The sequence below is a fragment of the Snodgrassella sp. CS2 genome (assembly GCF_050310315.1).
GTDB classification, from domain to species: Bacteria; Pseudomonadota; Gammaproteobacteria; order Burkholderiales; family Neisseriaceae; genus Snodgrassella; species Snodgrassella alvi_E.
In genome coordinates this window covers 57,672-110,481 of the sequence record NZ_JBNPBA010000003.1, presented here as the reverse complement: position 1 = coordinate 110,481, position 52,810 = coordinate 57,672, and the positions used below count along the sequence as shown (strand labels likewise).

General features: G+C 42.8%; 37 protein-coding genes, 4 tRNA genes and 1 pseudogene (1 of these 42 running past the window's edge). 17 read left to right on the top strand and 25 right to left on the bottom strand.

Annotation, left to right across the window (positions count from 1 at the left end; translation table 11 throughout):
• A pseudogene (locus ACQP6D_RS05785) lies at nucleotides 1-1,989 on the bottom strand (hypothetical protein); the annotation flags it as partial.
• Between the two features lie 542 nt (nucleotides 1,990-2,531).
• Nucleotides 2,532-3,056: a menaquinone-dependent protoporphyrinogen IX dehydrogenase gene (hemG, locus tag ACQP6D_RS05780; protein WP_427857667.1), complete on the bottom strand. Its 525-nt coding sequence runs from the start codon at nucleotides 3,054-3,056 to the stop codon at nucleotides 2,532-2,534.
• Nucleotides 3,057-3,209: 153 nt separating this feature from the next.
• On the opposite strand from hemG, the gene ACQP6D_RS05775 reads away from it, so the two are divergent.
• Entirely contained in the window at nucleotides 3,210-4,928 is a 1,719-nt protein-coding gene (locus tag ACQP6D_RS05775; RefSeq protein WP_370470189.1) for a proline--tRNA ligase, read from the top strand.
• 182 nt (nucleotides 4,929-5,110) lie between these two features.
• Here ACQP6D_RS05775 and nadE read toward each other — a convergent pair whose 3' ends face one another.
• A complete protein-coding gene (nadE, locus tag ACQP6D_RS05770) occupies nucleotides 5,111-5,902 on the bottom strand; it encodes an NAD(+) synthase (protein WP_267389942.1) in 792 nt (263 codons plus the stop codon).
• Between the two features lie 356 nt (nucleotides 5,903-6,258).
• On the opposite strand from nadE, the gene ACQP6D_RS05765 reads away from it, so the two are divergent.
• From ACQP6D_RS05765 to ACQP6D_RS05745, 5 genes are all read left to right on the top strand, one after another.
• Nucleotides 6,259-6,501, top strand: a complete 243-nt coding sequence (locus tag ACQP6D_RS05765; RefSeq protein ID WP_367440628.1) for a recombinase RecA — start codon at nucleotides 6,259-6,261, stop codon at nucleotides 6,499-6,501.
• A 336-nt stretch (nucleotides 6,502-6,837) separates the two neighbouring features.
• Nucleotides 6,838-7,224, top strand: a complete 387-nt coding sequence (locus ACQP6D_RS05760) for a DUF971 domain-containing protein (protein WP_323811397.1) — start codon at nucleotides 6,838-6,840, stop codon at nucleotides 7,222-7,224.
• Nucleotides 7,225-7,298: 74 nt separating this feature from the next.
• A complete protein-coding gene (ubiE, locus tag ACQP6D_RS05755; protein ID WP_267389944.1) occupies nucleotides 7,299-8,036 on the top strand; it encodes a bifunctional demethylmenaquinone methyltransferase/2-methoxy-6-polyprenyl-1,4-benzoquinol methylase UbiE in 738 nt (245 codons plus the stop codon).
• Between the two features lie 71 nt (nucleotides 8,037-8,107).
• Nucleotides 8,108-9,550 (top strand): aminoacyl-histidine dipeptidase, encoded by a 1,443-nt coding sequence (locus ACQP6D_RS05750; protein WP_427857666.1) that lies wholly within the window; start codon nucleotides 8,108-8,110, stop codon nucleotides 9,548-9,550.
• 196 nt (nucleotides 9,551-9,746) lie between these two features.
• Nucleotides 9,747-10,940, top strand: coding sequence for an LD-carboxypeptidase (locus ACQP6D_RS05745; protein ID WP_427857665.1), 1,194 nt, complete (start codon nucleotides 9,747-9,749; stop codon nucleotides 10,938-10,940).
• A gap of 40 nt (nucleotides 10,941-10,980) precedes the next feature.
• On the opposite strand, the gene ACQP6D_RS05740 is transcribed toward ACQP6D_RS05745, so the two are convergent.
• Nucleotides 10,981-11,487, bottom strand: coding sequence for an Rrf2 family transcriptional regulator (locus ACQP6D_RS05740; protein ID WP_427857664.1), 507 nt, complete (start codon nucleotides 11,485-11,487; stop codon nucleotides 10,981-10,983).
• 21 nt (nucleotides 11,488-11,508) lie between these two features.
• Complete coding sequence (gene hmpA / locus ACQP6D_RS05735) at nucleotides 11,509-12,723, bottom strand: NO-inducible flavohemoprotein (RefSeq protein WP_369608364.1); 1,215 nt, start codon at nucleotides 12,721-12,723, stop codon at nucleotides 11,509-11,511.
• 276 nt (nucleotides 12,724-12,999) lie between these two features.
• On the opposite strand from hmpA, the gene lgt reads away from it, so the two are divergent.
• A complete protein-coding gene (gene lgt / locus ACQP6D_RS05730) occupies nucleotides 13,000-13,851 on the top strand; it encodes a prolipoprotein diacylglyceryl transferase (RefSeq protein WP_371688152.1) in 852 nt (283 codons plus the stop codon).
• Between the two features lie 82 nt (nucleotides 13,852-13,933).
• On the opposite strand, the gene ACQP6D_RS05725 is transcribed toward lgt, so the two are convergent.
• The 5 genes from ACQP6D_RS05725 to ACQP6D_RS05705 all read right to left on the bottom strand — a co-directional run bounded on the left by ACQP6D_RS05725 (nucleotide 13,934) and on the right by ACQP6D_RS05705 (nucleotide 21,015).
• On the bottom strand, nucleotides 13,934-16,300 hold the full coding sequence (locus ACQP6D_RS05725; RefSeq protein WP_371688153.1) for a DNA translocase FtsK: 2,367 nt from the start codon (nucleotides 16,298-16,300) through the stop codon (nucleotides 13,934-13,936).
• A gap of 110 nt (nucleotides 16,301-16,410) precedes the next feature.
• Nucleotides 16,411-17,517: an anhydro-N-acetylmuramic acid kinase gene (locus tag ACQP6D_RS05720; RefSeq protein ID WP_371688154.1), complete on the bottom strand. Its 1,107-nt coding sequence runs from the start codon at nucleotides 17,515-17,517 to the stop codon at nucleotides 16,411-16,413.
• A gap of 8 nt (nucleotides 17,518-17,525) precedes the next feature.
• Nucleotides 17,526-18,290, bottom strand: coding sequence for an exodeoxyribonuclease III (gene xth, locus ACQP6D_RS05715; RefSeq protein WP_371688155.1), 765 nt, complete (start codon nucleotides 18,288-18,290; stop codon nucleotides 17,526-17,528).
• A gap of 74 nt (nucleotides 18,291-18,364) precedes the next feature.
• Nucleotides 18,365-19,690 (bottom strand): M23 family metallopeptidase, encoded by a 1,326-nt coding sequence (locus tag ACQP6D_RS05710; RefSeq protein ID WP_427857663.1) that lies wholly within the window; start codon nucleotides 19,688-19,690, stop codon nucleotides 18,365-18,367.
• Between the two features lie 53 nt (nucleotides 19,691-19,743).
• Nucleotides 19,744-21,015, bottom strand: a complete 1,272-nt coding sequence (locus ACQP6D_RS05705) for a YihY family inner membrane protein (protein WP_371688157.1) — start codon at nucleotides 21,013-21,015, stop codon at nucleotides 19,744-19,746.
• 131 nt (nucleotides 21,016-21,146) lie between these two features.
• Here ACQP6D_RS05705 and wrbA point away from each other — a divergent pair, with 131 nt between their 5' ends.
• Both wrbA and nfsA read left to right on the top strand, forming a co-directional pair.
• Entirely contained in the window at nucleotides 21,147-21,749 is a 603-nt protein-coding gene (wrbA, locus tag ACQP6D_RS05700; RefSeq protein ID WP_267408803.1) for an NAD(P)H:quinone oxidoreductase, read from the top strand.
• A 17-nt stretch (nucleotides 21,750-21,766) separates the two neighbouring features.
• A complete protein-coding gene (gene nfsA, locus ACQP6D_RS05695) occupies nucleotides 21,767-22,507 on the top strand; it encodes an oxygen-insensitive NADPH nitroreductase (RefSeq protein ID WP_267408804.1) in 741 nt (246 codons plus the stop codon).
• A 61-nt stretch (nucleotides 22,508-22,568) separates the two neighbouring features.
• Here nfsA and ACQP6D_RS05690 read toward each other — a convergent pair whose 3' ends face one another.
• The 3 genes from ACQP6D_RS05690 to ACQP6D_RS05680 are packed head-to-tail and all read right to left on the bottom strand — an operon-like array spanning nucleotide 22,569 to nucleotide 26,314.
• Nucleotides 22,569-23,729, bottom strand: coding sequence for a GDSL-type esterase/lipase family protein (locus ACQP6D_RS05690; RefSeq protein WP_371688158.1), 1,161 nt, complete (start codon nucleotides 23,727-23,729; stop codon nucleotides 22,569-22,571).
• The gene (locus ACQP6D_RS05685) at nucleotides 23,719-24,924 is read right to left on the bottom strand and encodes an SGNH/GDSL hydrolase family protein (protein ID WP_371688159.1); all 1,206 of its coding nucleotides are present in this window, start codon (nucleotides 24,922-24,924) and stop codon (nucleotides 23,719-23,721) included. The genes ACQP6D_RS05690 and ACQP6D_RS05685 overlap by 11 nt, the downstream gene beginning before the upstream one ends.
• Nucleotides 24,911-26,314, bottom strand: coding sequence for an MBOAT family O-acyltransferase (locus ACQP6D_RS05680; protein WP_371688160.1), 1,404 nt, complete (start codon nucleotides 26,312-26,314; stop codon nucleotides 24,911-24,913). The genes ACQP6D_RS05685 and ACQP6D_RS05680 overlap by 14 nt, the downstream gene beginning before the upstream one ends.
• A 796-nt stretch (nucleotides 26,315-27,110) precedes the next feature.
• Between ACQP6D_RS05680 and ACQP6D_RS05675 the strand changes: the two genes are divergently transcribed.
• The 3 genes from ACQP6D_RS05675 to ACQP6D_RS05665 are packed head-to-tail and all read left to right on the top strand — an operon-like array spanning nucleotide 27,111 to nucleotide 29,510.
• On the top strand, nucleotides 27,111-28,088 hold the full coding sequence (locus ACQP6D_RS05675; RefSeq protein WP_427857662.1) for a cation diffusion facilitator family transporter: 978 nt from the start codon (nucleotides 27,111-27,113) through the stop codon (nucleotides 28,086-28,088).
• Between the two features lie 35 nt (nucleotides 28,089-28,123).
• On the top strand, nucleotides 28,124-28,774 hold the full coding sequence (locus ACQP6D_RS05670; protein WP_370389157.1) for an HAD family hydrolase: 651 nt from the start codon (nucleotides 28,124-28,126) through the stop codon (nucleotides 28,772-28,774).
• Nucleotides 28,775-28,808: 34 nt separating this feature from the next.
• Complete coding sequence (locus ACQP6D_RS05665) at nucleotides 28,809-29,510, top strand: aspartate/glutamate racemase family protein (RefSeq protein WP_369608352.1); 702 nt, start codon at nucleotides 28,809-28,811, stop codon at nucleotides 29,508-29,510.
• A 77-nt stretch (nucleotides 29,511-29,587) separates the two neighbouring features.
• On the opposite strand, the gene ACQP6D_RS05660 is transcribed toward ACQP6D_RS05665, so the two are convergent.
• The 7 genes from ACQP6D_RS05660 to ACQP6D_RS05630 form a co-directional block, all read right to left on the bottom strand.
• Complete coding sequence (locus tag ACQP6D_RS05660; protein ID WP_369608351.1) at nucleotides 29,588-30,475, bottom strand: NAD(P)H-hydrate dehydratase; 888 nt, start codon at nucleotides 30,473-30,475, stop codon at nucleotides 29,588-29,590.
• Nucleotides 30,476-30,536: 61 nt separating this feature from the next.
• Nucleotides 30,537-33,086: a [protein-PII] uridylyltransferase gene (gene glnD / locus ACQP6D_RS05655; protein WP_427857756.1), complete on the bottom strand. Its 2,550-nt coding sequence runs from the start codon at nucleotides 33,084-33,086 to the stop codon at nucleotides 30,537-30,539.
• 17 nt (nucleotides 33,087-33,103) lie between these two features.
• The gene (locus ACQP6D_RS05650; protein ID WP_427857661.1) at nucleotides 33,104-34,342 is read right to left on the bottom strand and encodes a multifunctional CCA addition/repair protein; all 1,239 of its coding nucleotides are present in this window, start codon (nucleotides 34,340-34,342) and stop codon (nucleotides 33,104-33,106) included.
• Between the two features lie 187 nt (nucleotides 34,343-34,529).
• Entirely contained in the window at nucleotides 34,530-35,843 is a 1,314-nt protein-coding gene (locus ACQP6D_RS05645; RefSeq protein ID WP_427857660.1) for an SLC13 family permease, read from the bottom strand.
• Nucleotides 35,844-36,189: 346 nt separating this feature from the next.
• Complete coding sequence (locus ACQP6D_RS05640; protein WP_427857659.1) at nucleotides 36,190-37,509, bottom strand: SLC13 family permease; 1,320 nt, start codon at nucleotides 37,507-37,509, stop codon at nucleotides 36,190-36,192.
• Between the two features lie 303 nt (nucleotides 37,510-37,812).
• Nucleotides 37,813-38,202 carry a YgiW/YdeI family stress tolerance OB fold protein gene (locus tag ACQP6D_RS05635; protein ID WP_370388111.1) on the bottom strand — a complete coding sequence of 130 codons (390 nt, stop codon included), beginning with the start codon at nucleotides 38,200-38,202 and terminating at the stop codon, nucleotides 37,813-37,815.
• Between the two features lie 530 nt (nucleotides 38,203-38,732).
• Nucleotides 38,733-38,915: a hypothetical protein gene (locus ACQP6D_RS05630; RefSeq protein ID WP_100141536.1), complete on the bottom strand. Its 183-nt coding sequence runs from the start codon at nucleotides 38,913-38,915 to the stop codon at nucleotides 38,733-38,735.
• Nucleotides 38,916-39,292: 377 nt separating this feature from the next.
• Between ACQP6D_RS05630 and ACQP6D_RS05625 the strand changes: the two genes are divergently transcribed.
• Both ACQP6D_RS05625 and ribA read left to right on the top strand, forming a co-directional pair.
• On the top strand, nucleotides 39,293-39,997 hold the full coding sequence (locus ACQP6D_RS05625) for a hypothetical protein (protein WP_367422699.1): 705 nt from the start codon (nucleotides 39,293-39,295) through the stop codon (nucleotides 39,995-39,997).
• 4 nt (nucleotides 39,998-40,001) lie between these two features.
• Complete coding sequence (gene ribA, locus ACQP6D_RS05620; RefSeq protein WP_427857658.1) at nucleotides 40,002-40,625, top strand: GTP cyclohydrolase II; 624 nt, start codon at nucleotides 40,002-40,004, stop codon at nucleotides 40,623-40,625.
• A gap of 208 nt (nucleotides 40,626-40,833) precedes the next feature.
• On the opposite strand, the gene ACQP6D_RS05615 is transcribed toward ribA, so the two are convergent.
• Together ACQP6D_RS05615 and ACQP6D_RS05610 are read right to left on the bottom strand one after the other, a co-directional pair.
• The gene (locus ACQP6D_RS05615) at nucleotides 40,834-44,364 is read right to left on the bottom strand and encodes a PilC/PilY family type IV pilus protein (RefSeq protein ID WP_427857657.1); all 3,531 of its coding nucleotides are present in this window, start codon (nucleotides 44,362-44,364) and stop codon (nucleotides 40,834-40,836) included.
• 702 nt (nucleotides 44,365-45,066) lie between these two features.
• Nucleotides 45,067-48,420 carry a PilC/PilY family type IV pilus protein gene (locus ACQP6D_RS05610; protein WP_427857656.1) on the bottom strand — a complete coding sequence of 1,118 codons (3,354 nt, stop codon included), beginning with the start codon at nucleotides 48,418-48,420 and terminating at the stop codon, nucleotides 45,067-45,069.
• Nucleotides 48,421-49,305: 885 nt separating this feature from the next.
• On the opposite strand from ACQP6D_RS05610, the gene ACQP6D_RS05605 reads away from it, so the two are divergent.
• The 3 genes from ACQP6D_RS05605 (at nucleotide 49,306) to ACQP6D_RS05595 (ending at nucleotide 49,592) form a co-directional block, all read left to right on the top strand.
• Nucleotides 49,306-49,381, top strand: a tRNA-Val gene (locus tag ACQP6D_RS05605).
• 32 nt (nucleotides 49,382-49,413) lie between these two features.
• Nucleotides 49,414-49,490 (top strand) — tRNA-Asp (locus ACQP6D_RS05600).
• 26 nt (nucleotides 49,491-49,516) lie between these two features.
• Nucleotides 49,517-49,592, top strand: a tRNA-Val gene (locus tag ACQP6D_RS05595).
• Between the two features lie 466 nt (nucleotides 49,593-50,058).
• Here ACQP6D_RS05595 and ACQP6D_RS05590 read toward each other — a convergent pair.
• The 3 genes from ACQP6D_RS05590 to metW form a co-directional block, all read right to left on the bottom strand.
• Nucleotides 50,059-50,143, bottom strand: a tRNA-Leu gene (locus ACQP6D_RS05590).
• Between the two features lie 298 nt (nucleotides 50,144-50,441).
• Nucleotides 50,442-52,163, bottom strand: a complete 1,722-nt coding sequence (argS, locus tag ACQP6D_RS05585) for an arginine--tRNA ligase (RefSeq protein WP_427857655.1) — start codon at nucleotides 52,161-52,163, stop codon at nucleotides 50,442-50,444.
• A 272-nt stretch (nucleotides 52,164-52,435) separates the two neighbouring features.
• Nucleotides 52,436-52,810, bottom strand: the 3' portion of a protein-coding gene (gene metW, locus ACQP6D_RS05580; RefSeq protein WP_100141529.1) for a methionine biosynthesis protein MetW. Its footprint extends 222 nt past the window's final position; 375 of the gene's 597 nt are visible here — the last part of the coding sequence; its start codon lies beyond the right edge, outside the window; the stop codon is at nucleotides 52,436-52,438.

Sequence of the window (52,810 nt, the reverse complement as noted above, 5' to 3'; positions counted from 1 at the left end):
TACGTAGCCATAACCACCTTTAAGGATGTCGTCACCATCACCGCCGTAAAGGGTATCGTTGCCTTCATCACCCATAAGGATATCGTTGCCAGCATTACCATAGATAATATCGTTTCCATCACCTCCATTTATTAAATTATCTACAACGCTACCAAACATTACATCATTATTGTTTGTTCCTGTTATTTTATTGCTATTTGATCCGAAAAAATAACCTGAATTTTTTGCTGCATTTTGATCAACATTCGCAAGCCATTTATCATAAAGATCATGTGCATCTGCATAGTCTAGAAAATTTTTAAGTAGTGTTGACCTTTCATCCCATTGGTTACTTATATCCTTCTGATAAATTAAAAAGTCAGTCAAATCTAAAAAGGCTTTTTCTTGATTCTCCGTAAATACTTGATTAAACATTTTTGATATATTTGTAAAATTCAGAGATAGACCATCTTTATCTATGGAAATACGAATTTCGTTAAGGTAGGGTTGCAGTCGGGTTTGCCCTAATAAACCCATATAAATTGTCTCTGCTAAATTTTTATAGGTATTATCAATAGTCTCAAAAAGCTTTTTCCTTTCTTCGTTACTCAAGGTATAAAAAATGGAAGAAGTTTCTCCTGTAAAAGCATTTAGAATGTTTAATTTATCTTTATAATTTTCAAGCTCTTGATCAAACTGAGCTTTCAAGCCGTGTTCTTCAGAAGGGGTTATTGCAGTTCCTTCAGAGTCAGTTGCACTCCAAACGCCTGTTACCCAGTACTTTTTATTATCATCAAATTTGGGATCTGTTTTTGCCCATTCTAAAATGAGACTATCTAGTAAAGCTAATTGTTCTTGTTTGCTAGTAGCAGCTGAATAATTCTTTAAAATGGATGTTAATTTTGAAGATAAAGCAGCAGCTTCTTGCAAATCACGAACTCGACCTACCCCTTTTAAGTTTGCAAGCTGCTTTTGCTCTTCAGTTAATTCAATATGATCAATATATTCACTATATCGAGGATCATATTCAAAATTTACATCACCCATTTTATTTATGGAACCATCAGTTTTTTCGTAACTTCCGGTTTGCGTAAGCGTATTACCATTGCCTAATGATGAATTTGTATTCTGATGCTCCAAGTATAGTGCTTTTACTCCTACTTGTTCCAAAGTAAAAAGCTCATTTTCCTGAGTTATTCCATCGTGATTTAAGTCTCTCCAAACTCTCAATTTCGAAAAATTTTTATCTTTAGCATCAACTTTTCCATCAAAGTTACTATCAAATTCTTTAAGTGCTTCATATCCATTTTGTGCAAATTTACCATTCCATATTTTGCTACTATCACCAAATAACTCACTACCATTATTTATTATTCCATCTCCGTTTCTATCAAAAACTAAAATTCCATCATCAGATTTTACCCAACCTGTAGCTGTCCTAATGCCATCATTATCATGGTCAAAAAGAGCACCCTCTAACTCATTGGAACCAATCGTTTCTATTCCATCTCCATCCAGATCTAATATAATAGGGTCATATATATGATATTTCCCTTCTCGGTTTATTGATTTCCAATCATCATCTTTTGTAAAGAAATTTTTCCAGTAATCATATACGTCTTTTACTTTAAGTGGTGCTTGCGCACTTTCATAAAAGGAATACCCAATTCCTAAACCGGCAAATAAAATGCCAATGGGTTTTTTTCCTCCCGCAACTGATGCTATACTGAAAAGATCTCCTACTGTTAATTCACCTACTTTCCAGTCATTGTCATATAAATTAATCACTACTTGAGCTAATGCAAATCCATCTGAAGAATACCCAAGCATGCTCGAAGCTTTAGCTGCATCTGCTAATGATGCAGTGGCTGAAGCATAAGAAGAAGTAACACTTACTAATCCTGCTGAGGTTGATAATTTCGATTGATTACCAGTGGCACCTGAATTGGCCTGCCCGGCAACCCCCCCTTTAGCCACTATAGTAGCTGTAGCATCTGTTTTCGTACCCATTTAATAAATTTTCCTTTATTAATTTAATTAAGATAAGTCAAAAAATATCTTAAACAAATAAATATTTACAAGATCTCTATTCCATATTTATTTATTCAAATTTATATTTGAGTTAATATGGATATAAATTAGATAAATATGACATGTTTTAAAGCATGAACTATTACCTAATTTAATGAAATTTATCATTACATTTTAAATATAGCAATATTTTTATTAAAATTAAATAAAATTCAAGTTCATTTTTTAGTTAAGCAAATTTAATTCATAAATAATTTTTTAGATAAATTTCTCTTTTTATCTAAAATAAAATAATATTTCTAATGTCATAAATTTAATATTAAATAAATTTGTACTAAATTAGTAGATATGTTTTTAATATTTTATAATTAACAAATTTTTTAAGCTTTTATATGATATATTTTACATATGCTATTTTGTTTAAATATTAAATAATATATTTTGTTATTTGTTATTTGTTATATTTTAATATTTTAATATTTTAATATTTTAATATTTTAATATTTTAATATTTTAATATTTTAATATTTTAATATTTTTTGGCCAAATTCTCTTACTTTTTTCCAGTCTGTATATTCGATATGCGCATTAAGATTGGTTTCGCCTTTGTTTAATTTCATTACTAAGCGCATCATATATCGATCAATGATGTTGTATCTGGCATAGTGCAATTCTCCGGCGAAAATGCCGATTGTTTGAGGCTGCCAAGGGCTTTTGGCGAAGAATTTGCGCGTATAAGTATGGGTTTGCGGTGTGTTGCGATGTGGTTTGTTGGCCAATATGCTGACGCTGTAAAAGGCACTAGGGATGCTGTTGAGGATGTGCTGATTTTGAATAATCCAGGGTGCCAATGCAGCTGCATAGTGACCATAGCGAATAGAGGCTCCAATAATTATTTTATCATATTCTCCTGACTGGAGAATGGGAGCATCTGCGAGATTTACTATGTCTACTGTAATACCAGCTGCTGTCCACTGCGCTTCCAGTTTCTGGGCTATTTTCTTGGTGTAGCCGAAGCGGCTGCTATAAATGAGCAGATATTTCATAGTGGATATTTGGTGGTTGATTTAGATAAATCATATCACGCCTAATGGATTTTGCTCAGGCTTTTGTTGCTGAAAAATTTATTTTTACTATAAGGGATATGCTTTTTTAGTGGCTGGAGGCTGGTACAATGGCGGCTGTTTTGGGAGATTTTTATGAAAGCCAGTCAGTTTTATATTTCGACTTTGAAAGAAGCTCCGGCAGAAGCGGAGCTGGCCAGCCATAAACTTATGTTGCGGACGGGGATGATTCGTCGTTTAGCCAGTGGTCTGTATACTTGGATGCCAATGGGTTTACGGGTGTTGCGCAAGGTAGAACGTATTGTGCGTGAGGAAATGAATCGCGCCGGTTCGATTGAGCTGCTGATGCCGGTGGTGCAACCTGCGGAGTTATGGCAGGAAAGTGGACGCTGGTCGTTTTATGGTAAGGAATTATTGCGGATTACTGACCGCCATGAACGTGAGTTCTGTCTGGGACCGACCTGTGAAGAAGTGATTACGGATATTGTGCGCAGTGAGATTCGCAGTTATAAGCAGCTGCCACTTAATTTTTATCATATCCAGACTAAATTCCGTGATGAGGTGCGGCCACGTTTCGGGGTAATGCGGGCGCGTGAATTTGTGATGAAAGATGCTTATTCTTTCCATACGACATTTGAATCACTGCAACAATCGTATCAGGATATGTTTAATGCGTATTGCAGGGTGTTTGACCGGCTGGGTCTGGATTATCGACCAGTTGCGGCTGATACAGGCAGTATTGGTGGTACGGGGTCGCATGAATTTCAGGTACTGGCGGAAAGCGGTGAGGATGTAATTGCGTATAGTGATGGGTCTGATTATGCGGCTAATGTTGAGCTGGCTGCTACTTTGCCGCTAAGTGGTGAACGTCATAGTGCTGCTGAAGAGTTGTCTAAGGTGCATACGCCGAATGTGCGCAGTATTGATGAATTAGTGGCTTTTTTGAATGTGCCGGTAGAACAGACGCTGAAGTCGCTGGTGGTTGAGGGCGAAGAAGAGGGTACAGTGGTGCTTTTGCTTGTTCGTGGCGATCATCATCTGAATGAAATTAAGGCTGAGAAGCTGGCCGGTGTGAAAGCACCGTTGACGATGGCATCGGTGGCTGCAATTGAGAAAGCTTTTAATGGTGCCCATGGTGGTTCGTTGGGACCAGTGGGTTTTAATGGTAAGGTCTATGCTGATTTTGCTACGGCAAAAGCAGCTGATTGGGTAATCGGGGCCAATGAGGATGATCATCATTATACCGGATTTAATTTTGGCCGCGATGCGGCAGAACCGGAATTTGTGGATTTACGTGAGGTGATTGCTGGTGACCCGAGCCCGTGTGGTCAGGGTAGTCTGAAGCTGGCTCGAGGTATTGAGGTAGGGCATGTATTTCAGCTGAGAACTAAATACTCAGAGGCGATGCAGGCTACAGTACTGGATCAGAACGGCAAGAATGTTGTGCTGGAGATGGGGTGTTACGGTATCGGTATTACACGGGTAGTAGCGGCTGCTATTGAACAGAATAATGATGAGCGCGGTATTATCTGGACGGAAGCGATGGCGCCGTTTACGGTGGTGATAGTGCCGATGAATTATCGTAAATCTGATACGGTGAAGGCTGCTGCAGATGATTTATACGCACAATTGCAGCAGGCCGGTGTAGATGTGTTGCTGGATGATCGTGATGAACGCTCTGGGGTGCTGCTGCATGATTCAGAACTGATAGGTATCCCGCATCGTGTTGTGATTGGTGACCGCGGTCTGAAAGCCGGCAAGGTGGAGTATCAGGCTCGCAGAGATGCTGAACCAACTGAATTGGATATGAATAATGTGGTGGGATATATCTGTTCTTTGTTGAAGCAAGTTTGAGTTTCAAATGTTAATTCAAAAAGCCAGACATAATTTGTCTGGCTTTTTGAATTCAGGATTGGGATAGTTTTTTTAATTTTTGTTTATGGATAACTGCTGCGAAATGGTCTAATAATTCTGGATGTTTCAGGTACAGAAATACTGTCGACAAAAAACCAGATTAAAAAATCTGGTTTTTTGTATTAACTGAGTAATTCGGGCGGGATGATACATACCGGTATTGGGTTGATTTTGTGCTGCATGGCGCGATGATAGCGATCGTAGATGGCAAAAACTTCGCGCTCGCGACCGCTGAAATCATCTATGGTGTGGTTGGAGTAAACACCCATTGCCCATTCCAGCTCAGGGTAGGTGGCGCCAATTTGTTCTTCATCGGTTTTGTCTGCATCCCACAAGCCGTCTGTGGGCGGGGCGTCGATTATTTTTTGATCGATATTCAGTTCTTTGGCCAGTTCATATACTTGTGTTTTTAGTAAGTCGGCGATAGGGCTGAGGTCTACGCCGCCGTCGCCGTATTTGGTAAAGAAGCCGACGCCGAAATCTTCTACTTTATTGCCGGTACCGACTACGAGTAGACCACGCTCTTGAGCGTAATAGTAAAGGGCAATCATTCGCAGACGGCTGCGGGCATTGGCTAGTGCTAGCTGAGTTTGCTCATCTTTGTTGTCGCCGATGTCAACGGCCATGGTGAATGAATCGAAAGTACGGGTGAGATCGACCCAGTGTTCTTCAATGTTGTTGAAGCGGCTTTTAAGCTGGCGAATGTGTTCCTGCGCGCGCGCTATTTGGTTTACTTTCTGGTGAATGGGCAATTCTAGTACCAGTGTGGGTAGGCCGGTTTGGGCTGCAAGTGTGGAAACCACGGCGGAATCGATACCGCCGGAGACGCCGACGACGAAACCTTTGCATTTTGCCTGAGCGGCGTAGTCGCGTAACCATTTTACGATGTATTCGATGATGGCTTTGGTTTGCATGGTATGCGTCCTCTGGCTATTTTTGATAGGGTTAATATACTTCTTTAAGTAGTGGCTTGCAAAGTGTATGCATAAAATAGTCTGTACGGATTGGGTTGAATAATTTTTAGGGTATTGCCCAAAAGCTCTGTAGTATGAACGATATTTGCTCAAAGATAGATTATGTTGATTTTGATGTCATTAATTTATTTGTTGTTTACTTTTCCCTGAATCTTGGACGGTAGTGTGTTTTATTTATATCAGTTCGGTGGCACCTTTTAAAACGTTTCGAAGCAAAATCAGGGAGTGGAAAAAATTGAACGCAATAATGCAAACGTAACTTAAAATTAATATTTATGTAATTTAAAAGGTTTGATATGGCTTTTTCTGAATCTGAGCGACAGCAATTGCTAGAACTAAAATTTGTGGGTAGCAAAATTGTTGACAGACTCGAGCAAATGCAGCTCGATTCTTTTGATAAATTACGCAAGGTTACTTCAGATGAAATCCTTAACCAAGGGGTATTGTTAACAGGCTCAGTTTGTTGGAAAAATAGTCCTCAAGCTCAAACCGCTATCAATAATATTTTGCATTTAGTGAAACAAAACAATAATGGGTAAATATGGTAATTTAATTGGAGTTTGTCATTTGTTTTTATGATTAGTGCCTAACATCAGCATTTTCTTGGGTATTTTTTAACTAAAAAAAGCCAGTTTTAGTTTGAATTCTACTGATAATGATTGAACTGCTTGGAATTAATTTCATTAAGACATTTAATCATACTTAATTCGTTAAATGAATAAAATGATTTATATTTGTCAAGTACTTGAATTCATTGAATACATTTTTTCTTAATCTGTTCATTATATGTAAATTAGTGATATTACCAATTATGCTAAATGCTTATTGGGTGGGCAGTATAGGGTATATTAGGTTAGAATAGGTATGGTTTCTTAATGTCTTGTGATGGGGATACGGTTTCTATGCAAGAGAAGGTGCCGACAGAAATCCGTTTGTGCCAGAATCGGCAGGTGCTGCGACTGGATTATACTGGACAGACGTTTGAACTGATGGCTGAGTATCTACGTGTATATTCGCCGAGTGCAGAGGTGCGAGGTCATGGTGCGGGTCAAGAGGTATTGCAAACTGGTAAACGCTACGTGACGATAGCCGGTTTACAGCAGGTGGGTAATTATGCTTTGCGTATTGCTTTTTCTGATGGGCATGACACTGGGCTGTATGATTGGGCTTATTTGTATGATTTGGCGATACGTCAGCCTGAGCTTTGGGCTGCTTATGAACAAAAATTATTGCTGGCTGGTGCCAGCCGTGAACCTACCTAATTGAAGCTGCGGCTGAGCTGATGTGGATGGCTGGCTGATTTTATTTGGGCAATGTTTAACTCTGAAAGTGTGGTATGAGCGATCACAAAACTCATTTTGGTTATCAGACTGTTGATGAAGATGAAAAGGCGGGACGTGTTGCCGGTGTATTCCATTCGGTAGCCAAAAACTATGATGTGATGAATGATGTGATGTCTGGTGGTCTGCATCGGGTTTGGAAACATTTTACGATTACCACAGCTCCTTTACGTAAAGGAGATAAGGTGCTTGATATTGCCGGTGGTTCGGGTGATTTGTCGCGTGGTTGGGCCAAAAGGGTAGGGCACAGTGGTGAGGTCTGGCTGACGGATATCAATTCTTCGATGTTGACAGTGGGGCGTGACCGGCTGCTGAATGAGGGAATGGCTTTGCCAGTGGCATTGTGTGATGCAGAAAAGCTGCCGTTTCCGGATAATTATTTTAATTTGGTATCGGTGTCGTTTGGTTTGCGAAATATGACGCACAAGGATGTGGCACTGGCAGAAATGTATCGAGTGTTACAGCCTGGTGGAACGCTGTTGGTGCTCGAATTCTCTCATGTATTTAAGCCGCTTAAGCCGGTATATGATTTGTACTCTTTTAAGATGCTGCCACTGATGGGTAAGTTGATTGCGAAGGACGCAGACAGTTATCAGTATTTGGCTGAATCTATTCGTATGCATCCGGATCAGGAGACATTGAAGCAGATGATGCTGGATGCTGGTTTTGATAGTGTGAGTTACCATAATTTAACGGCAGGGGTGGTGGCTTTGCATAAAGGTGTTAAGTTTTAGTTTGCTGGTTGACACTATCTTCAGGCTGCCATATGGTGGCCTGATTTATTTTGTTGGTGATGGATTTAAATATGAATACTATAGAAGATTTACAACCGCTGCCGGTATGGCAATGGTTTGCTCGTTTGTGTGCGGTGCCTCGTCCTACATTTCATGAACAGGCGGTGCGGGACATGTTGGTGCAGGCTGCACATGAGCGGGGTCTGAACACGGATATTGATGCTAAGGGTAATCTGCGTATTCAGAAACCTGCGACAGTAGGTATGGAAAACTATGCACCAGTGGCACTTCAGGCACATATGGATATGGTGGCTCAGAAAGGTGCAGGGTCGCTGCATGATTTTAAGCGTGATCCGATACAGATGCAGATTAAGGATGGTTGGATGTGGGCCAACGATACTACGCTGGGTGCAGATAATGGTATTGGTCTGGCTATGGGGCTAGCGGTGCTGTTTGCTGATGATGTGGCACATCCTGATATTACGCTGATTGTGACGGTGGAAGAAGAAATCGGTATGGGTGGTGCGGAAGCGCTGAGTGCTGATTGGTTGCAGATGCCGTATCTGATTAATTTGGATACGGAAGAGGCGGGTGAGATTTTTATTGGCTGTGCCGGTGGAAGAGATGCCAGTATAATTTTGCCGCTAGATTGGCAGTCTAATCAGGCTTCTGCCTGTAGGATTCGTGTATCTGGTTTACGTGGCGGCCATTCTGGCGTAGATATTGATAAAAATCATGCTAATGCTAACGTTTTGCTCGCTCGTGTGCTGGCTGAAATCTATGCGCAGGTACCATTTGCTCTGGGCTCGTGGCAGGGTGGTGAGTTGCGAAATGTGATTACGCGCGAGGCGGAAGCGGTGATTGTGCTGGATGAAGCTAGGGCAAAAGCGCTGCTGGAGCCGATTGCAGCGGTCATTACAGATGAGTGGGCGGAAGAAACGCAGTTATGTATTGAGGTGCTGGCTGCGGAAAATCTGCTTCAGGCAGCTTCTTTTGAAAGTACACAGCAGGCGCTGGATTTGTTGATGGCGGTTCCCAACGGGGTAATGCGTATGAGTCCGGACTTTGAGGGAGTTGTGGAGACATCTTCGAATATGGGAGAAGTCAGAACAGGTGCGGATGGTTTGCTGATTCACTGTCTAATGCGTTCGTTGCTGGAGACACCAAAAGATGAATTCAGTCTGCGTTTGCAAGCTTTGGCACGTATGGCTGGAGCAAAGCTAGAACTGACGGCAGATTATCCTGGCTGGGCACCAAATCCCGATTCGGCTTTGCTGAAGCGGACTAGTGATATTTTTGAGCGCCATTATGGTAAAAAACCGCCATTGCAAATTATTCATGCGGGGTTGGAATGCGGTATTCTGAGTGGAAAAGCGCCGCATCTGGATATGGTATCTTTCGGCCCAACAATCCGCGCGGCGCACTCTCCTAAGGAACGGGTAAAGATTGCGGCAGTGGCAGAATGCTGGGCTATTCTGCTGGATTTATTAAAAGCGATACCTCAGCAACATTAAATTATTTTCTGGATGTAGAAAGGCATGGTGATTCCATGCCTTTTGTTAATTTTTTGCTGCTATTAATGACAAACAGGGCTATAGTAGGATTTTATTTAACGGTGCGAGCCGGTAGTTTTTGGTTTACGCTGTTTTGTATGATATTGGCTGCTGTTTTCTCAGCGGGATGAGCTGCCGGAGCAGAAAGTGAGTATTTATGGATTTACAACATCAAAGCCGTCGTGGATTTTTGCGTGCTGGTGCTGCTTTTGCCGGTGCTGGTTTGTTGCAGGCATGTGGCAGTACTCAGAAACCTTCTGTTACACCGGTGTCTGCTTCTAAAGTGCTGAAACCATCTAATGGTAATCTGAATTCTATGCGTATTTTTGCGTGTTCCGGTTTTGGAGAAAGTACCAGCCGCAGTGATTTGGCGGCACAACGTCTGGCTACTGCTGGTTTTGCGGTTTCTAATCAGCAGGCATACGTGCGCCGTTATCAGCGTTTTGCCGGCAGTGATGCTGAGCGTGCTGCTGATTTGCAGGATGTGGCCGCTGGCCGTGTGCAAGTACCTAAAGTGTTGATGGGATTGCGCGGGGGCTATGGAGCGATGCGTATTCTGCCTTTGGTTAATTGGCCGACTTTGGGTGCCCGTATGCGAGAACAGGGTACGCTGCTGTTTGGTTATAGTGATGTGACGGCAGTACAGTTGGCGCTTTTGGCACAGGGGCAGATGTGCAGTTTTGCCGGCCCGATGCTGTATAGTGAATTTGGTAAGCCACAGATGAGTGAATTCACCACTCGTTCGTTTATAGATAATAGCTGCAATCCGGCGATGTCGGTTGTGGTACCTGCGATGCAGAATTATCAGGTTCGAGCTGAAGGCGTGTTGTGGGGCGGTAATCTGAGTGTGCTGTCTGCGCTGGTGGGTTCCCCTTATATGCCTCAGGTTGAGGGCGGGATTCTGTTTATTGAGGATGTAGGGGAACAGCCTTATCGGATTGAACGAATGCTTCAAACTTTATATCTGAGTGGCATTTTGAAGCGGCAGCAGGCGATTGTGCTGGGCAATTTTCGTATGGGTGCGATACGGGATGTATATGACAGTAGCTATACATTTAATGCGGTAGTACAGACGATGGCGCGTTTGACGCGGATACCCGTGTTAACTGGATTTCCGTTTGGACATACAACTGATAAGGTTACATTCCCGCTAGGGGCACGTGCTAGTCTGCATTCGACCAGTGACGGGGGGTACCAGATTGATTTTAGAGACTATCCGGTATTGAATGCATCGGTACTGGCGTTGAATACGCTGATTCCACAGCCGCCTGCTGCAGAGGGGCTGCTGAATGGAATAATTGGCGCGCCGGTGTCTGAGTCTCCTTCATCTGAAACTGAAGATGTGATGTAAGGGTTTTGGCCGGCATTAGGTACCGGCTTTTTAATTCGCTCTATTGAGTAAGCCATTTGATAACGGCCTGATTTGTAGCAGGTACTTGAAGCTGTTTGAGGGTATATTGGTTTAGTGATGCGTAGAATGCCTGTTGTGCCTGATTGAACAACTTGGGCAAAAAGCAGAATTCTGTCATGGAGCAGGGGGGCTGCTGGCAGTTGATTAATGTGGTTATTTCGGATGAGGCTTCTTCTAGAGCTTGTACGATTGAGCCTAGTTGGAGCTGTTGGCTGCCGGCAGCCAGTCTGATGCCGCCGTTTCTGCCTTTGAAAGATTCTATCCATCCTGCCTGTGCCATGAAATAGACGATTTTTACCAGATGGTTTCTGGAGACGTTAAGCTGTTTGGCTAGGTTTTCTACGGTGGAAAGTTCGGATTCGGGCAGGTATTGCAGGGATAATAAGACGCGCAAACCTAAATCGGTGAAACGGTTTAATTGCATGGCAGACTGTTGGGTTGTTGATGTAATGATTTTGCCCGTTTTCAGCTGCCATGAAAAGTTCAATGTTTAAAAACTGCCGTTTTATCAGGCTGCAAGCTGGCTGAATCCACCTGTACCAAAGAGCTCCATAAAGATTTGATTCTGGGGGATGTGCAGTTTGCGCAAAGCCTGATATTGGCTATGCATGAATGCTTTGGGTCCGCACAGATAATAGTCGGCATCGCTGGGTAGGAGGCTATTATCCAATTCGGAAAGCTCAAGTCGCCCTTTTTTGTCTGCCATCAGTTCGGTACCAGGATTTTCACAAGCCAGATAGCTATGTAGATTGTGCATGCTCTGCTGCAAGCCGATGATGTGTTGGTGCATGGCTAGTACGTCGCTGTTGCGGCAGGCATGGATAAAGCTGATATGTTGTTGGTTTTTGTTTGCGGCAAGGGTATTAAGTATGGCAATCATAGGAGTAATGCCAACACCGGCGCTGATGAGGACGATGCTTTTATCGGTATGGTGTAATAGGAAGGTGCCAGTGGGATGGGTGACTTCTATTTCGTCTCCGATATGATAATGTTGATGAAGGGTATTGGAAACGTAACCTGCTTCATGCTGCTGGTCGGCAGCTTCTTTTTTTATACTGATGCGAAAATAGTCAGGATGGTTGCTGTCTGACAAAGAATACTGACGTGGTTGTTTGATTCCTAGCTGGGGCACCATGACGCGGACGGATATATATTGTCCGGGTATATAGGTGGGCAGTGGTGTATTGTCTGCAGGTTGTAGATAAAAAGATGTGATTTCGCTACTTTCTGGCTGTTTGTCTACAATTTTAAATTTTTTCCAACCATTCCAGCCGCCATAATTCTTTTCCTGCTGCTGGTAAAGATTAGCTTCGGTTTTTATGAGAATATCGGCTAGTTGCTGATAAGCGGCTGTCCATGCTGCTATCAATTCGCTATCCATAGGTACGTTTAATACTTCGCTGATGGAATGTAATAAGTTGGTTCCGACTATTGGATATTGTTCTGGCTGTATGTCGAGGCTGACGTGGCGATGCGCTATTTGGCTGACGGCGTCGCCAAGATTTTGCAATTTGGTGATGTTCTGTGCATAGGCGAGTATGGCTTTGGCAAGTGCCTGTGGCTGTGCATCGTTGCGCTGATTGCCGAGATTGAATGTTTCTTTTAGCTCTGGATGGTTGCTAAGCATTCTATTGTAAAAATAGCGGGTTAGTTCTACGCCGTGTTGCTGGAGTGTGGGTATGGTGGCCTGAATTAGTTCGATTTGTTTGTCAGTTAATTGCATAAGTGCTCTCCTGATTGTTTTAATATGTATATAAAATACATATTTTATGTTAGGCGGCTTGCGTTGTGATGTCAATGCAGTTGAGGATATTTGTGATATTTGCTGCGGCTATCCGTTAGTGGCTAATGTGTGGTTGTAATGAAATTAGGGCATGGTTTGGCTGCTTGAGTTAAACTGTGAGCTGTTTTAGCTGTGGTGTTATGGCCATGGTGTTTATGTCCGGCTGTGAGTTTTTGGCCGGTACGTTGGGCAGGATATCTGAGGAATGCTAAGTTTATGATGATTCATCCGAATTTTGACCCAGTGCTGGTGCATCTGGGACCGCTGGCGATTCGCTGGTATGCGTTGAGTTATATTGTTGGTTTTTGTTTGTTTATCTGGCTTGGGCGACGGCGCATACGAAGCGGACAAACGGTATTTACTAATGAGCTGCTGGATGATTTTATTACCTGGGGTGTTTTTGGGGTGATATTAGGCGGCCGTTTGGGCTATGTGCTGTTTTATCAGCCGGCATTCTATCTGAGCCATCCATTGGAAATACTGAAAGTCTGGCAGGGTGGGATGTCGTTTCACGGCGGATTTGTGGGTGTGCTGGTGGCAATGTTGCTGTTTGCGCGCCGTCACCACTTGCGGTTCTGGGGGGTAGCGGATTTTGTGGCGCCACTGGTGCCGCTGGGACTGGCCTGCGGGCGTATTGGTAATTTTATTAATGGCGAACTATGGGGACGGGTAACCAGTGTGAATGCTTTTTGGGCGATGGGTTTTCCGCATGCGCGAGAAGAAGATATGGCGCTGGTGATGCAGGATCCACAGAAATGGCTGCCGGTATGGGAAAAGTTTCAGATGTTGCCACGTCATCCTTCGCAACTCTATGAGTTTTTGCTGGAAGGTATTGTGCTGTTTGTGATTATGTGGCTGTTTGTGAAAAAGCCACGTCCTGTGGGACAGACATCGATGTTATTTTTGCTGGGCTACGGAGTGTTCCGTTTCATTGTTGAGTTTGCGAGAGAGCCGGATGATTTTCTGGGGTTGCTAGCGATGCATATGTCGATGGGGCAATGGTTGAGTCTGCCGATGATAGTGATTGGTGCCTTTGGTTTTGTATATGCCGGCAAAAGGGCGAAATAGGTTATCAGGATAAAATTTTAAAGCCGCAATCGATTAGGGTTGCGGCTTGAGTTTTTTGGAAGCTGGTAGAAGAGACAAAGATTTAGATATTGTCCTTTTGTGCCAGTATGCGCCGGTTGCCTCCCAGCTCGGCGGCAGAAACGATTCCGGCGGCTTCCAGTGCTTCCATTAGGTTGGCGGCACGGTTGTAGCCGATGCGTAAATGGCGCTGAAGGGATGAAATTGAGGTTTTTCGGGTTTCAAGTACAAACGCCACGGCCTGATCAAATAATTCGTCGCTGTTGGCATTTGGGTTAACCTGATTGACGTTGGTTTGTGCGGCTTCTCCAGAAAGTATGCCTTCTACGTATTGGGTAGGTGCCTGCTGCTTGATAAAATTAACAACGGCATGTACTTCTTCATCGGATACAAAGGCACCATGTAGCCGTGTAGGCTCAGCCTGCCCCGGTGGTAAAAACAGCATGTCTCCTTTGCCTAAGAGGTTTTCAGCACCCATCTGGTCGAGAATGGTACGGCTATCAATTTTGCTGGATACCTGAAAGGATAGGCGGGTGGGGATATTGGCTTTTATCAGTCCGGTAATGACATCGACGCTGGGCCGTTGGGTGGCCAATATCAGGTGAATGCCGGCTGCGCGGGCTTTTTGTGCCAGACGGGCAATCTGCTGCTCGACTTTTTTTCCTTCAACCATCATTAGATCAGCCAGTTCGTCAATTACCACAACTATATACGGCAGTTTGTTTAGTGGTTCTGGTTCATCTGGATTGGTGCTGAATGGATTAACAAGTGGTGTGCCGCTGGTTTTGGCTATGGCTACTTTGTCGTTGAAGCCACTGATATTGCGTACGCCAACGTGTGCCAGTAGACGATAACGTTTTTCCATTTCAGTTACACACCAGTTCAGTGCCTGTGCCGCTTCTTTCATGTCGGTAACGACAGGTGCAAGTAAATGCGGGATACCGTCGTATACGCTCAGTTCGAGCATTTTTGGGTCTACCATGATGAAGCGGACTTCATCTGGCTGTGCCTTGTACAGAATCGACAATATCATACAGTTAACGCCTACTGATTTACCGGAACCAGTGGTGCCGGCTACAAGTAAATGTGGCATTTTGGCCAAACTGGCGATAACAGGTGCGCCTGCGATGTCTTTGCCCATGGCCATGGTCAGTTTATCGCTGGCGTCGTGAAATATTCTAGCGCCTAAAATTTCTGCCAGTAGAACGTTCTGGCGCTGTTCGTTTGGTAATTCGATACCCATGGTGGTTTTACCAGCAATGGTTTCCACGACTCTTACGCTCTGAACGGAAAGTGAGCGCGCAAGATCTTTGTTGAGATTAACTATCTGGCTGCCTTTTACGCCTTGTGCTGGTTCGATTTCATAGCGGGTGATGACAGGGCCGGTGGTAGCGCTTGTAACGTCTACTTCTACTCCAAATTCTTTTAGTTTGGATTCGATGTGTGCGGCAGTTTGTTGCAGCTCTTCATTGTTGATAGCTGTTGGCTGGCTGGTGGGTTTGGTCAAAAGATTGATTTCCGGTAGCTGTATCAATCCCTGTGTTTTTGTGCTGTTGGCGGGGCTGGTAACTGCTGGTTCGGATATGTTTAGTTCTTGAGCGGTGGGGGCTTCGCTGCGCACGACTACGTTTTTGCGATTGCTACTGGCCACAACCGGTGTATCAATATTTTTGGCGGTGATGGTTTTGGCTTGTTTAACCATGCGCTGTACAGTTTTGTTATTCGGGAATTCGGTAATCAGGCGTTGCGGGCGGCGCAGCAGTTTGCACCATATCCATTCGAATTGCGCCCCGATTTTTTCGATTACCGTTAGCCATGAAACTTGTATTAGTAGCGATAGGCCAATCAGCATCATGAAAATACTGATTACCAGTCCGCCGGTTAGGCCGAAAAATTGTTGCAGTAGATGGCTCAATATCTGTCCGATTAATCCGCCGGCGCCGATGGGCAGGGCTTCTTCTAGCAGGTTTGCCAGTACTAAATTTTCCAGTGTGGGGCTGAAAATCAGTAGGATAATCAGGCCGGTTATGGCCAGCCAACTGCTGTATGGCTTGCTGTTATCGCTGGTGTTGAGTGAACGGGCATTTAGGGGGCGGAAACTCTGATACAAGGCAATTAGTGCTGCAATGATGCACCACCAGACTGAAAAGCCAAAAATGTAATAGCCGATGTCAGCCAGCCATGCTCCAGTAAGGCCGGCTAGATTATGGATTTTGTCGAGCTGGACGATGCCGCGTGACCATGCAGGATCGGCCATGTTAAAGCTGGCTAAAGACAGCATGACAAAAATCGTTACCATTAGTGCCAGTAACCAGAATATGTCGTTAATTAAATTCATTAACCAAGGCTGTTTTGGTTTGCTGGCTTTGGTTGATTTTACTTTTTGCGCGGGCTGTTTGCGGGAAACAGATTTTTTTGGTGTTGTGGCCATAAATATTGCGACTGTAGCGGTATTCTTATCTTAAATTAACTGGTTATTATAAAGTCTGTTGGACGGAATACTGGTGCTGGTAACAGGATTTAACGGTTTTTTGCTGATGGTTAAGCCCAGTAGCCGCAGCCAGGAATGCGCGCACCGGCAGCACCGGTGGCGAAGTGAGTGGCTACCGGCTGGCGCTGATACCAGCACGAGGCAAGCCATGCAAAAGCGGCTGCTTCAACCAGTTGTGCTGGAAGTTGTAATGCATCAGTGGTATGCAGTGTGATGTGGTGTCGGCTGAGTAATTGTCTCAATGTTTGCATGAGCAGCATGTTTCGGCTGCCGCCGCCACAGACGTATACGCATTCGGTGCTGGGTGCGGCGCTGATGATGGCGCTGACAGCTGTTTGTGCGGTGAGTTCCAGTAAGGTACGCAATACATCTGCCGGATTTTCTCTACCACTGAGGTAGTGGCTGAGCCAATTCAGGCTGAATAAATCACGGCCGGTGCTTTTGGGATAAGGCTGGGCAAAATAGGCATCGCTAAGCATGGATTGCAGCAGCGACACAATAATTTGCCCTTTACTGGCAAGTGTACCATTGTGATCATATTGTTGTTGCCAGTGTAGTTGTACCCATGCATCCATCAGCATATTGGCAGGCCCTGTGTCGAAGCCGAAAGCCGGCCGGCTAGGAGGTAGGACGCTAATGTTGGCTATGCCGCCTAAATTCAGTACTACGCGTGATTGCTGTGTACTGGCAAACACAGCTTGATGAAAAGCTGGAACGAGTGGTGCTCCCTGACCGCCTGCGGCTAAATCGCGGCTACGGAAATCTCCTACTGTGGTAATACCTGTCAGCTCGGCCAGCAGTGCCCAATCCATCAACTGAATACTGTAGTGTTGTTGTGGTGCATGGCGTATGGTTTGGCCATGACAGCCGAGTGCGGTGATGGTTTCTGGCTTTATTTGAGCGTGGCTGAGAACGGCACTGACGGCCTGTGCATTGAGCTGAGCCAGTTGCTGTGCTAATAGTGCGGCCTGTGCAAGCTCGTTGTGAGCGGGGGTTTGTAAAGCCAGTAAATGTTGTTTCAGTTCATCGGGATAAGCAATGAAGGCATGAGCACTGACGCCCTGCCATTCAGTACCGCTGAGTGTGGCCAGCACGGCATCAATTCCATCCATGCTGGTACCTGACATTAGGCCGATATAGTATTGTAAAGGTTGCATGCTGTTCATTAGGCAAGGGTAGCGATTACCGGGGCATGGTCGCTGGGACGCTCCCAGCCGCGTGCACTACTGTCCACCTGTACGTCACGCAGCAGGGGGACAAGTTTTTCACTCAGCAAGATGTGGTCGATGCGAAGGCCAAGCTTGCGTTTGAACATATTCATGCGGTAATCCCACCATGTATAGTGAGCGCTGTCGGGATACAGTTGATGCAGGCTGTCGGTAAAGCCCAATTGCAGCAGTTGCTGAAACCAGCTCCGTTCCTGTGGCGAACATAAAACTTTATCTTGCCATTTTTCAGGGTCGTATACATCGATGTTATACGGAGCTATGTTGAAATCGCCGAGTAATATCGTTTTGGGATGTTTTTCTAGCTGAGTGCGCATATAGGCTTGGAGAGCGGCAAACCAGCGTTCTTTATAGGCAAATTTTTCGCTGCCTATGGCTTCGCCGTTGACACAGTAGGCACAGACAATGCGGATATCATCGATTGTGGCGGCAATGATGCGCTTTTGCGGTTCGTTTAATTCCGGAATATCGATGCTCACTTCTTGAAACGGTTGACGGCTGAGAATGCCCACACCATTGTAGGTTTTCTGGCCGTTCCATGCAGCGTGATAGCCGATGCGGGTGAATTCTGCCTCCGGAAATTTGTCTTGATCAAGTTTCAGTTCCTGCAAGGCCAGTATATCCGGCTGGTTTTCTTCTAGCCAACGCAGAGTATGGGGCAGGCGTACGTTTAAAGAGTTGACATTCCAGGTGGCAATTTTCATGATGGATACACTGTCAGCAAAGCGGTTATTGTATGCGTATTCGGAACTGAGTTCTAGCGTGCTAGTGTGTACGGTTAATCCATCTGGGCGATAGTAACACTCAGATTGCGGATGTCTGCCAGACGGGAATTCCAACGCTGCTCCATCTTTTTGAAAGTCGCCAGTTCGTGTGCATTCAGTTTTCGGGTGGGCAGGGCTACGCTGGCGGGATTAACTGGCTGACCGTTAATTCTAACTTCGTAATGCAAGTGTGGGCCGGTGGAAACGCCGGTGCTGCCGACGTAGCCAATTATATCTCCGGCTTGTACATGTTGGCCGGGACTGAGGTTGGCAAAAGCGCTCATGTGTCCGTAAAGTGTTTGCATGCTGTCGTTGTGACGTAATATCACTGCGTTACCATAACCGCCTTTGATGCCGTAGCTTTCTACTATTCCGTCAGACGGTGCGTGGATCGGTGTACCGCTAGCCACGGCATAGTCTATACCGCTGTGCATGCGCAGGGTTTGCAGTATTGGATGGAAACGGGTACCAAATGGAGAGGAAATGCGTGCACCTTCTACAGGTACACTGGTGAATCCTTGCCGTAAGGGTTTGCCTGTGGCGTCGTAATACTGGCCATTGCCATCATTGCCGGTGTCGAAATAATAGGCTTGATATAGGGTACCGTTGTGGCTGAATTCGGCCGCACGGATGTCACCTGTAGCCAGTTCCTGTCCGCGATAGTACAGGCTGTCGTAAATCAAGCGGATGGTGTCGCCGCTTTGCAGGGTATTAATGTCTATTTTGTCTTTGAATATTTCCCGCAATGATTCGCGGATTTCGACGGGTATGCCGGCCTGCGCCAGTGCTCCACGGGCGGAGGTTTTGACGACAACGGCTTTGAATGTTGGGAGGGTTTCGGTATCTACTGCGCCAATATCGGCATTCCAATTGTTGCCGGTTTTTTTGAGTGCTACCAGATTTTTTTCACCGTTATCATCATCATTGAAAAACTGGATATCGGTCAGGTGGCCATTGTTGTCCATACGGATGCTGAATACTTGGTTCACTTGCAGGTGTTGAACTTGGTTTTTAATGATTTTCAGGTTGGTAATTTGTCGGATTTCTTCGTCATTGATATGAAATCGTTGTAAAACCATGCTGATGGTATCGCCCGGCTGTACGACTTCGTCGCGCCAGAAGTTGAGATTGGTAGTTCGTGGTGTGATTTTTACCGGAGCCAATTTGATGGTGGTTTGCTGTGGCTGGTAGGTTTGTGGCTGGTGTTGGCAGCTGGCCGGAATCACAATACCCAGCAGCAGTATCAGTGTTGCTGCTGTGCCAAACCATAGTCGTGGATGACTGGCTATTTTATTTTTCAGGCGCCTGATTAACGCTGCTGCTTGGTTAAACTTGCTCATGGTCAGGTATTGTGTTGTTTATGCAACGCTAAAACCGGTAAATGTAAAACTATTTATCTGAAATTGCCAGTGCCTTGTTTGGTTTTTGTGTTTTTTTGTTGTTGATTTTCTTTTTCTTGCGCGCTGAAATGGCGAGCCCATTCGCACAGGCTGATATTCATATGTTGTAAACAGGGGTTGAGCAGTGTTTGTATGGAGCTGGCTATGGCTGAGTACTGGTTGGGCTGATATATAAATAGTTGATATAAATCGGCTAGCGTAATTTTGTTGGGGTTGGTTTGTAATACCCAGCCGTTGCTGCTGTCGGTAATGTAGTGCTTGTGTTTGAGTTTGCCTAGTATCTGATCCAGATGTTTGTCGCTGATGCGTAGAAGCTGCTGTAGTTCACAGGATTTTATGGCCTGTCCTTGCTGCTGGCACAGGATTAGTCTGTACATGAGGTCAAGTGCATTTTCAAACGGCTGATACTGACGTAGATGCAGAAATCTGTCTTGATGCCAATAAGGTAATGAAGAAGTGAGTACGGCGCCGGCGAGTAAGAGCAGCCATAACAAATTCAGCCAGATTAGAAATACTGGTATGGCAGCAAAAGCACCGTATACAAGCTGATAATTGCCAAAGTGGGTGACAAATATAGCAAATCCTCGTCGCAGTAAATCCAGCCCGATTGCAGTGATTAATGCACCGGTTAAGGCATGCCGCCAGTTTACAAAACAGAATGGTACCAGTTTGTACAGTAGAAACAGCAACAGAGTTATCAATGCTAGATTGGTGCTGATTTTGAAAATTTTACTGTAAAACGGAATTTGGCCGGCTACGTTGTCTGGATTGGACAAAAAACCGAGGGCTGAAAGACTCATGCCCAGCACCAACGGTCCCAGTGTCAGCAAGGCCCAGTAAATCAGAATACGTATCCATATCGGACGCTGGTCGCGTGCCTGCCAGATTTGGTTGAATGCGTGTTCTATGGTCTGAATCAGCATCAGCGAAGTGATGATCATGAAACTGATGCCTACTGCGGTGAGGCCGCTGGCTTTGTCACGAAAAGCATATAGATAATCGCTCACGGAGTCTGCGCCGGCTGCAGGAACAATAATATGAGTTAGAAACTGATTAAACCGTGTGGCCATATCGGCAAACATGGGAAATGCGTTAACCACAATTACGGTAATAGTAAAAAACGGCACCAATGCCAGTAGGGTGGTGAAAGTTAAGCTCGCAGCAATCAGAGGCAGATTGCAGCGCTGGTAGTTGTGTGCAACAAAAAGTAAAAACTGGGGCAGGCGCTGCTGTAAATATTTGCTTTTAAATAAATGTATATTCATGGCTACTCCTGACAAGCGGCTATCTGATTGTAACCAAAAATGCGGTTTTGCAGCAGAATTTTGGTGCTGACTGGTCAAGTAGGGGCAGTTGCGGCACAATAATGGCATGAAAACAGGTTCAGGAGCGCTTGATGAAAGATTTGCCTATTCTAGTGGTGTATTACAGTTTATCTGGCAGTACCCGCAATCTGGCGCTAGCGCTGGCACGAGGTATAAATAGCGTTGCTGGTTGTGAAGCTTTGTTGCGTACTGTACCTAAGGTATCGGCTGAATGTGAGGCAACTGCTGCCGCCATTCCGGATGACGGCGCACCCTATGTTACGCTTGAAGAGTTACAGGATTGTGCCGCATTGGCGCTGGGTAGTCCTACCCGTTTTGGCAATTGTGCCGCACCGGTGAAATATTTTCTCGACAGCACTAGTAGTCTGTGGTTGGCCGGCAGCCTGATTGGCAAGCCTGCCTGTGTGTTTACCAGCACTACCAGTTTGCATGGTGGGCAGGAGAGTACTTTACTGAGCATGATAACGCCATTGCTGCATCACGGGATGTTGATATGCGGGATTCCGTTTAGCGAGCCACAGCTCAATGCTACGCATAGTGGCGGTACACCCTATGGTGCCAGCCATGTGGCCGGAATGCACAATAACACTCAGTTAAGTGAAGCTGAAGAAGCGCTGGCATTTGCTCAGGGTAAACGGCTAGCAGAGCTAACTTTGCGGCTGGCACGCAAATAATCGTTTTAGGAATAATTATGACTTACCACACCAATTTGAAGAGTGCGGCTACTTTGCCTACAATTTATCGCCACCGCTCAATTCGTAAATTTACTGAAGAAGCTTTAACTGATGAGCAGCGCGAAGCTATATGGGAGGCAGGACGTGCGGCGTCTTCTTCTAGTTTTATGCAAAGTACACATATTATCCGTGTCACAGATGCAGATAAGCGTGCGGCTTTGTGCGAAGTGGCTGCCAATCAGAAATATGTGCGTACGGCGGCTGAATTTTGGGTATTTTGTGTAGACTATACCAGACACCGGCTGGCTTTTCCGGAAGCGCAGCTTGATTGGACTGAAGCGATGATTATTGGCTCGGTTGATGCGGGTATCATGGCTCAGAACTGTTTGCTGGCTGCGGAATCACTGGGTCTGGGTGGTGTGTATATTGGTTCTTTACGCAATGATACTGCCCGTGCTGCAGAAATTCTGGAATTGCCGTCGCTGACATTTCCGCTGTTCGGGTTGTGTCTGGGATATCCGGCACAGGATCCGATGTATCGTCCGCGCTTGCCATTGGATACGCTGGTGAGTGAAAACCGCTATCGTCCGCTTGATCCGGCTAAGCTGGCTGCCTATGATGAGCAGCTGACGCAGTATTATCGTGATCGTAGTGGTCTGGATCTCAATTGGAGTAAGGCCGTTGCCAATAATTTTGCCCAGCCGGTGCGCCCGCATATTCTGCCATTTTTGCATCAGCAGGGACTGGCCACACGCTAAGCTGATTGGAAAAAACACCTGTCCGTGTTGTCTGGACAGGTGTTTTGTATTTGATAAAGCGTTAACGATGTTGTGGTAATGCTAGTATGCTGTCGGCAAGTGCCTCACCCAGACGTTGATAACCACTGGCTGTGAAATGCACACCATCGCTACGCGCTAACCCCTCACCAATCCATGTTTTCATACTGCATTCGCCACCCATGACAGCCTGCCAGTCCCAGTAGAAAGTATGCTGATTTTGCGCTACTTCTTTTTGCATGTTTTGCAGCTCGGTTAGTTTTTCTGGACGTACGCCGCATGAGCCAGCGGTACTTTTAAGGCTTTCTGGAGCACCTAGCAGCATGATAGCGCTATTGGGTGAGGCAGTACGGATGAGAGCTATGGTTTCGATAAGATTCTGTTTTACTGTGGCGGTGTCTAGATTGTTGTAGGCTTCGTTTGTACCGAAAGCCAAAATAATGAGGTCTGGTGCAATCACGTTCAGTTCTTGCTGCCACGCCGTTGTATTCCAGCGATTCCATTGGTTGAGCTGAAAACCGTTGATTCCAAGTGCCGAAAATACTGCTCCTTGCCTGTTTTGATTACGTGCCCACCAGCCACCGATGGCGGTCTGAAAATTCATGCCTGCTTTGACGGTAATTGGAAAACGGGCATTAAACTGGCTGAAATGCCACTGATTATCCTTAGGATGAGCGGCCAGTTCAATCTGCTGGCCGGTGCTATCGGTAACGGATAAATTTTCATCGTTTGGCCCTTGCCGGATGCTGACTGTTACAGTTTGCTCTGCTTCTGGTTCTTTGGTTGCTATTGTCATTACTGAACCGACGGCAGGAGTGGCAATCAAGCCGCCGAGCGTATAGTTTACGTTGGTGTCCGTGCGGCTTGATATGGCCTGCCAACCCTGATTCTGATAGGTATAGCGTGCCAGTCGCATACCGGGAAACTGAGTAGGCATAGCCCAACCAGGGCCTCCGTTGCCCAGCTGCTGTTGCAGACGTACACGGGCGGCGTCTGTGAGGTAATCAGCAGCTGTATGTGAGTCTCCTAGCTGTACGATGTTAATACTTTTTTTCTTAAAGGCCTTTGCCAGCTGTGCCCTGTTATTGTCCGGTAAAGCTGTACTATGGTGCTTACGGCTAGATTGAGCCGGAGCCGGATCGGCAGAGCAGGCCATAATCCACAAGCAGCAGCTTAGGATAGCTAAATGTGTTTTAGTGTACATTTGAGTAATCGTTTTTATTTGGCTGTGCCGGTAAGATAAAGCGGTTGAAAATATCTCTAGCAATAATTTTCTGCCCTGAGATGGTGAAATGAATACCATCTGCACTACGGGTTTTGATTTTTTTGCCATTTGGTTGCATCAAGGTATCAGTATATTCATCTCCATTGCTACCAAGCATGGCGCGGGTATCAACAACAAAACCATGATTTCGCATTACCTCGTCAGTAGTCAACTGACGCAGGTAAACCATTTGCTGATTAAGTTTATGGCGGCGCATATCCGGCGGGGTAAGCCATAGTACGGTTACGTGATGCTGGCGGGCAGTGTCCATAATCGTTTGTATGCGGCTGCGATACATGCTTTCCCAGCGCGCAGAAGCAAAGCTAATAAAGCGGGTGCCATTATGCGGGTCTGGAATATCCCACGGGTCGTTTGGCCCCAAAAATATTACCATAATCTTAATGCGGGGATTGTCATTTAAGGTACGAGCGATGGTTTCTGGCCAGTTGAAAAAGCCAGGATAGGTGAGTCCAGTGCTTTGTTTGGCAAGATTAACGCTTTTGATACCATAGCCCTCGCTCAGCCATTTCTGGATATGTGGCGCCACACCCTGCATTAAGGAATCACCGGCAAAGAATACCTCATCTTCTGCGCCCAGTGTGAAAGCTGATTTGATATTGTCTTGTTTAGCTGTCTGTTGCAGATTCTGCTGCACTGCCACCTGTGTTTTCTGTGCAATAGTGGCTTTATTTTTATCTGCATTAGCAACATGCTGATTAAAGGTTGTTGTGACATTGTGATTGGCAGATGTAATGTTCTGATTTAGCCAGCTGATACCATTATTGAGTACCAATCTTGCTTTGGCGCCTGCTTGCCACCACGAATATTTTTTTAGTTTGGATAAAATACTGTTTTTATGATACGTCTGTTGATAATAGTTTTCTACGGAATCCTGCATCAACCATAAAGATAAGCCGGCAGCAAGGATTAAGCTTAGCAAAACATACCGAAACTGCTGTTTGTTGCTTTTGGGTAATTGTACCTTTGATTCTGATTCTTCATCGGATGCTACTACCATGGGCACAGTGGTCACTGTTTTCACGCTTACCACGGGCATTTGCTCAAACTGAGTATATTTTTTTTTCTGATTATGACTATGGTAGGTTGGCAGACGGCGATATTTAGAAGTTTGCATAGATAAATCCCGGAATTCCGGCCGGCGCACAGATTAATATCAGCACCAGCAGCAATAATAAAGGCACAATCAGACTGTAGCGCGGTAAACTCTCTGCACGCTGGAATAACTGTTTGGTCAGTCTGTTTAGCAATGGATAAGCTATCCAGGCCAGCAGCAACAGGCTGAAAAAGTAGAAAGGGTTGGTACTTAGCGGTACGTTAATATAATTACAGAACAAAGCGTGCAGCAACATTAAAGCATCGTTAAGGGTGGGTGCCCGAAAAAACACAAAACAGAAACACACGAAATGTACTGTAATGATGATGCTTAAAATTTTGCCTACACGGCCACTTTTGCTCAGACTATCGCGTGCCTGTTCAGCAGTACAGTGACGTAGACGGCTATATAGCCAATCGCTCAGGTTTAGCAATACCATCCCTGCACCATGCAATAATCCCCAGATGAGAAATGGCCAGCCATTGCCATGCCAAATACCAGATAACGCCATTGCAATAAGCAGGTTAAGCTGTGTGCGTATACAGCTACCTCGGCTGCCACCTAACGGAATAAATATATAATCCCTAATCCATGTAGACAGGCTGATGTGCCAGCGCTTCCAAAAATCGCGAATATTATAAGCTAATAACGGCGAACGGAAGTTAAGCGGCAAGCGAAAGCCCAACAGCAGACCCATGCCTACCATCAGGTCGCTGTAGCCTGAAAAATTAAAAAACAGCTGTAAAGTATAACCGTAAATGGCAGCCAGTATTTCCAAACTCTGATACTGCATGGGATTGGCAAAAACCGGATCCACCCAGTTATCTCCAATCCAGCCCGAAAACCACCAGTTTTTCGTCAGTGCCATTGCAATCAGACACAAAGCCACTGCTGGGGCCAAAATTCGGCGGCGTTCTACGGCCTGGATTTGCGCGGCCATGCCACAGGGCTGACCAGATATGTCCGTTAAACCACGAGCGTCATAAGCACGAGCAATTGGCCCTGCGGTGATGGTCGGAAAAAAAGCAAGATGCAATGCCAGAGCAGACAAAGATAAAGGCTGGCCGGCTATTTGTCTACCATTGCGAAGTTGATAAAGAGAAACCAGATAACTAATGGCCTGAAATGAATAATAGGATAAGCCCAGCGGTAATATGACATTGGCTATCCAGTCTGTATTACTCCTAAACCAATCCGAATTCTCGTTTATTTGTGCAGAGAAAAAATCGGAATATTTCCACAATATCAGTTGCAGAATGGTAATGGTAATTCCAGATATCAGCCAGATTCTCGGTTTTTTACTGCGATTAATGCAGGCTGATATCACATAAATGATAAATGTATAGATTAATAGGGTGGCCAGAGCCGGCAGTTTACCGCATAGATACACAATCAGATAGCTGGTACACAATAAAAGAAAATTCTGGAGCCTTGGTCTGGCGCCCAGAAGCCAATATAGGCAGAAAAAAACAATGAAACACAGACTAAATTCGATGGATATAAAGCTAAACATGAAGCCAATAAGCAAAAATAAAAAAGAGATTGTTTAACCATGCCAAACATATAAGCAGAAAAGTTTCTGTTTAAAATCAGTTAATTCATGTTTATGCCTATCGGCAGGACACAGAAATTTAGGCTGTATATCACTCGAAGTTGCAAACAAAGATTCTACTGTAGTGGCTTAATTGATTTCTGAATAAAAATTTTTCACCGTTCTGGTTCGGAATACTGTGTTTGTTTCTTTCTGAGGCTCCTGAATAACATTCTTTTCGGTTAATCTAGATTGGCTGTAAATTTCTATATTGATAGAGCCATGGTGGGGCAAAATTGCATCAAATTAGAAAGTGACTATTTTACCTGTAAGTGTGAAATATTGTAACGAAATTCAAATATAAAATTTTGTTATCAAAAAAAATTTTATTTAAGAATATAACTATAGTTATCATATATCAACATAACCGCACTATCTATTGTTGTTTGACCAGTCTCAGTGAAAGCTTTTTATATTAAGTGAATTGAAATAGCAGTAGGTTTATTTTTTTTTGCTATTATCCAAAAGCTCAGCTAATCTGTGGCAATAAATTTCTGTATCTTTAATGCATTATGCCATCATTTGTCCTCAGCTCGGCTGATATCAGTAATTGACTTTTACCTTACGTCAGGGTTTAGCCTGAAGCATTCTCAGGCTATTTTAGATAAGGCTTACTATGCACCAACACAATCATACTCATGAGCACACTCATGAAAGCGGGCATCACCATCATCTTGGAGCACACGCAGCGGATAAGCAGGTACTGCGGGTTTCATTGTTGGTTATCGGGGCTTATATGCTGGTGGAAATCATCGGTGGCTGGTTAACCAATAGTTTAGCGCTGCTTTCCGATGCCGGCCATATGTTTTCCGATGCGCTAGCACTGGCACTGTCGCTAATAGCATTTCATCTGAGTGAACGGCCGGTAAATCAGCGGCAGACATTCGGCTATAAGCGTTTTGAGATTATCGCCGCAGCCGTTAACGGCATCGCACTGATGGTGATTGCAGTATTGATTGTCTATGAAGCCATTGGCCGTTTTGTTAATCCACCAGCCATTGCTACTCGTGGCATGCTGATAATCAGTGTCTTGGGTTTGCTGGTGAATATCGCTATCGCGTGGTATATGCATCGAAGCAGCGAGACCGAGCATAATGTAAATATGCGCGGTGCTTTTTTACATGTGCTGGGTGATTTACTCGGATCTGTAGGGGCGATCGTAGCGGCCATACTCATGATGCTGTTCGGCTGGCGTTGGGCAGACCCGTTGGCCAGTGTAGTAGTGGCCTGTTTGATTGCTTACAGTGGTATCGGTATTCTGAAAACAACATTGCGTATTCTAATGGAAGGAACCCCAGACGACATCGAACTTGAGCAGCTAGGCAATGTGATATTGGCCATGCCAGGAATCAAGGCCGTGCATGATTTACATGCATGGACAATTACCAGTAATATGAACGCATTGTCTTGTCATATTGTTGTGGATGGTACCATTACCGTGGCCGAAGCAGAGAAACTAGTAAATGAGCTTGCCTCTGTTTTGCTCAAACATGATATCCATCATGTAACAGTACAGACGGAAAGCAATGCCCATACACACAGTGACAATTTGTTATGCTGCATGCCTTCTGTTGCTCATCAACATGCACATTAATACAATACATGCAGCTCATGGATGGAAACGAAATCATGATTAAAGCGGTATTATTTGATTTAGATGGCACACTTGCAGATACTGCCCCAGATTTGGGTACCGCTCTCAACCGAGTTTTGGAAAAGCAGCATCTGCCGCAAAAAAGCATGGCCGAAATTCGACCGGTAGCCAGCCATGGTGCTTCTGGACTGATCACGCTGGGAACTGGATGGCAACCGGATCATCCTGAATTTGCCACTTTGCGGCGTGATTTTCTGGCCGAATACGAGCTGCACTTTACTGATGAAACTGTATTGTTTGGAGGTGTCAATGAGCTTTTGCTCAAGTTAGCTGAGCAAAATATTGTCTGGGGCATTATCACCAACAAACCGCATGTGTTTACTGACCGCCTGCTTCCAAAATTAGAATGTAGTGTTAAACCATCTGTAGTTGTAAGTGGTGATACCACCAGCGCTCCCAAGCCCAGCACCATACCGATGTTTTACGCATGCAGACAAATCGGTGTGGCACCGGAAAATTGTATGTATGTTGGTGATGCTGAGCGTGATATGCAAGCAGGACGTCAAGCCGGTATGATTACCGTATTGGCGAACTGGGGTTACATCAGTGCCACAGACGATATAGCGAGTTGGCCAGCTGATTATGTGATTGAGAAGCCTGAACAAATTCTCAAATTATTAAAATAAATAATTTTTTAAATGTATTTCAAGGGGGTTAATAATGAAAACCATCGGTTTAATTGGCGGCATGAGCTGGGAAAGTTCTGCGGAATATTACCGCATGATAAATGAGCAGGTACGTGATCGACTAGGCAGTACCCATTCAGCTCAAAGCATTATGTTGTCTGTTGATTTCGCAGAAATAGAAGCGTTACAGCATCAGGGTCAGTGGGATAAGTTGGCTGAAAAAATGTGCCATGCCGCGCGTCAGTTGCAGCAGGGCGGTGCAGAATGTATCGTTATTTGCACCAACACCATGCATCGTATGGCGGAGCAAGTGCAAAACAGTGTTTGCATTCCATTGCTACACATAGCCGATGCTACTGCCGAACAAATTTGCCGCCAAAAACTTCGCAAAGTCGGGTTGCTGGGTACGGAATTTACCATGAAGCAGGACTTCTACAAAGGACGGCTCACCGATAAATATGGTTTGCAGGTACTGATTCCAAATGATCATGATTGCCAAACAGTGCATAAAATCATATATAACGAACTGGTGTCCGGCATTATTCGTGAAGAGTCGCGCCAGCAGTATCGGCAGATTATTCAACATTTGGTAGATGCGGGAGCAGAGGCCATAATTCTTGGTTGTACTGAAATCATGTTGCTGGTATCTGAAGCAGATAGTCCGGTGCCTGTTTTTGATACAACTGCCATCCACGCTACTGCGGCCGTGAACTGGGCACTGGCAGATAAGCAATAATAGCCCTTTCGTACAATAAACCTTTAGAAGGAAAGTCAAAGCCGGTTACTTATCCAAATATCCGGCTTGTTTACTATTCAATTAGTTTCACTCAGGCGGTTTCTCAGCCAGCGTACAGCTGGGGCAATTTCACCGGCACATAAACCAATAGGGCCAATTTCATTGGCAGCAAGGATATCGGCAGCTGTACCATGTAACCACACACCAGCATAAACGGCTTGCTCCAATGGTATTTGTTGCGCCAATAGACTTCCGATAATTCCGGCGAGCACATCTCCACTGCCAGCCGTAGCTAGCCCGGGATTGCCACTGTTATTCTGCCAAACTTGCCCGTTAGGTGAAGCGATCAGGCTTTGATGTCCTTTCAAAACAACCCATGCATTATATTTTGCTGCCAATCGGCATACTGCTTGGTTGCGGTTTCCTTGTATTTCACTGATGCTGCATTGCAGCAAGCGAGAGGCTTCTCCGGGATGAGGTGTCAGTATAATATTGTGTTTATTCTTTCTACCGGTCAGGATATCTGGCTGCTGTGCCAGCAGATTAAGCGCATCTGCATCCAATAACGTAACTATATTGTGTTGTTGCAGGCATGCTGTCAGTACTGATACAGCCGTTTCTTGTGTGCCCAAACCACAGCCGATTACCCATGCACTAATGTCTGAGCGTTGCAGCAGTTGCTCAGCAGTAGCTAGCATAATTTCCGGCTGTTGTGCCAGTACGGGTAATGGTAAAGAAGGCTGGTTAAAGCCAAGCCAGACTTTACCGCATCCACAATGCAAAGCTGCTACAGCCGACAAAGAAACCGATCCAGCCATGCCTTCAGCGCCACCAATAATACCCAGTGTACCAAAGGTACCTTTATGGCTTTCTGCAGGACGAGGTTGGCATATAGCAGGAAACTGACTGCGTGCCAGCCGCTGCCATTGGCGTAATAATTCTCTGTCAGTCCTGAATGTGTTCATTATCTCTTCACTATATGTATTGTTTACCTGTAGTTTTTAGGCCGTTACTACATTGTCTTGTTCAGCACAGAAGCTGGTCTAGCAGTGCATTTTTTAACTGTAATTGCTGCTGGGTATCTGCTAGATGGGGCGCATACACCAGAAAGCTGTCTTCTACACGTTCGTCCAATGTGGTGATTTTGGCAAATCGGATGCTGATATTCAGCTCTGATAACACTGCGGCAATATTGGCCAATAAAAAGCGTCGATTAGCCGTAATGATGTGTAAATTATACCAGCCAGGGTTATCTTCCTCATCGATGGTAATGCGGGGCGCTATCGGCATATGCCTGCTGCGCCGGCTCAGACTAGCCGGAGTGGCAGCACTCATCGACAGATTGCCATTCACAAACTGATTTAGTGCCAGCTCAGTTTTATTCTGAATACTAAGGTAATCAGCAGTGCTGAGGCCAGATGGAAATTGTAGAATAAAAGTATCCAGAATAAAGTTGTGGTCGGTAATATAGGCACGCGCAGTCAGGATATTCATTCCTGCCTCACTAAACACTGAAGCCAGCTCTGTAAAGAGTTTTGGCCGGTTTGGCATATAAACCATCACTTTTAATGTATTTGTATCCGGCAGCCACTGGCTATGTGCCTGTGGCTGCTGCTCATAATTGATGATTTTGGACAAATGCCACAAAATATCCTGCCATTCATGGCGTGCAAAATACGCCTGCCCCAGAATATGCCACAGTTCACGCTGCTGTGACTCGCTGATTTGATACTGGCTTAATTCATGCATCGCCTGCTGACGCCGGTCAAGAATGGCTGTCTGCCGGTTACTTTGTCTACCGTTAAGGTAATACAGTGCGGCTTTATATAGACTTTCCAGTAGGCTGGCTTTCCATGAATTCCAGATTTTCGGATTAGTACCGCGAATATCAGCAACCGTAAGCAAATACAATGCGGTCAACCGTTCAATTGTTTTAACTTGATTACTAAATCGAGCTACTACTTCAGGGTCTTGAATATCTTCTTTTTGCGCAGTCATCGACATCAACAGATGCTGTTCCACCAACCATGCAAGCAAATCACTTTCCTCTGCGTCCAGAAAATGATCTTTTGCAAAGGAACGTGCATCAGCTACGCCTTTCACGGCGTGATCGCCGCCACGGCCTTTAGCTATATCATGAAACAATGCTGCCATATATAAAATGTGCTTGCGTTCAAAAGCATGCATCAAAGTAGAAGCAAATGGCAGTTCATGGCTGTGTCGTTCCATAGCCAAACGGCGCATATTACGCACCACCATTAAAATATGGTCGTCTACCGGATAGATATGAAACAGGTCGTGTTGCAGTAAACCCACAATTTTTTCCCACGCCGGTAGATACTTGCCTAGCACACCATACAGATTGATAAATCTAAGTAAGTGCGTCAGACCATTGCCATGCCGGAAGAAGCCAGCAAAGCATTCGCGATTGATTGGATTCTGATAAAACGCTTCATTCACTTGCTGATGAGCTGCAGCCCACCATGCTCGCAGGGTTTTTGGTGCCAGACCAATAATATCGCTGTGTTCCTGTGCAATCCGCAGACTGATAAAAATATGCTCCGGCTTATGCCGAAAAAGCTCAAGATTGTGTACCGCCAGCATATTGCCAACTTGATAATAATGTTCATCTAGCTCCACAACTACGCGAGGCAACGTGGCATAGACACGGTCTCGCAGCATCGGCACCAGAATGCCACTGAGTTGTTTTACACCTTTAATGGCACGGTAAAAATCATGCATCAGCTTTTCACTGGAGCGTGAATTTGCATCATCCACATATCCCAGATTTTCTGCTACCTGTGTCTGAAGGTCGAAAATCAGCCGGTCTTCAGCTCGTTTAGCGGTCAGATGCAGCTCAATGCGGATTCTGGCAAGCTGCTTCTGGCAGCTGAGTAGCAATCTTGCCTCGGTGCGGTTTAAAATGGCATTGCGCATCAAATCATGAATTTGGGGCGGTAGTCCCTGTACTTTTGCCAGCCACAATAAAGTATGAATATCACGTAAACCACCCTGAGTGGTTTTTACATTAGCTTCCAACAAGCTGGCTTCACCAGAAGCTTTTGTATAACGTTGGCTCTGCTCCAGTATTTTACCTTCTGTAAATGCAGCGACATCACGCTGTAAATCCAGTTGATGGATTAACTCTGTCGCCAGCTGCCGGCTGCCACACAAATAATGGCTTTCTAGCAATGCGGAATCGCCGGTTAAATCCTGCCGTGCGCTTTCGCATAATTCATCAATCGTACCTACTTTGGCAGCAGGTTGCAGATGAATGTCCCACAAAATCTGAATAAATGCAGCGATCTGATGTTGCAACATATCACTGACTGGCTCTCTACTAACAATAGCTATATCCACGTCTGAAAATGGATACATCTCACCACGGCCGAAACCACCTATTGCCAGTAAACATAATTCCTGCTCGGCAAAAAAGTGCTGCCACAAAGTAGTCAGTATTTCAGAAATAATTTGCGTGTGCTGGCGGAAGTAAACAAACGGATGCTTCCGACGCCGGTAAATTTCGGCAGCCTGCTGTTTATGCAGTTTTAATTTATCGGCCAGAGAAGTAACCAACATTGCAACTACCATAATTAATAGCCATTAGATTGTGATTGACGATAAGCATTCTGCAATGGGCTGATTTGATGTAGCCGCGCTAGTTCTATAGCATTCGCAATATGTTGCGGATTATCAGAAGCTCGTGCAATAGCCGCAGCATCAACTGTCATGGCTGCCGACTGTAATGCCAGCCAGTGTTGCTGCTGCGGATAAGGTTGTTGCTCAAAACCCAGCCGACCACGGACATCGGCCACACAGACTCGCAGAATTTGAGCAAAGCGTTGTGGACGCCGTAACGCATCAGTTTGCTTGAGAATCTCCAGAACAGTTTTGGGTTTCAACTGTCCCACACTGTGCAGCCTGATGTGATAGCTGCATATCAGTAAAGCTAACTGGGCACAGGCTTTGGGAACCTTCCAGCGCTGATTAACAGCTTCCACTAGCTTGATTCCAGCATAATCGTGGCCAGGATGACCAGGTAGCTTATCCTTAGGAGTTAACGCTTTACCTAAATCATGGGTGAGGGCAGCATAACGTTCGGGTAATGAATAATCGTGTTCCGCAGCATACTGAAGGCTCAGTAGCGTGTGCTCACCCGCATCTATTTCTGGATGGTGCACAGCTCGTTGTGGTACCCCAAACAAAGCATCTACTTCTGGCAGAATAATTTTCAGGGCACCGCAGGCACGCAAAACTTCAATCATCAGACGCGGCTGTTTTTCCATCAATCCCTTAGCCAGCTCCTGCCATACTCTTTCTGCGACCAGTGCGTTGACTTCTCCGTTGTCCACCATTTGCCGCATCAATCCCATGGTTTCATCGGCTACCTGAAAGCCATAACGAGCCGCAAAGCGGGCAATGCGCAGAATGCGTACTGGGTCTTCAGCAAAAGCAGGGCTAACATGGCGCAAAATTCCACGACGTAAGTCATCCAGACCATGATAAGGGTCGATCAGATGGCCTTCAGAATCTTCTGCCATTGCATTGATGGTTAAATCACGCCGTTGCAAATCCTGCTCCAGCGTCACATCTGCTGCCGCATGGAAAGTAAATCCACTGTAGCCTGCGGCGATTTTGCGTTCTGTACGCGCCAGCGCATATTCTTCGTGTGTTTGCGGATGTAGAAACACCGGAAAATCTTTGCCCACCGGCTGATAACCAGCCTCAGACATTTCTACCGCTGTAGCACCCACTACTACCCAGTCGCGGTCAGACACAGGACGCTGCAAATATTTATCTCTTACCGCACCACCAACCAAATAAATCTGCATATGAAAATATCAGTCGAAAACAGAAGTCAATTGTGCCGTACTCCTGCCCAATTGTTAACCGCTTTTTGCATTCCCTCAAACTGTCCACCTGTCTTAAGCAGCAAAACTACAGAGAGAAAATAAAAATTACCAGCCGTATCACCAACAGCGCTTACTCATCGGCAAATGTGTGTATTTCATTATCAGTTTACATCATGATGGCCGGCACAATCATAGCCAGACCAGGGAAAAAAGGTACCGTAGCAAAAGCGATAATCAGTAAGCGTTTAAACATCGTTTCCTGCTGTTTTTCATCCGTAACACTCACAACAAGTGTGCCTGCAATATGAATCGGATTAACCACACTCAGCATAGCCGGAGCCGCACAAGCTGCTAGAATCAGGGAAATCTGTGGTGAGTCTCCGAAAATCGTGAATACCATCGGAATCATCAGACTGATTACACCAAGAGTAGACGATTCAACATTACTGAGGAAAGTGGTCAGATAGGCCAGCATAAACAATAGCGCAATTTTACTGCTGGTCATATTCAATAGACCCTGTTCTACAGCTTTCATGGTATCAATCTGCATCATCGTACCGATAAAAACCAAAAGCCCGCTGATTACTACTACCGCATTCCAAGGAATCTTCTTCACAAAATCCTTACTGTTTTTAGGGAAAAACAGCATCATCACCACAGCTAATGTTAATGCTGTTAAACCAACATTAGCCTTAGCAAAAATCACCAGAAACAGAAAAATCAGCACCGCAATTGTCGAACAAAGTGCATAAAAAGGCTGCAATTGATGATTATCACAACTTTCCTGAGTCACAGGTTTAAGTAATAGATAACCCTTTTTGCCCTTGTTCACTTCGGATACATCAACTACCCGTTTATCTTGGAAAACTATCTGTAAAGCGATAACCAGCACAAAACTGAGCACCATCCCCAGAAACCATACTAGCCATGGGCTATAGATGACTTGAGCTTTTTTTGCTGCCTCAAGAATAACCTGTCCAGTGGGATTTATAGGAGACAGAGCTCCAGTATTCGCCCCGATAATTGCAGCCATTTCACAGATAAAAAATAATCGGGGATGTTTTCTGCCCAGAGCTGCTATTACAGGAACCAGCAAAGTAATCGAAGCAGTAGAAAACGCGCCGGCTGTAGAAATGGCAAAACCGATAAAATAGCCTATCCATGGTACCAAATGGGTTCGATGTCCCATTTTTGAGTATACCTTATCGGTAAACCAACTCAGCCCACCGCTTTTTTCCAAATGGGCAAACAATAAAGATACACCAATGAGCAGCGTCACAATGGCACCGGGGAAATGATTCAGCACTGCCTTACTGCTTAGCACTGTCTCAGCAGCAGAACCATCTGCACTTAAAGCAGAGACCATCACCATTACAGCTGCTGCACTGAACCCCAGCAAACCAATATTGACATGTCGCCAGACAGCCAGAATCAAAATCACAACCAGTAATACGAGCGATAATATTTGTGGTAAGTTCATAAGTAGTCCTGATTTTTTATCATTCTGAAAAGAAAAGTTGCGTTGAAATTTACACTAATCAAACAAAATTTAAATTTATTCAGCTTTCAGTATGTTTCTTACAGCAAAATATTCAGATAAATGTGTTTACGTTATAAAGTATCTGGGTAAAATTAACAAACAAAAATTAACCTAATCACTAATTCTTTGAATTAAATTAAAGAGTAAAGTTTGTTAGCTTGAATCAGAAAATAAATGAATTATCAGATGAATAAGCAATAACTAAGCACCTGCTGCATAATCACAGAATATTTTCTATGCACAAATCCAATCCATCACCCATAAAACATCAGACTGCCGGTAACATTCAGAACAGAATGGCCGGTAAAATCATTGTGGCACCCGGAATAATCGGTATGGTAAAAAAAGCGATAGTCAGCAGACGCCTAAACATCGCATCCTGTTGCTGCTCATCGGTGTAGCTGACGATTAACGTGCCGGCAATATGAATCGGGTTAATCACACTCAGCAGAGCTGGTGCCGTACAGGCTGCCAAAATCAATGGTAAATGTTCAGAACCACCGAAAATGGTGAAAATCATCGGCGTCATCAAACTAATTACCCCTATAGTCGATGATTCCACATTACTCAAGCAGGTCGTGAGATAAGCAATGATAAATAGCAGAATAATCTGATTGTTTGTCATACTTAGCAAGCTTTCTTCTACAGCCGTCATCGTATGTACTGACATCATTGTCCCAATAAACACCAGCAGTCCGCTAATCACAATCACCGCATTCCAAGGAATTTTTTTAGAAAAATCCTTACTTTGCTGCGGAAACAGAAGCATCATAGCCACAGCCAGCGAAATCGAAGTTAGGCCGACATCAGCATCGGCAAACACCACCAGCACAATAAACAGCAATACAGCCAGAGTGGAGCACACAGCGTAAGAAGGGCACAATTGTTTCTTCTCACTGTTATCCAACGCTATCGGTTTTAACAGCGCCAGCCCACGCCCAGGTTTTTGGCCTTTTGGGCTATCTGTCATTCTTTTAGGGCTAAAGATAAATTGCAAGATCAATACTGTTACAGCACTTACAATCGTTCCCAACAACCAGAGCTGCCAGCCGTTGAAACTCACATTCGCATGGCTGGCAGCATCTTTAATCACCATCCCTACAGGATTAATAGGAGATAATGCCCCAGTATTTGCCCCTACAACAGCCGCCACCTCACAAATAAAAAATATTTTTGGCAAACGTCTGCCCAAAGCAGCCGTAATCGGCACCAGTAAAGTAATGGTAGCCGTAGAAAATGCACCGGCCGTTGAGATAAACAGACCAAACACATAACCCACCCAAGGAATCAGCATCGCATGATTACCAATTGTTTTATAGACATTATCGGTAATCCAGCTGAGACTGCCACTGCGTTCAAAATGAGCAAACAGTAAAGACACCCCGATCAACAACGTCACAATAGATCCTGGGAAATGAGCCAATACCGTTTTAGCAGTTAAAGCCTGAGCTTGAGAGGCCATACCACTATCAGGATAAGTCTGTGAAGCCACCAGCATTACGGCAGCGGCACAAAATCCCAATAAACCAATATTTACATGTCGCCAGATAGATAACACCAGTATCAATACCAGCAATACCAAAGACAGTATTTGCAGAAAAGACATAAACAAACCTGATATTTATAAATTATATTTAATCAATATATTCAAACTGGCAAAACATATTTACCAACAAAGCAGCAACTGACAAACGACCCTTTATCATTCATTTCCTCATGCTGTGGCATAAAGCCGATATACTTATACTTTAATTAGTATTAATCATACAGCATAATATTTTTATTAAATTATTTAGTCACATATTTCTACAAGCCATGCCAGACATAGTCAGGCTAACAAAATCAACGCATACTCAGACAAAACAAAGATAGCGTCTCCTGAACATTTAGGCGCTGTTTATCGCTAGATTTATGGCACAATCTTACGAAGATGTTTCACGTCGATTTCTACTGAATTCCAGTCCTTATCTACTTCTCCCTGAATTTCCACGGTATCCTGTGGACCGACGCTTAGTCCGTTCCAACGCTTTTGGTCGATATCCACAAGTATTACCCCAGTAGCATCCTTAAACTTATACATATCATCCGAAATACGTTCGGTTATTTTGCCACGCAAAATTACACGACTGTCGTCAGGCAAAGATTTGGCATGAGTAACAGTGGTTACAGCGGCATTAGGGTCTTTATATCCACTCTTTTGCGTGGACACAGAAGGACCAGTAAATCCTCCTTGACCGGCAGCTATTAGCGGCATAGAAACCATTGCAATAATCTTAGACAATGCAGTAATTTTTTTCATGGTGATTTCTCTCTACATTTAACAAAGCTAGTTCTGTTATTGATAGTAAATGACGGTATTAAATATCGACTTTGACGTAAAGTAAAGAAAATTATATGGCAAATACCTAACATCTGCTGAAAATGCAAAAGAGTATTATGAAAATAGATTTGAAAAATCAGAATATTAACGAAAAAAAATAAACAAATATTAAAGACAGCATTTGAGAACGCAGAGATAACAAATAGCTATATTCTAAGCAAGAAATAAGGAAGAAACTGGAGAAGAAATCTAAATAGTAGACAAAAAAATGGGATACTAGATTTAAATCATTAAATAGTAATATCCATGTAAAAGTTGATTTAGTCAGAAAAGTAAAGTTTCATACTCTTAATTCACGTATCCATCACAGTACAGTTTCAATATCAAAAAAATAAAAACAAAAAATCAATATTATTTTTCAATGTTTTAATCTTCTAAGCTATCTGACTGCCACAGATTTTATTTATAAACCCATCAAAAACCACAGCCAGATAGCTGTCTAAGTAAAACTAATGCTTACTGTCTGGTGTTCTGCTTTTCAGTTTCCAGCAATTACCTGCGTGCTGAGTAGGCGGTGCTTTTTCATGATCCTTAATTGTTGCAAAATTCTCCAGAGGATGGCCGTGCTGATCAACTTCTTGATAAATACCACCGTTGGTACCAGAATTATCGCCAGGTTTAAGATTACTCATATACTACTCCTATTCACAATAGTAACCGTGAAACTACGGTGAAGATATTATTCGATGTAATTTAATATAATACAAGTACTTAACATTATTTTAACTTGTTACAATTAAATTAACGGCCCATATTTATCCTTCACCCAGATACAAAGAAACAATCACCTAATATCCCCACAGAATCATTGAAACCAATCAGACCTAGACCATCACAACACTCATGAAAATAACTGATAAATAACCATTAATATCTGTCATCACATTAGCTTATAAATAATTTAATAATGAATAAATAAGTTTTTAAAGACGCTTGAAGCATATTTGCAAGAATCAGCATCATTTTCGGTTACAATATTTGTTTGTAAAGAAATCTCCAAGGGAAACGTATGGCTTGTGCTCAGGTGCATGATTACCTGCAAACTCAAGGATTAAAATTATCGGCAGACCAAGTGCAGATGGCCATGCTGGCTGCCCAATCGGTTTTAACACTCGCACAGGCCGAAATAGATATGTCAGTAATTTGGTATCAGGAAAATGGTTTTAGTCTGGCAGAAAAACTAAGTGTGAACACCGCATCATTGCACCAGCTTCAGCCTGCAGAACTTTTTACTGCCAATAACAACAGCACATATACTTTACGCCAGATGTATCTAGCTCTAGATTCAATAGCCAGCCGTCATCATAATGAAATCTTTGCATTGTACTTATATGAACCAGATGAGATAACAGGACATTTGTATCGACTGCTTTCCCGTGGTGGTAGCTTACCAGCACAAATCTATTGTGGGCAGCAACAGGTGCAACAGTATTTATTTGTACGTACCGCCACTACCGGCTGGCTGAATCAGGTGAATAATGTCCAGCATTGGCTGAGTGATGGCAGCTTAACTGGCGAGCAAGCTGCTCATTCCCAGCTTGCTATTCCAGTTACCAATGCACAGGGGCAAGTACTGGGTGTACTATATGCAGCACACATGCAGCCCAATTCCATCTCCGAAACCGAACTGATAGACTGGACAGCATTAGCCATTGTCATCCCACCATTATTGCAAAACCTGCATCAGGCCATCGAGACTTCCATCAAGAGATAAAAACATGACAGCAACACAACAAAACCAGATAAAAGATAACAGCCCTGTAAGATTCATTTCTGCATGCCGTTTGCCTACCCAGTGGGGTGAATTCACAATGTACGGTTTTGAAGATGTACGCAATAAACAGGAACACATTGCACTTACAGTAGGTGATGTAAGCAGTGGCGAACCAGTTCTTGGCCGCATCCATTCAGAATGCCTGACCGGTGATGCTCTTTTTTCTAGACGCTGCGATTGCGGGCCACAGCTAGAAGCAGCCATGAAGGCCGTACAGAAGGCAGGGCGTGGTGTAATTGTCTATTTGCGGCAAGAAGGCAGGGGCATAGGTTTACTCAATAAGATTCGAGCTTACAAGCTTCAGGATGAAGGTATGGATACCGTAGAAGCCAATCTGGCCTTAGGATTGCCTATAGATGCACGTGATTTCAGTCTGGCCAAATATATTCTCGATTATCTTAGCATCAGTTCAGTACAGCTGATGACCAATAACCCTCATAAAGTAGATACCCTTAAAGCATCGGGCATCAACGTAGTCAAGCGCGTACCCTTACACGTTGGTCAGAATCCAGAAAATCAGCAGTATTTGCACACTAAAATGGAAAAACTAGGCCATTTTGCAAACTAATTAGATTATTATCGCAATAAATATTTGTTTTAAAACTTAAAAAATATGCTTTTTATATTAGTTTTAAACGCCCGCTAATCTAAACTTCTTTTCAAGCCAATAAAAAAATTATTTTTCATATTTTAAATAAAAAATGCACTTACTACCTAAGCTATTACTCAAGTAGTAAGTGCAAATTAAAGTTATCAAGACTAGCTCTTTAATAAATTTAATCAAGATAACTTGTTTTCACTTCTCTCCATGACAATCGTTTAATACTGATTGGGCACATTGGGACACCACTTATCTCTAATTTGGAGCCATCAGAACCATCGATTCCAGGAGCGACTCGTAAACAGCTACTCTGATTTTCCTTTGGTTTACCTAAGGGACTTTGTTTACCCGAAAGGCTAAGGATATTATTATTACTACCACCTGTAATTTTTATACCTAACAGATAATTAACACCGGTGCTACTAACCAGAGGAGCGTTTGGATCAAAAATGATATGCGGATCAGATTTAAGTAGTGCACCGCCTGTCAAAGCATTGAATTGTGTTTTTCTCGTATAAACATTAGTTTTTTCATTTGTGGTTACCGGTTGACAAGGATCTCGTAGTTTATTATCAGAAGAAACTGAATATGTACGGGTAAGCACCAGTCCAGAATATAAAAGCTGTTCAACAGGTGTTACTACACGTTCACCATCGGTATTCAGGTTAAAATACCAGCCTCTGTATTTGTCAGCTGAAAAAGGTTTATTACTTAACATACCTGTTTCACCGTTATAAGTCATAACTTGTTCCAGTAAAGAATTTTTGCTAACCAACGGATCAACATTAGGAGTCAGATCATCGTAAATACCATAAATGGTTTGCTGGTCCTTATTTTCCAAATCAGACTGATAAATATCACTACCTGTACCGAACACAATAACCAATTTACGATTTGTTTTCTGATTCGTTGAAGGAGTATTAGGGTTTTGCTGAGCTTCATAAATTGCTGGTGCAGCAGTAATAGGAGCACCCGCAGAAAAGATTTTAGTGGCTTTCCAATTAGCTGGATTTGGGCTACGCAAATCAAAACGGAACATATTACCAGCATAATCACCGGCATAAACAAGATCAGCAACGCCATCACCATCAATATCATAGACTACCGGACTGGATAGCCCGCCCGATCCGCCCGGAGCAACCAGCTTGGCTATTTGTTGTCCGGCTCGCATTCCTGTTCTGACATAACCAGCAGTACCGACATCTATACCCAGTACATCATAAATATACAATGCTGACTCACCAGATTGTTGAATAGGCAAGTTACGGTAGTTTTCAGAGTAATTATATCCATTATTAAGGAACGCAGCTTCCCGGATGTGATCCTTAATTGAATCAGCTGAGCCATCTTTATCAGTATTGACCCGAACACGGGCTACACCAGGGGTACCAATAGTAAAGCCAAATTTATTATTTTCTCCGCTGGGCGTCTGGAAAAGAAATACATTTTTATACCAGTCGGAGCTTCCCATATTGTCAGCACCTATGGGATTGCCAGAAATCAAATCTTTTCCGCCGATATTAATCGCAAAAGCTCCACGTCCGGCTTGACCCATATTAGAAACCATAAATGTTAGATTGGGAGCTTTAGCTCTGTCTTCAGTTTCATAAACAGAAAAGCCGCCATTTAATAAAAATCGATGTGGATGTTCACTATCTCTGCCATAATTATTATCAGTTAAATCTTTGTAATAATGGGCAACAATATCACTACCATCATTACTTTGTCGCTCAATAGCCATAGGCATGAAATTAAATTTCAAATCGTAAGGCTGAGTTTCATTGTTAGTAGATTGGAAAACATATACCATACCATCGTTGGCAGAAGTTATCATGTACTTCTGATATTTTTCATCTGGGTTATCACCAATAGTTATAATGGGATTATTATCAATATCACCCATATTGCGGGTGTCTCCAAAATTTTCTTTTTGCTTACGTTCGCGGTAGTTCAGAACATATCCGTCTTTTTTAATTTCGTTGTCAGCTTTTGAGCGGCTAAGCCAAGTAAGCAAGCCATTCAACCATTCTGTCTTATTTTTATCATTATCTGGAATTAAAAAATAATTATTATTTAAATTTTTCAACGAATCAGAGTATAGATAAGTATTGGTACCATCATTCAGCAACAATTGACGATTAGCATAGCCAGGCTGAACTTCGCAGGTTGAAAAATCAGTATCATCTTTTTTATGAATACAAATCTTACTACTCCAGTCTCCTGTTTCAACTTGAGCAACAATCACGGCGTTATTAGTTGTTGTACTAGAAACACCTACTGTTGGTGCAGTGGTAGTGACATTAACTGTAGTAGTTGTTGTTTTCCCTTTTATTTCTTCAAAAATTTTCTTAAATGCTTCATTAATTTCCTGCAGAGAATTTGCATTGAAAAAGTACCTAGCATTTGGGTTTGTTTTGGGGTCATAGTCAGGCTTTGGAGAAGCACCATTTAACAAATATTTTATTGCTCTTGATTGTTCAATTGTCAAAGCTCTGCTTCCCAGTCCCACACCTATAGTGAATGTTTGTGCAGTCTGAGTAAAATTTTTTGTGTGTCCAGGCTTATCGCCCAGTGGATCCGGTCCATTCCATGGTTGACCAGCTTCATCAACTAGTCTTCTATCCTTAAACTTATTGGTAGTTGGATCGTAAGCAGCACCACCGTTATAAACGAAATTTTTAGAATAAATGTAATCACCAAAACTTTTGTTCGCTAATGTATTGGTATAGTAATTGAGCAAATTAGACCGATTATCTATATTTATGAGAGTACCATCTGGTCTGATATTGCTTCCATCGAAATAACCATCATAACCGTAGTTGAGTCGTGCGGCATAATATTTCGAATCTGTTATCGGAAGTGAACCGGCATCAAGACCATCCGATAATAAAATCACATAAGATTTCTGACATCGATATCTCAATTTGTTCATCACTGTATTGCGTACAACAGCGTTTAACCTTTGGGCTGTGGGAGTGCCTCCTGATGCTCTTAATCCTAGAATAGATTTCGCCTTGTTTCCATTTATATGATCTTTGATAAACTGGTAATCTTTAAGCTCAGAGGTATCATAAAATTTGTTGTAGTCTGGAATAATAAATGCAGGATATGATCCATTAGGATTTCTTTCTGCATCAGCCCAGTTATTCATTGGTTGGAGACTGAAATAAAATTCATTTTTATTGGTGTCAACAATATCTGATAATACTCTTTGTACCAGCGTCATTTTGCTTGTTGTTTTGTCACCATCGATACCGATAGCATTACAGATGCCGTAGTGAATTTGTTTGTGTTGATCCACAGGTAGATCTGGATCATCAATGGTGTCAACTAGATTACCTAGATCAGGAATCCCAGAAACAGTATTATTCTTACCACTCCAACTGGAAGGTAAACCCCAGTTAGCGCATTGTTTTGTTCTTGGATTTAAACTTTTACAAGTATATGTATAATACTGACATTCATAACCGATCGGATAACTCATACTACCCGAATCATCGATATACAAAGTAATATTAGGTTTTATGTTATAAGCAGTTGTGGTAGTAGATTTGCTTTGTAATCGCAGAGGAACATCAGCAAAGATATTAGATGCTGCCTGAGTTTGCAGCATAATTAAACTCAAAGCCCCAGCTACGGCTTTGAATATAATTCTTTTACCAAAGCCACAACTGGAATTTTCTTCCCTTGTGGTTTTATTATACATATGGTTATTCTCCAATTAATATAACTGCAAATATTAAATTTGAAATTAATTACATACAATCAACAGTTAAACATGTATATTTTCATATTATTACTTTTAAAGAAATGTGTAATAAAATAAAGTTAATACATTATTATGTAAATATATATTTAGCTAAAAATTATCATAGCACTCAAATCTTCTATAATTGCTGAGATAATAATTGCTTTAGCTATAGAAAATCCAGTTTTCAATTCTCAATTACTATTATATTCATACTTTACCTTGGTACTTGGGCAGCTGGTTAGATTTTATGAAAATATATGTCTTATAAAACCACTAAAAATGTAGAAATATTTTTCAAAATTAAGCATATTTTATAAAAACTAATATATGATAATATAGGGATAAAAACTGTTTAAGTCAATTGATTTGAATTAAATATTATTTACAGAAATTATCAGTTAAATTACATTCCTATTTGAATCTAAATAATCAAAAAACTGTCAGGCGATTATTTTATGGTATGTTTTAATAAAGTATTAAATTATTGATATCGTCGACATTTACCGAAACGTATTTGAAAATTATTGCTCAATGTAATAATTTGCCAAAAAAGAATCAGACAAATTCACACAGTACGAAAAAAAATAAAGCAGATTATATTCTGAATATAATCTGCCTGTTAAAACGAATAAACTGTTAAAGCAAACTTGGATTTAATTAATGATAGCTGGTTCTTATTTCACGCCATGAAAGTTGCTTAATGCTGATAGGACAGCGTGGTACATTTACTGTTAATTTTTCTCCATCAGTTGTGGCGGCCACTACAGCTGCACGTGAGCAACTATCTGGGAAAGGCGTTTTTTCACTTAGTGGCTTTTGGGTAGCCGACCCACCTATATCAATAGCATTATAGCCTAATACTATAAAACCAAAAGGTCCTTCTTTGTTGATACTTGCGCCTGCTGGTGCATGTTCATCAAACACAAAGTTAGGATCTGAAATCTGTAATGCACCTCCATTTTTTACATTATACTGGATTTTGCCAGTGATAACTGAGGTGCGCTGTGTTGTGGTAGTTACTTTACATGGATCAGGAAGTTTATTTTCTTTTTTCACGTTGTACGTGCGTGAAAGGACAGCTCCGGCATAAGATACTATCACTGGTTTCGTGACTACACGTTCTCCAGTGTTGTTTTGCAGTTGGAAATACCAGCCGCGGTGAACTTTTGGGTTTAATGGGTAATTACTCAGTAGTCTATAATGCTCTTTTTGAATAAATTCCTGTTTTAACAAATTATTTTTATTTATTTCTTCTACTTGTGTCTGATTTAAATTGTCGTAGATTCCATAAACTGATTGCTGCTGTTTGTTATTCAAGTCTGATTGATAAATATCACTTCCAGTACCAAACGTGATAATCGCGGTTTGACTGGTACTGTGATTTTGTCCGGGTGTCTGTATCAAAACTACACCTGGTGCTGAAGTAATAGGAGCATCAGCTGTAAAAATTTTATGCACTTTCCAGTTGGCCGGATTAGGGGAACGCAAATCAAAGCGATAGAGATTTCCTCCATAGTCGCCAGCGTAAACAATGTCGGCTATGCCATCACCATCGATATCAATAACGGTGGGACTGGATAGACCGCCTTTACTATTTGGTGCAGTCAGTTTAGCAATCAGTTCACCTTTTTTGGGGCCTGTACGCGTGTAAGCTTTGGTGCCTACATCAATTCCGAGAATATCGTAAATATACAAAGCCGATTCAGGGGAGGGTTTGGCGCTTATATCCTGAGCCAGAGTTGAGGAGTAGTTGTAACCATTGCTGATAAATGCTGCCTGACGGATGTGGTCGGTTATAGAGGTATCCGATGCGTTGGCTGACTTGTTTACGCGTACACGGGCAATTGCAGGTGTGCCAACGGTATATCCGAATTGGTTGTCTTTTCCGCTTGGAGTCTGAAACAGAAATACATCTTGATACCAATTAGATGAATTCATATTTTCTGCAGCAAGAGGACGGCCTGTTATGACATCGTGCCCGCCGATGTTGATACCAAAGGCGCCGCGCCCAGCCTGTCCTAAAGTAGAAACCATAAAAATTTGTTGTGGGCGATTGTTGCTGCCATCTGTCTGTTGTACGACCATGCCGCCGTTGAGGAGGTAGCGATGGGGGGTGGAATCGTTAGAACCGTATTTTTTACTGGTTAAATCTTTATAGTAATGAGCAATTAAATCAGAACCATTATTACTTTGTCTTTCGATGCCCATTGGCATGTAGTTGAATTTTAAATCGTACGGGTAATTTGAGCTGTTGCTTGAGCGGAATACATAGACCATGCCGTCATTGGCTGAGGTAATCAGGTATTGCTGACGATTGTTTTCGATATTGCCGGCGGTAAGAATTGGGTTGTCGATGATATCGCCGATATCACGGGTATTGCCAAAATCTTTCAACGGACGACGGGTGCGATAATCCAATACAAAATCATTGTTTTTGAGTGTTGAATCGGTAAGAGAGCGGTTTAACCAAGCCAGTAAACCGTCGCGCCATTCTAAACGGTTTTTATTATTGTTGCTGATTTTAAATGTGCTGTTGTTTAAAGTGTTTAAATTGCCATCAAAGAGATAGGTGTTTTTGCCATCGTTCAGTAGCAATTGCCGGTTATCAAAAGATGGCTGCATAGGGCAGGTATCGTTGTTATTTTTTTTATCGAGATCTGATATACAGATGCGGCTGCTCCATGCTCCGGTTTCTACTTTGGCGGTAATGGATAAATTACCGATACTGGTGTTAGATATGGCAATGGTGGGGGCAGTAGTGGTGGTTTGAATGGTAGAAGCGGTCATTTCTCCTTTAATGGTTTTAAAAATTTTGTCAAAGGCACTGATAATTTCATCACGGGAATTGGCGTTGAAAAAGCGCCCTTTTGGGTTGTTTTTTTCATTAAATTCACCACTAGGTGTGGCACCGTTTTCCAGATAAGGAATGGCTATTTTGGCTTCATTGGTATTACGCTGGCCTAAACCTACACCAATGGTAAAGGTTTGCGCAGTTTGAACAAAGCGTTTACCGGTTTTGGGGTCAACTTCATCCCATGGTTGGCCTGCTTCATCGGTTTTTCTTCTAACTGGTGATGCATTAATGGATCGGCCACTGGAATTATAATAATCCTTGGTGTAGATATAGTTGCCAAAGTTAGAATTATTGAGCCTGTCTGTGTAGTATTTCAGACGAAATGGTTTGTTGATGTTGTGATTGCGTGCCAGAAAATTGAGGCGCTCATTTTCACTGCTGTAATCACGGTCGAAATAAGCATCGTAGCGTGAGTCTTTGCTGTTATTGTAGTTTTTGTCGGATACGGAGTAGGTATTGTCTGCCTCGCCATCACTCAACAGAATGATATAGGATTTTTGACAACGGTATTTAAGTTTGTTTATCACTAGATTACGGGCGATGACAGGAAACTGGCGTGTGGTTGGTGTATCACACGGAGTTTCAAGTTTTTTAATATTGTCCAGCATGTTCTGGTAATTGTCGGGATCTGAAGTGTCATAAAATTTGTTGAATTTTTTTTGGTCACCTGTACCGCACATGGGTCGAAAAGCAAAATACATATCATCATGATAGTTATTGATGATGTCTGTTAATACTTCTTTTACTGAATCGATACGACGATAGGTATCGCAGCTATAGCGGACTTCTGAGGTATTTTTGGGTTTCACGTTAAAACCGTATTCATAGCCAGCAAAAGGTGGCCAGTAGCCACCTTTTCCATCTGGATTAGGTACCCACTTACTTACACGACATTTGTATGTAATGGGTACAATGTTCATAGACATACTGCCGGAATCGTCGATGTAGAATGTGATATTGGGTTTAACGCTGTAGGATGAGGTGGTAATCGATTTGCTTTGTAAGTGTAAAGGGATATTGGCAAAGATATTGGCCGAGGCTGAGACTGAGGAGTAGGACAGTAAGCTCAAGATTCCCAGAATAGTACATCGCAGAGTTTGATAAAGTTGCTCTTTTCTGGTTTGCTGATTGTGAATGGCTTCAGGTTGCTGGTTCATAAGTTTCCTGCGTTTGATGAGATCTGTTTTTAGCCAGCTGATTAACTTGTGCAAGGTGAACAGAGAAAAGTAATAAAAAAATATTTAGAAGGGCTAATTTTTATCCTGACATTTATGCTGGATACTATCCAGACATGAGTAATCATTCAGTTTGAAGGTATGTATGTGGTCCGTTAGACAGTAGGTTGGTAGCTGAAACGTTTGCCTGTGTTTTATATTCCAAAAGAATTTTTAAGCAATTTTATGCTCATGGATGCTAACCTGAATAAAAATAATCTTTTAATTTATTTTAGAAGTAAACAGATTAACTTTGCTTAGATAGAGCCAATAAATTAATGTAAAGGATAAATTAATCGATATTTATTAAAATTTTATTGCGTATTTTATATTTATTAATATGTTTATTGTGTAGTTTAAGATTGTATTTAGCTTTTACTTTAGTTTAATTCTCGATTTCAGTAATGAATTATTAAATCCTTTTTTATCTATATTGGCAATTTTATTGCTTATTGCATATTTATACATGTTTTGTTTTGTTAATTTTGCAGTTCGATATTGATGATCAGCTGAGCCTGGTTAGCCCCTGAACAAAAAAACTGGTATGGCTGTAATGTAGTGGGATGATGGATAAAAAGACAATTAATAGATTAGTGTGTTTTGAGGTTTGAGCCATGTATGGCTGTGGTAAGGTTGTTTTAAATTGGTTTTATCTTCAAATTGAATTATAATTTTATTGTTACAGAATGATTTAATGTATAAGTCATATTTCTACTTTAATAATTATATCTATAAAAAACATATAACTAGATAATAAGTGATTGCTAATTTAAAAAATAGCTTGCTGAAGTGTTGGCACTGTGATTAAATACGCGCCTCAACAGCACAGGGTGATTAGCTCAGTTGGTAGAGCGTCTGCCTTACAAGCAGAATGTCGGCGGTTCGACTCCGTCATCACCCACCAGTTTTTATTTTATGCATTAGCATAAAATTTGCGCGGTGGTAGCTCAGTTGGTTAGAGTACCGGCCTGTCACGCCGGGGGTCGCGGGTTCGAGCCCCGTCCGCCGCGCCAATATACCCATTTAGCTGTTTTCTTTTGGGTGATTAGCTCAGTTGGTAGAGCGTCTGCCTTACAAGCAGAATGTCGGCGGTTCGACTCCGTCATCACCCACCAAACATATCTTTTATATCATTCTAGTTTTATTCATATTTGCCTTGTTATTAGCTTGCTGAGTGGTGCCGACAGCTTAATATATATATGCAAAACAATTTGACTTAGATTCGGTAAATATTCAACGTATCCTGCATAATTTAGTTTGGTTTGCTGAAAACAGTGCATGATCAAATTTGTAATTGCTTTGAGCACATCTGTATATCATATCCTCCGAGTGAAGAATAAAAAATTTGAAAACTGTTCTTAATTTTGGGTGGAGAACAAATTTCAATTGATCATTTAATTTTTTGTTTGGAGATTTATAGAGTTAATAAAAATATTGGTATATAGAGAATTCAGTTAGTTTGCATTCAGAAAAAACCAGATATTATGGACTAGATTCAGAGACTGGTTGATATGAGTTATGATGAAAATGTGAGGTATTAAAAAAAGGTATCTTAAATAAAGATACCTTTTTTTAAATCTGTGGTGCGGATAAAGAGACTCGAACTCTTACACCTTTCGGCGCCAGAACCTAAATCTGGTGCGTCTACCAATTTCGCCATATCCGCATAAATCAAAACTTGATTCAGACGATTATTATAAGATAGTTTGAAAAACGTGCCAAGAAAAATAAATTAAGAATATACAAACAGATAAATATTCGGTTTAAAGGCAATAAAAATATTCTAGACAAACCTTGCTAGAAAGACGAAATAAACTGATTTCATTTAAGTAACTTGTGGTTGAATAGAATTTCATACCATATTCAGATATTAATCAAATATGATTTATGTAGTCGTTCAATACAGTACAGTCTGAATTACTTTGCTTCAGACTGTACTGTATTCTCTGCATATGAAAATAGGTTTACATGGTTTCCAGTGTGTCAATACCCAGTAAAGCCAGACCTTGTCGTAAGGTTTTACCGGTCAGGCTGGTGAGCTGTAAACGGCTATTGCGCGTGGATTCATCTGCTTTAAGAATAGGACAGGCTTCATAGAAACGGCTGAATAGGGTGGCAATTTGGTACAGATAGGCAGCAAGATAATGTGGAAAAGATGTTTCTGCCACGCTATCGAGTATATCTTCAAACTTGAGTAGTTCTACAGCCAACTGAAGTTCTAATGGTTCTTTGAGGCTAATCGGTGACTGTTCATTCCATGTGCCCGCTTTACGGAAGACGCTTTGTACACGGGTGTAGGCATACTGTAAATAAGGGGCAGTGTTACCTTCTAGTGACAGCATACTGTCCCAGTCGAATACATAATCACTGGTTCGGTTTTTGCTTAAGTCTGCGTATTTTACTGCACCTATGCCAATTACCTTTCCGATATGAGCTATTTCGTCAGCACTCAGATTAGGATTTTTAGCAGCTACTAAGGCGGAAGCGCGATTCACAGCTTCGTGAATTAAATCCATTAATTTTACGGTGTCGCCACTGCGGGTTTTGAACGGCTTACCATCTTTACCCATCATAGTACCGAAAGGTACATGTTCTGCATGCACGCTATCGGGTAGCCAGCCGGCTTTACGTGCTACGGTAAATAGTTCGTCGAAATGCAGGCTCTGACGTGCATCAACTACATACATTAATCGGTCACCATGCAAGGTATTAATGCGATAGCGCAGGCAAGCTAAATCAGTGCTAGCGTACAGAAAGCCGCCATCTTTTTTCTGGATAATAAAAGGTGCTGGTTCATCATCTTGGTTTTTAAATTCTTCCAAAAAAACAACTTTGGTGCCGTCACTGTCTACGGCGATACCTTTATCCAGCAATTCGTTGACTGTAGATTGCAACTGATCGTTGTAAAAGGATTCTCCGGTTACATCTTCAGGTTGCAGTTTCAGTCCTAGTTTTTGATATATGGCCTGTGCATGCTGCAGTGATGTTTGTACAAATTGCTGCCATAATGCTAAAACTTCTTTGTCGCCACTCTGAAGTTTTACGACATACTCGCGCGCAGTATTGGCAAAGTTTTCGTCTTCATCAAATCGAACTTTGGCATTGCGGTAGAATTGTTCTAAATCAGCTAGTTCTAGTGCTGCATTGCCGTTTTTCTGCTGTTCTATCAGATAGGCTACCAGCATGCCAAACTGGGTGCCCCAGTCTCCAACGTGATTTTGCGGGATTACTTTATGGCCAAGAAAGGACAGTATGCGGTTGAGACTATCGCCTATGATGCTTGATCGCAAGTGTCCGACGTGCATTTCTTTGGCTAGATTGGGCGAGGAATAATCGATTACTACTGTTTGTGGAGTGCTGCTTTGGGCAATCCCCAGATTTTCGTTTTGTAAAGCTGATTGGATGTACTGAGCCAATTTTTCTGGGCGTAATCGTAAGTTGATGAAGCCGGGACCGGCAACCTCGGCGGAGGCTATCAACGGGTTGTCTGATAGAGAGTCAGCAACTTTTTTTGCCAGTTCACGTGGATTCTGCTTTGTTTTTTTGGCAGCACCCATTACGCCGTTAATTTGATAATCACCAAAATCACGGTTTTTGGCGGGTTGTAAAATGATCTGGTGTTCAGCAAGTCCGGTTGCGCTGAAAGCTTTTGTTACTTCAGCCGCAACTTGTTGATGTAATTTCATGTTGATTCAGTACTTAAGAAAATGACTAATTTTCGCATAAATACGCTTAAATCGCATCCGCAAAGACTATTATCGGCAAGGTGATTTTTGGATTGCTGCTGATTGTGAGATAAATGATAGTTTTACCCAGATTGGTGTTATGAATATGAGTGTGCTGGGGGCTGAATTTTGGTTGATGTGACGTTTTCTGGGTTGAAAATGAGAGCGTACATGATGGTTACCCTAGCAATTGTTTTAAGGCTTAGAGCAGAAGCTACTATTTCTTTTTATTTTTAACCTACGCGATAAAAAGCTAGACTACCTAATAGGTTTGGCCACAATGAGATACGTTTATTGCCACTCATTACGGCGCGTTGCAGCACATTTAAATGGTTTTTGGCACATAACTTGTCAAAATCCTGTAAGGTACACCAATGTATATTGGGTGTGTTATACCATTGATAGGGCATGCGTTCAGATACGGGCATGTGGCCACGTAAAGCAATTTGCAAACGGTTGCGCCAGTAACCAAAATTGGGAAAAGTAACGATGGCTTCACGTGCTACACGTTTCATTTCCTGTAAAATTTTTTCTGTATTCTGCATGGATTGAATGGTTTGGCTTAAAACGATAATATCAAAGCTATTATCATTGAAGTGTTGCAGTCC

Bases quoted from the DNA above. Each gene is read 5' to 3' on its own strand.
- nadE (WP_267389942.1), bottom strand. From the start codon at position 5,902: ATGCAAACCAAAGCCATCATCGAATACATCGTAAAATGGTTACGCGAC.
- ACQP6D_RS05650 (WP_427857661.1), bottom strand. From the start codon at position 34,342: ATGCAGATTTATTTGGTTGGTGGTGCGGTAAGAGATAAATATTTGCAG.
- ACQP6D_RS05685 (WP_371688159.1), bottom strand. From the start codon at position 24,924: ATGCAAACTTCTAAATATCGCCGTCTGCCAACCTACCATAGTCATAAT.
- ACQP6D_RS05610 (WP_427857656.1), bottom strand. From the start codon at position 48,420: ATGAACCAGCAACCTGAAGCCATTCACAATCAGCAAACCAGAAAAGAG.
- ACQP6D_RS05705 (WP_371688157.1), bottom strand. From the start codon at position 21,015: ATGAATATACATTTATTTAAAAGCAAATATTTACAGCAGCGCCTGCCC.
- argS (WP_427857655.1), bottom strand. From the start codon at position 52,163: ATGAAATTACATCAACAAGTTGCGGCTGAAGTAACAAAAGCTTTCAGC.
- ACQP6D_RS05660 (WP_369608351.1), bottom strand. From the start codon at position 30,475: ATGAACACATTCAGGACTGACAGAGAATTATTACGCCAATGGCAGCGG.
- ACQP6D_RS05720 (WP_371688154.1), bottom strand. From the start codon at position 17,517: ATGCAACCTTTACAATACTATATCGGCCTAATGTCAGGTACCAGCATG.
- ACQP6D_RS05645 (WP_427857660.1), bottom strand. From the start codon at position 35,843: ATGAACTTACCACAAATATTATCGCTCGTATTACTGGTTGTGATTTTG.
- ACQP6D_RS05750 (WP_427857666.1), top strand. From the start codon at position 8,108: ATGAATACTATAGAAGATTTACAACCGCTGCCGGTATGGCAATGGTTT.
- ACQP6D_RS05760 (WP_323811397.1), top strand. From the start codon at position 6,838: ATGTCTTGTGATGGGGATACGGTTTCTATGCAAGAGAAGGTGCCGACA.
- ACQP6D_RS05665 (WP_369608352.1), top strand. From the start codon at position 28,809: ATGAAAACCATCGGTTTAATTGGCGGCATGAGCTGGGAAAGTTCTGCG.
- ACQP6D_RS05745 (WP_427857665.1), top strand. From the start codon at position 9,747: ATGGATTTACAACATCAAAGCCGTCGTGGATTTTTGCGTGCTGGTGCT.
- hmpA (WP_369608364.1), bottom strand. From the start codon at position 12,723: ATGCAATTAACTGACAAACAAATCGAACTAATTCAGGCCACCATACCC.
- ACQP6D_RS05635 (WP_370388111.1), bottom strand. From the start codon at position 38,202: ATGAAAAAAATTACTGCATTGTCTAAGATTATTGCAATGGTTTCTATG.
- ubiE (WP_267389944.1), top strand. From the start codon at position 7,299: ATGAGCGATCACAAAACTCATTTTGGTTATCAGACTGTTGATGAAGAT.
- ACQP6D_RS05625 (WP_367422699.1), top strand. From the start codon at position 39,293: ATGGCTTGTGCTCAGGTGCATGATTACCTGCAAACTCAAGGATTAAAA.
- ribA (WP_427857658.1), top strand. From the start codon at position 40,002: ATGACAGCAACACAACAAAACCAGATAAAAGATAACAGCCCTGTAAGA.
- ACQP6D_RS05675 (WP_427857662.1), top strand. From the start codon at position 27,111: ATGCACCAACACAATCATACTCATGAGCACACTCATGAAAGCGGGCAT.
- ACQP6D_RS05670 (WP_370389157.1), top strand. From the start codon at position 28,124: ATGATTAAAGCGGTATTATTTGATTTAGATGGCACACTTGCAGATACT.
- nfsA (WP_267408804.1), top strand. From the start codon at position 21,767: ATGACTTACCACACCAATTTGAAGAGTGCGGCTACTTTGCCTACAATT.
- ACQP6D_RS05615 (WP_427857657.1), bottom strand. From the start codon at position 44,364: ATGTATAATAAAACCACAAGGGAAGAAAATTCCAGTTGTGGCTTTGGT.
- ACQP6D_RS05640 (WP_427857659.1), bottom strand. From the start codon at position 37,509: ATGTCTTTTCTGCAAATACTGTCTTTGGTATTGCTGGTATTGATACTG.
- ACQP6D_RS05765 (WP_367440628.1), top strand. From the start codon at position 6,259: ATGGCTTTTTCTGAATCTGAGCGACAGCAATTGCTAGAACTAAAATTT.
- ACQP6D_RS05630 (WP_100141536.1), bottom strand. From the start codon at position 38,915: ATGAGTAATCTTAAACCTGGCGATAATTCTGGTACCAACGGTGGTATT.
- xth (WP_371688155.1), bottom strand. From the start codon at position 18,290: ATGAAAATTGCCACCTGGAATGTCAACTCTTTAAACGTACGCCTGCCC.
- hemG (WP_427857667.1), bottom strand. From the start codon at position 3,056: ATGAAATATCTGCTCATTTATAGCAGCCGCTTCGGCTACACCAAGAAA.
- ACQP6D_RS05710 (WP_427857663.1), bottom strand. From the start codon at position 19,690: ATGAGCAAGTTTAACCAAGCAGCAGCGTTAATCAGGCGCCTGAAAAAT.
- ACQP6D_RS05725 (WP_371688153.1), bottom strand. From the start codon at position 16,300: ATGGCCACAACACCAAAAAAATCTGTTTCCCGCAAACAGCCCGCGCAA.
- lgt (WP_371688152.1), top strand. From the start codon at position 13,000: ATGATGATTCATCCGAATTTTGACCCAGTGCTGGTGCATCTGGGACCG.
- ACQP6D_RS05690 (WP_371688158.1), bottom strand. From the start codon at position 23,729: ATGTACACTAAAACACATTTAGCTATCCTAAGCTGCTGCTTGTGGATT.
- ACQP6D_RS05775 (WP_370470189.1), top strand. From the start codon at position 3,210: ATGAAAGCCAGTCAGTTTTATATTTCGACTTTGAAAGAAGCTCCGGCA.
- wrbA (WP_267408803.1), top strand. From the start codon at position 21,147: ATGAAAGATTTGCCTATTCTAGTGGTGTATTACAGTTTATCTGGCAGT.